This window comes from Spongiactinospora sp. TRM90649, from assembly GCF_029382225.1.
Lineage (GTDB): Bacteria > Actinomycetota > Actinomycetes > Streptosporangiales > Streptosporangiaceae > Spongiactinospora.
Window position 1 is genome coordinate 1 of record NZ_JARLTC010000022.1, and the last position, 51296, is coordinate 51296.

Annotated in this window: 47 protein-coding genes and 1 tRNA gene; 23 read left to right on the forward strand and 25 right to left on the reverse strand. The window is 73.3% G+C overall.

What is annotated here, in order from left to right:
• From P3X83_RS24840 to fxsA, 6 genes are all read right to left on the reverse strand, one after another.
• The coding region (locus tag P3X83_RS24840) for a Clp protease N-terminal domain-containing protein (RefSeq protein WP_277307606.1) at positions 1–566 on the reverse strand (566 nt) is incomplete at its 3' end.
• Positions 566–1693, reverse strand: a complete 1128-nt coding sequence (locus P3X83_RS24845; protein ID WP_277307607.1) for a hypothetical protein — start codon at positions 1691–1693, stop codon at positions 566–568. The genes P3X83_RS24840 and P3X83_RS24845, both read right to left, overlap by 1 nt.
• A gap of 215 nt (positions 1694–1908) precedes the next feature.
• Entirely contained in the window at positions 1909–3039 is a 1131-nt protein-coding gene (locus tag P3X83_RS24850) for a hypothetical protein (protein ID WP_277307608.1), read from the reverse strand.
• On the reverse strand, positions 3023–4012 hold the full coding sequence (locus P3X83_RS24855; RefSeq protein ID WP_277307609.1) for a hypothetical protein: 990 nt from the start codon (positions 4010–4012) through the stop codon (positions 3023–3025). Before P3X83_RS24855 ends, P3X83_RS24850 begins: the two co-directional genes overlap by 17 nt.
• 22 nt (positions 4013–4034) lie before the next feature.
• Positions 4035–7682: an FxSxx-COOH system tetratricopeptide repeat protein gene (gene fxsT, locus P3X83_RS24860; protein ID WP_277307610.1), complete on the reverse strand. Its 3648-nt coding sequence runs from the start codon at positions 7680–7682 to the stop codon at positions 4035–4037.
• An 86-nt stretch (positions 7683–7768) separates the two neighbouring features.
• A complete protein-coding gene (gene fxsA / locus P3X83_RS24865) occupies positions 7769–7984 on the reverse strand; it encodes an FxSxx-COOH cyclophane-containing RiPP peptide (RefSeq protein WP_277307611.1) in 216 nt (71 codons plus the stop codon).
• A gap of 171 nt (positions 7985–8155) precedes the next feature.
• On the opposite strand from fxsA, the gene P3X83_RS24870 reads away from it, so the two are divergent.
• The 5 genes from P3X83_RS24870 to P3X83_RS24890 all read left to right on the forward strand — a co-directional run bounded on the left by P3X83_RS24870 (position 8156) and on the right by P3X83_RS24890 (position 13564).
• A complete protein-coding gene (locus tag P3X83_RS24870; protein WP_277307612.1) occupies positions 8156–9340 on the forward strand; it encodes an FxsB family cyclophane-forming radical SAM/SPASM peptide maturase in 1185 nt (394 codons plus the stop codon).
• Positions 9337–10638: an HEXXH motif-containing putative peptide modification protein gene (locus tag P3X83_RS24875; RefSeq protein ID WP_277307613.1), complete on the forward strand. Its 1302-nt coding sequence runs from the start codon at positions 9337–9339 to the stop codon at positions 10636–10638. Before P3X83_RS24870 ends, P3X83_RS24875 begins: the two co-directional genes overlap by 4 nt.
• A 159-nt stretch (positions 10639–10797) precedes the next feature.
• Entirely contained in the window at positions 10798–11082 is a 285-nt protein-coding gene (locus P3X83_RS24880; RefSeq protein WP_277307614.1) for a Fe-S cluster assembly protein HesB, read from the forward strand.
• Between the two features lie 198 nt (positions 11083–11280).
• The gene (locus P3X83_RS24885) at positions 11281–12036 is read left to right on the forward strand and encodes a DUF4097 family beta strand repeat-containing protein (RefSeq protein ID WP_277307615.1); all 756 of its coding nucleotides are present in this window, start codon (positions 11281–11283) and stop codon (positions 12034–12036) included.
• A 97-nt stretch (positions 12037–12133) separates the two neighbouring features.
• Positions 12134–13564 carry a HAMP domain-containing sensor histidine kinase gene (locus P3X83_RS24890; protein ID WP_277307616.1) on the forward strand — a complete coding sequence of 477 codons (1431 nt, stop codon included), beginning with the start codon at positions 12134–12136 and terminating at the stop codon, positions 13562–13564.
• On the opposite strand, the gene P3X83_RS24895 is transcribed toward P3X83_RS24890, so the two are convergent.
• Together P3X83_RS24895 and P3X83_RS24900 are read right to left on the reverse strand one after the other, a co-directional pair.
• Positions 13500–14471, reverse strand: a complete 972-nt coding sequence (locus P3X83_RS24895) for a TAXI family TRAP transporter solute-binding subunit (RefSeq protein ID WP_277307617.1) — start codon at positions 14469–14471, stop codon at positions 13500–13502. The two genes, P3X83_RS24890 and P3X83_RS24895, sit on opposite strands and share 65 nt — an antisense overlap.
• A gap of 20 nt (positions 14472–14491) precedes the next feature.
• On the reverse strand, positions 14492–15178 hold the full coding sequence (locus tag P3X83_RS24900) for a response regulator transcription factor (protein ID WP_277307618.1): 687 nt from the start codon (positions 15176–15178) through the stop codon (positions 14492–14494).
• A 191-nt stretch (positions 15179–15369) separates the two neighbouring features.
• On the opposite strand from P3X83_RS24900, the gene P3X83_RS24905 reads away from it, so the two are divergent.
• From P3X83_RS24905 to P3X83_RS24915, 3 genes are read left to right on the forward strand one after another with little or no spacing between them, the layout of a single operon-like run.
• Positions 15370–17388: a TRAP transporter fused permease subunit gene (locus tag P3X83_RS24905; RefSeq protein ID WP_277307619.1), complete on the forward strand. Its 2019-nt coding sequence runs from the start codon at positions 15370–15372 to the stop codon at positions 17386–17388.
• Entirely contained in the window at positions 17388–18392 is a 1005-nt protein-coding gene (locus P3X83_RS24910) for a TAXI family TRAP transporter solute-binding subunit (RefSeq protein ID WP_277307620.1), read from the forward strand. The genes P3X83_RS24905 and P3X83_RS24910 overlap by 1 nt, the downstream gene beginning before the upstream one ends.
• A 46-nt stretch (positions 18393–18438) precedes the next feature.
• Positions 18439–18798: a spore germination protein GerW family protein gene (locus P3X83_RS24915; protein ID WP_277307622.1), complete on the forward strand. Its 360-nt coding sequence runs from the start codon at positions 18439–18441 to the stop codon at positions 18796–18798.
• Between the two features lie 67 nt (positions 18799–18865).
• Here the strand turns inward: P3X83_RS24915 and P3X83_RS24920 are convergent, their stop codons facing one another.
• The 4 genes from P3X83_RS24920 to P3X83_RS24935 all read right to left on the reverse strand — a co-directional run bounded on the left by P3X83_RS24920 (position 18866) and on the right by P3X83_RS24935 (position 23424).
• Positions 18866–21295 carry a M4 family metallopeptidase gene (locus tag P3X83_RS24920; RefSeq protein ID WP_277307623.1) on the reverse strand — a complete coding sequence of 810 codons (2430 nt, stop codon included), beginning with the start codon at positions 21293–21295 and terminating at the stop codon, positions 18866–18868.
• 629 nt (positions 21296–21924) lie between these two features.
• Positions 21925–22434 (reverse strand): hypothetical protein, encoded by a 510-nt coding sequence (locus P3X83_RS24925; protein WP_277307624.1) that lies wholly within the window; start codon positions 22432–22434, stop codon positions 21925–21927.
• On the reverse strand, positions 22431–22967 hold the full coding sequence (locus P3X83_RS24930) for a sigma-70 family RNA polymerase sigma factor (protein ID WP_277307625.1): 537 nt from the start codon (positions 22965–22967) through the stop codon (positions 22431–22433). Before P3X83_RS24930 ends, P3X83_RS24925 begins: the two co-directional genes overlap by 4 nt.
• Positions 22968–23349: 382 nt before the next feature.
• Positions 23350–23424 (reverse strand) — tRNA-Pro (locus P3X83_RS24935).
• 150 nt (positions 23425–23574) lie between these two features.
• On the opposite strand from P3X83_RS24935, the gene P3X83_RS24940 reads away from it, so the two are divergent.
• Complete coding sequence (locus tag P3X83_RS24940) at positions 23575–24024, forward strand: helix-turn-helix domain-containing protein (RefSeq protein ID WP_277307626.1); 450 nt, start codon at positions 23575–23577, stop codon at positions 24022–24024.
• Here the strand turns inward: P3X83_RS24940 and P3X83_RS24945 are convergent.
• Positions 24003–24344 (reverse strand): DUF6458 family protein, encoded by a 342-nt coding sequence (locus P3X83_RS24945; protein ID WP_277307627.1) that lies wholly within the window; start codon positions 24342–24344, stop codon positions 24003–24005. The two genes, P3X83_RS24940 and P3X83_RS24945, sit on opposite strands and share 22 nt — an antisense overlap.
• Before the next feature lie 149 nt (positions 24345–24493).
• Between P3X83_RS24945 and P3X83_RS24950 the strand changes: the two genes are divergently transcribed.
• From P3X83_RS24950 to P3X83_RS24960, 3 genes are read left to right on the forward strand one after another with little or no spacing between them, the layout of a single operon-like run.
• Positions 24494–25219 (forward strand): hypothetical protein, encoded by a 726-nt coding sequence (locus tag P3X83_RS24950; RefSeq protein ID WP_277307628.1) that lies wholly within the window; start codon positions 24494–24496, stop codon positions 25217–25219.
• Between the two features lie 7 nt (positions 25220–25226).
• A complete protein-coding gene (locus tag P3X83_RS24955) occupies positions 25227–26021 on the forward strand; it encodes a hypothetical protein (RefSeq protein WP_277307629.1) in 795 nt (264 codons plus the stop codon).
• A 4-nt stretch (positions 26022–26025) separates the two neighbouring features.
• Positions 26026–26217, forward strand: a complete 192-nt coding sequence (locus P3X83_RS24960; protein ID WP_277307630.1) for a hypothetical protein — start codon at positions 26026–26028, stop codon at positions 26215–26217.
• A gap of 79 nt (positions 26218–26296) precedes the next feature.
• On the opposite strand, the gene P3X83_RS24965 is transcribed toward P3X83_RS24960, so the two are convergent.
• The 4 genes from P3X83_RS24965 to P3X83_RS24980 form a co-directional block, all read right to left on the reverse strand.
• The gene (locus P3X83_RS24965; RefSeq protein WP_277307631.1) at positions 26297–27676 is read right to left on the reverse strand and encodes an NAD(P)/FAD-dependent oxidoreductase; all 1380 of its coding nucleotides are present in this window, start codon (positions 27674–27676) and stop codon (positions 26297–26299) included.
• Complete coding sequence (locus P3X83_RS24970) at positions 27660–27905, reverse strand: WhiB family transcriptional regulator (protein WP_277307632.1); 246 nt, start codon at positions 27903–27905, stop codon at positions 27660–27662. Before P3X83_RS24970 ends, P3X83_RS24965 begins: the two co-directional genes overlap by 17 nt.
• A 41-nt stretch (positions 27906–27946) precedes the next feature.
• Complete coding sequence (locus P3X83_RS24975; protein WP_277307633.1) at positions 27947–28369, reverse strand: ATP-binding protein; 423 nt, start codon at positions 28367–28369, stop codon at positions 27947–27949.
• 164 nt (positions 28370–28533) lie between these two features.
• On the reverse strand, positions 28534–29319 hold the full coding sequence (locus P3X83_RS24980; RefSeq protein WP_277307634.1) for a SigB/SigF/SigG family RNA polymerase sigma factor: 786 nt from the start codon (positions 29317–29319) through the stop codon (positions 28534–28536).
• A 263-nt stretch (positions 29320–29582) separates the two neighbouring features.
• On the opposite strand from P3X83_RS24980, the gene P3X83_RS24985 reads away from it, so the two are divergent.
• On the forward strand, positions 29583–29954 hold the full coding sequence (locus P3X83_RS24985) for an STAS domain-containing protein (protein WP_277307653.1): 372 nt from the start codon (positions 29583–29585) through the stop codon (positions 29952–29954).
• 28 nt (positions 29955–29982) lie between these two features.
• Here P3X83_RS24985 and P3X83_RS24990 read toward each other — a convergent pair whose 3' ends face one another.
• Positions 29983–30654: a GAF and ANTAR domain-containing protein gene (locus P3X83_RS24990; protein WP_277307635.1), complete on the reverse strand. Its 672-nt coding sequence runs from the start codon at positions 30652–30654 to the stop codon at positions 29983–29985.
• Positions 30655–30823: 169 nt separating this feature from the next.
• On the opposite strand from P3X83_RS24990, the gene P3X83_RS24995 reads away from it, so the two are divergent.
• The 4 genes from P3X83_RS24995 (at position 30824) to P3X83_RS25010 (ending at position 36200) form a co-directional block, all read left to right on the forward strand.
• Positions 30824–32701, forward strand: a complete 1878-nt coding sequence (locus tag P3X83_RS24995; protein WP_277307636.1) for a SpoIIE family protein phosphatase — start codon at positions 30824–30826, stop codon at positions 32699–32701.
• Between the two features lie 125 nt (positions 32702–32826).
• A complete protein-coding gene (locus tag P3X83_RS25000; RefSeq protein ID WP_277307637.1) occupies positions 32827–33171 on the forward strand; it encodes an STAS domain-containing protein in 345 nt (114 codons plus the stop codon).
• Positions 33172–33357: 186 nt separating this feature from the next.
• Positions 33358–34569: a glycosyltransferase gene (locus P3X83_RS25005; RefSeq protein WP_277307638.1), complete on the forward strand. Its 1212-nt coding sequence runs from the start codon at positions 33358–33360 to the stop codon at positions 34567–34569.
• 98 nt (positions 34570–34667) lie between these two features.
• Positions 34668–36200 carry an ATP-binding protein gene (locus P3X83_RS25010; protein WP_277307639.1) on the forward strand — a complete coding sequence of 511 codons (1533 nt, stop codon included), beginning with the start codon at positions 34668–34670 and terminating at the stop codon, positions 36198–36200.
• A gap of 11 nt (positions 36201–36211) precedes the next feature.
• Here P3X83_RS25010 and P3X83_RS25015 read toward each other — a convergent pair whose 3' ends face one another.
• Positions 36212–37270: a helix-turn-helix domain-containing protein gene (locus tag P3X83_RS25015; protein ID WP_277307640.1), complete on the reverse strand. Its 1059-nt coding sequence runs from the start codon at positions 37268–37270 to the stop codon at positions 36212–36214.
• A gap of 81 nt (positions 37271–37351) precedes the next feature.
• On the opposite strand from P3X83_RS25015, the gene P3X83_RS25020 reads away from it, so the two are divergent.
• Positions 37352–38278, forward strand: coding sequence for a proline dehydrogenase family protein (locus tag P3X83_RS25020; protein ID WP_277307641.1), 927 nt, complete (start codon positions 37352–37354; stop codon positions 38276–38278).
• A 44-nt stretch (positions 38279–38322) separates the two neighbouring features.
• Positions 38323–39948, forward strand: coding sequence for an L-glutamate gamma-semialdehyde dehydrogenase (gene pruA / locus P3X83_RS25025; protein ID WP_277307642.1), 1626 nt, complete (start codon positions 38323–38325; stop codon positions 39946–39948).
• A 10-nt stretch (positions 39949–39958) separates the two neighbouring features.
• Here the strand turns inward: pruA and P3X83_RS25030 are convergent, their stop codons facing one another.
• The 6 genes from P3X83_RS25030 to P3X83_RS25055 form a co-directional block, all read right to left on the reverse strand.
• Positions 39959–42646: a hypothetical protein gene (locus P3X83_RS25030; RefSeq protein WP_277307643.1), complete on the reverse strand. Its 2688-nt coding sequence runs from the start codon at positions 42644–42646 to the stop codon at positions 39959–39961.
• On the reverse strand, positions 42636–43502 hold the full coding sequence (locus tag P3X83_RS25035) for a DUF4132 domain-containing protein (protein ID WP_277307644.1): 867 nt from the start codon (positions 43500–43502) through the stop codon (positions 42636–42638). The genes P3X83_RS25030 and P3X83_RS25035 overlap by 11 nt, the downstream gene beginning before the upstream one ends.
• Positions 43503–43635: 133 nt before the next feature.
• A complete protein-coding gene (locus P3X83_RS25040) occupies positions 43636–44376 on the reverse strand; it encodes a lysophospholipid acyltransferase family protein (protein ID WP_277307645.1) in 741 nt (246 codons plus the stop codon).
• A gap of 42 nt (positions 44377–44418) precedes the next feature.
• Positions 44419–45462 carry a cytochrome P450 gene (locus P3X83_RS25045; protein WP_277307646.1) on the reverse strand — a complete coding sequence of 348 codons (1044 nt, stop codon included), beginning with the start codon at positions 45460–45462 and terminating at the stop codon, positions 44419–44421.
• Between the two features lie 221 nt (positions 45463–45683).
• Entirely contained in the window at positions 45684–47327 is a 1644-nt protein-coding gene (locus P3X83_RS25050) for a thiamine pyrophosphate-binding protein (protein WP_277307647.1), read from the reverse strand.
• The gene (locus P3X83_RS25055) at positions 47324–48109 is read right to left on the reverse strand and encodes a cyclase family protein (RefSeq protein WP_277307648.1); all 786 of its coding nucleotides are present in this window, start codon (positions 48107–48109) and stop codon (positions 47324–47326) included. Before P3X83_RS25055 ends, P3X83_RS25050 begins: the two co-directional genes overlap by 4 nt.
• A 116-nt stretch (positions 48110–48225) precedes the next feature.
• Between P3X83_RS25055 and dhaK the strand changes: the two genes are divergently transcribed.
• The 4 genes from dhaK to P3X83_RS25075 all read left to right on the forward strand — a co-directional run bounded on the left by dhaK (position 48226) and on the right by P3X83_RS25075 (position 51220).
• Positions 48226–49218: a dihydroxyacetone kinase subunit DhaK gene (dhaK, locus tag P3X83_RS25060; RefSeq protein ID WP_277307649.1), complete on the forward strand. Its 993-nt coding sequence runs from the start codon at positions 48226–48228 to the stop codon at positions 49216–49218.
• 10 nt (positions 49219–49228) lie between these two features.
• A complete protein-coding gene (gene dhaL, locus P3X83_RS25065; RefSeq protein ID WP_277307650.1) occupies positions 49229–49858 on the forward strand; it encodes a dihydroxyacetone kinase subunit DhaL in 630 nt (209 codons plus the stop codon).
• Positions 49858–50244 (forward strand): phosphoenolpyruvate--protein phosphotransferase, encoded by a 387-nt coding sequence (locus P3X83_RS25070; RefSeq protein ID WP_277307651.1) that lies wholly within the window; start codon positions 49858–49860, stop codon positions 50242–50244. The genes dhaL and P3X83_RS25070 overlap by 1 nt, the downstream gene beginning before the upstream one ends.
• Positions 50245–50866: 622 nt before the next feature.
• Entirely contained in the window at positions 50867–51220 is a 354-nt protein-coding gene (locus tag P3X83_RS25075) for a hypothetical protein (RefSeq protein WP_277307652.1), read from the forward strand.
• Positions 51221–51296: the final 76 nt, after the last annotated feature.

The window sequence follows — 51296 nt, forward strand, 5'->3', positions numbered from 1 at the left end:
TCCTTCTCCCGGCCGATGACCGGGTCGAGCTTGCCCTCCCTGGCCGCCTGGGTCAGGTTGCGCCCGAACTGATCGAGCACCGGCGAGTTGGCGGGCGTGACCTCCTCGGTGCGCCCGCCGTCCGGGTCGGGGCCCGCGTGCAGCGACTGGACCACCCGCTTGCGCACCGCCTCGGGCTCGGCCCCCAGCCGGACCAGCACCCGCACCGCGGTGCCCTCGCCCTCGCGGACGATGCCGAGCAGCAGGTGCTCGGTGCCGATGTAGTCGTGGCCGAGTTGCAGCGCCTCGCGCAGGGACAGCTCAAGGACCTTCTTGGCGCGCGGGGTGAACGGGATGTGGCCCGTCGGCTCCGAGGGCCCACGGCCGATGAGCTCCTCGATCTGCCGGTGGGCCGCGTCGAACCCGACGCCGAGGCTCTCCAGGGACTTGGCGGCGATGCCCTCGCCCTCGCGGATCAGGCCGAGCAGGAAGTGCTCGGTGCCGATCGAGTTGTGGTTGAGGGCCTTGGCCTCCTCGTGGGCCAGTACGACGATCCGCCTGGCGCGGTCGGTGAACCTCTCGAACATCAGACCTCCTGACGGGATGTGGCGAGCGGGGCGCGGCAGCCGAACACGACGAGGTCGCGGGGGTCGGCGATGATGCTCGCCCGAGCACGGTCGGGGTGCACGCGGTAGGCCCTCGGCGGCCCGGTGGGGTTCCACAGCGCGCCGGTGACGGTCGCGCCCTGCCCTGCGTGGTCGCCGGAGGTGACGCGCACGCGGGTGCCGGGGGCGTGGCCGTCACCGGTCGCGATCAGCAGGGCGTCGAGGATGTGCCGCGCGCCGTCGAACGGGAGCTCCGCCCAGCGGAGCGGGTCGCGGGCGGCGAGGGACACGGTGGATGCCGCCAGCCGGGCGGCCTCCGCCCCGGTGCCGGGACGGGCGCGCTCCCCGGCCAGCGCGGCGCGGGCCCGCGCGCGCAGCTCGGCGGGTTCGTCGTCGAGCGCGAGCCGGGCCGCCCGGTCGAGCGGGGCGCACACGAGGTCGATCGCGGTCTCGTCGCCCAGCTCGGCGGCACGGGCCAGCTCGCCACGCGGCGGCACCAGGGACGATGCCCCGCCGAGGCCGGCGCCCTCTCCACCGGCCGCCGGGAGGGACACGGTGAGATCGAGCGGAGACGGCATGTGTTCGCGGCACTCGCCGGGGCACAGGGAGGCGACCCCCGTGCCCTTCCGGTCGCGTGCCGGAGGGAGGACCGTGAGGTAGAGGAGGGCCAGCAGGTCTTCGCGGGCCTCGCCGTCGTACAGGCCGCCGACACCGGTGCCCTTCTCGCCGCGCGTCGGGGGGAAGCGTTGGGCGAGGTGCCGGGCCCGGCCGTACGGCAGGGCCGCCGCCGTCTCGGCGTCGCGCACCCGCTCGGCGAGGCTTCGCCTGGCGCGGACGGCCAGCAGCCCGCGGCGTTGCCGGTCGGTGTTCGCGGGATAGACCGTGCGCCCCCGGGTGGCCGGGAACTCGCCGGGGTCGTCGGGCCAGGCGTCGAGCCAGCGCGCCGCCACCGAGTAGGAGACCCCGGCCATCGCCGCCCGCGCCCGGATCGCCCGCCTGCGCGCCCGGTCGGGTGAGGCCCTGCGCCTGCGGGCCGCCCTGGAACGGTCGTGCTGGTCGTCGATCACCGAATGCTGGTCTTGGCCCACTTCGCCCTCCGACAGGCCCACGCCTCCTAACCATCGGGCGGCACGAAGACGCCGCACTGGTCGACCGGCGCACTGAGTCGGGGACTCTTGGCCTTCGCGCGCGATCGGCGTGGGCGGTCGCACAGGACGCCGGCGGGTGCTCCGCCTGCGCACAACTTTAGGCGCGGGGCGGGGGCGGCGGGCTCGATTCAGCCAGTAGCCGAACGAGGCTTCACATCCTGGACCGGCGGGCAGACCTACTCGTCGGCGCCCACCCGCATCGGCACCACGCGCGCGGCCAGGCGGCGCTGCCCGGCGGTGTCCAGCCGCTCCCAGAGCGTGTTCGCGATCAGGTGCAGCACGTTCACCGTCAGGATCGCCGGGACGACGACGGCCACCGCCCACGGCACCCCCGGTAACAGGGCCAGCGCCAGCATGATCGCGGTTATCCCGTTCTGCTGGCCGAGCGCGAGGTAGACCCGTTCCGTCCGGGTGAGCCCGCGTGCGGGGATCAGCCCGCCCACGACGATCTGGGCGGCGAAGGCGGTGACCCCGAGCACCACGCCGCCCACCGGATCGACCCCGCCGGGCAGCAGCAGGCCCAGCGCGAACGCGGCCACCAGGAAGGCGCCGTTCAGCAGCCGGCCGAGGGCCCGATCGACGCCGGGCCGCAGGAACAGCCCGATCAGCGCGATGCCCAGCACCAGGAACTGCTGCACGGCGACCACCAGCGCGGCCAGCAGCACCGCGACGCCCGCGATGCGGGCCGTGGGCGGATCGTGCAGCACCGGCCACTGGTACCGGCGCGCCGCCCAGCGGGCCGACAGCCACACTGCCAGCACGACCCCGGCGAGCGCGGCGTTGCCCCACAGCGTCGCCAGGTAGGCGCCCAGCCCGCCCTGCCCGCCGAGCAGCACGGCGCTGAGGTAGACGGTGAGCAGCGCCGTGATCGGGTCGTCGAAGGACGCCCAGGCCAGCAGCAGGTTCTTGGCCCGGGCGGACATCCGGGAGCCGCCGATCAGGGCGGCCACCGACAGCGGGTCGATCTGCGCGACGGCCACGCCGAGCAGCAGCGACTCGGGCCGCCGGGAGAAGGCGTACATCACCCCGCCGATCAGCGCGGCCTTGGCCAGCACGCCCACCGTCACCGCGATGACCACCGTGCGCAGGTCGGCGGTGACCTCGCGGGTGATGCCGTGCGCCCCGCTGTAGAGGCCCACCGACAGCAGCGCGGTGACCGCGTACATGTAGGGCGGGGAGCCGACGAACTCGCCGACCCCGGAGACCGCGACGGCCACGCCCGCGCCGGCCGCCACCACGAGGAGTGCGACGGCCAGCCGTCCGCCCGCGCCGGACAGGCGCGGACGGGCGTCAGGGCGGCGTCTCATCGAGGACCCGCTCCACCTCGGGCAGCAGCGTGCGCATCCGCTCCTCGGCGCGCGTCACCATCGGCTGGGAGAGGGTGACGCCGAGCAGGAACGCGCCGCTGCGGCCGAGCGGGTAGACGTAGATGGCGCCGGACTCCACGTCGAGCACCACTCGCCGGAACGGCTCGTGGGTGAACCTCCACAGCGCGTGGGTCAGCTCGGCCAGGTCGCGCTGGAGCCGCCGGGCCACGTCGAGGTACTGCTTGCGCCGCATCTCCCTGGACAGCCGGTGGAACCAGGAGTCGAGGACCGTGTTGTCGAAGACGTCGGCCGAGAACCGGAACTCCCAGTCCACGTGCAGCGCCACGTAGTGCAGGTCGCCCGCGCCGAGCATCGGCGCGCACAGCTCGCCGAGCCGCCTGAAGGCGGTGTCGCCGAGCGCGTCGCCGCGCACCAGGACCGGCCTGACCGGTTCGGCCAGCCCGCCGGGCTCGGCCTTGGAGTCGCCGCCCGGCATCCGGCCCGGCTGGCTGAACGCCCGGTCGCGGATCGTCGTCGCCAGCTCCGACATCGCCGCGTCCATGGTGTCGGCCGCCGCCCGGTCGAGGGTCGCGCCCACGACGTATTCGCCCGGGTAGACCCAGCCGCAGTGGATGGCCCGGTCGGAGGTCTCGACGACGGTCCGGATGAGGTCGCCGGTCTCAAGTTCGGCGAGCAGGCGGTCCATCCGCTCGACGTTGATCACGAACTGGTGGAAGGCGCTCTCGTAGCCCGCGCGGACGTTCTCGGCGTCGCGCCCGCCGAGCAGTTCGGGGGTGTGCCCGATCAGGTCGAGGGAGAAGGCGTGGAACCCGTGGTCGAAGTAGCCGACGGCGTGCAGCCCGGCCGTGCCGGTGAACCCCTCGGCGCACAGGCCGATGATGTTGTCATAGGCCGCGCCGCCGTACGGAGAGCGCCTGATCACGCACGGAGGCGGGTCCCCCTTCGCCGTCATGGGCGTCCTTTCGCTGGTCGGTTCAGTACGGCATGACCTCGATGTCGATGTCGCGCCTGCGGCTCGGGTCGTGGCGTCCGCCGAGGCTCTCCCGGCGCAGGTCGGCGAGGTTTCGCTCGCAGATCCGCACGTGGGGATGGCCGGGTCCGTAGAAGTAGAGCAGCCGTTCCAGCGCCCCGGCCATCCGGTCCACGGCGAGATTCCTGTCACGCGGGGCCAGGCTGTTGGCGTGGTTGACCTCGGCGGCGAGGGCCAGCGGGTGGCGCGGCCCGAGCCGGTCGGCGAGCGCCTCGCAGCTCTGCGCGCCCAGCCGGGCCGCCTCGGCGGTGTCGCCGACCGCGCGCAGGTAGGTCGCCAGGTTGGCCTGCAGCGCGTATCCGTGCGGGTGGCGTTCGCCGAACACGTCGCGGAACATGCTCACCGCGCGGTGCGCGCGCACCACGGCGCCCGCGTGGTCGCCCTCGGCGTGCAGGTCGGCGGCGATGGCGGCCGAGCAGAGCACGGTCGCGGCGTGGCGCTCGCCGACCACCTCGCGCAGTTCGTCGAGCGCCTCGGTGTCGCGGCTCAGCGCCTCGAAGGAGCGGCCGAGCCGCCGCTCGCAGACCGCGATCCCGCATTCGACGCGCAGCAGCAGCAGGCCGCGCGGGCCGGGGGCCTTGGCCTGCGCGGGGGCGAGCAGGCCGAGGCCGCGCCGCAGGAGTTCCAGGGAGCCCTCGTCGTCGCCGAGTTCGCGCATGAAGTAGGCGAGGTTGCAGCCGGTCCACCAGGTGGCGGGGTCGGCCTCGCCGTACAGGGCGGCGCGGTCGAGGTGGCAGCGCCGGGCGAGGTCTTCGGCCTCGTAGGGCTTCCCGGCCAGCGAGGCGGACACGGCGAGGTTGTTCAGCGCCCGGCCGGTGTGCGGGCTGTGCGGGCCGAGCAGCCGGTCGAGGCCGGTCCAGGCGGCGCTACTGCGCAGGTAGGCGAGGTCGAAGTCGCCCTGGGCGCGCAGGTCGGCGCCGTGCACCATGGCGGCGTGCAGCGCCCTGACCGACTTCGCGCCCCGGCGGACCAGGGCCCCGAGCGCGGCCTCGCTGTGCCGGGCGGCGGCGGCGTGGTCGCCCAGCTCGCGCTGCACGTTGGCGATCTGCACGCGGAGTTCGGGCACCAGGGACGGGTCGCCGCCGGAGGTCCACTCGCCGAGGGCCAGCTCGCCGATCCGCAGCGCGCGCCGCCAGGTGCTGTGGTCCTGGAGGCGGAACAGGTGGCGCACCTGGTCGATCACCCACCGGCGCACGGCGGGGTCGGCGCTCTCCACGGCGCGGCTGGGCAGCAGGTGGCGGTTCAGCTCGCCGAACCGGTGGGCGAGAAGGTCGCCAGGGCCCTCGTTCTCTGCGGGGGCGAACGCGGCGAGCCCCCGCGCGACCTCCTTCCCGCGGCGATCGCGCGTGGCGGGGTCCATGGAGGCCGCGACGCAGTCGCGCACCAGCCGGTGCGTGCGCAGCGACTCGCCCCGGCCGTGCACGATCCTGGCCATGCCGTAGCCGCGCAGGCTCGAAAGGACGGCGTCGATCTCCAGCGGGTCGCCGATGGGGCCGCCGAGGCCGCTCAGCGGGGCCAGGAAGGCGGGCGAGCGCAACAGGTCGAGGGAGACGCCGTCGGGGCTCAGGTAGGAGCACGCCTGCATGATCCACAGTTCGGCGGGCTCCAGGGACTCCAGCGCGGCGGCGACCATCGACTCGTGCGGGGCGACCGGCCGCAGGTCGGCGCCGTCGTCCTGGGCCGACCGGCGGGCGGCCTCCAGCCTGCGGCTGACCCTGCCGTAGGTGACGCGCAGCTCGGCGATCGCCTGGGCGGCACGCTCGCGCAGCGGCACGCGGGCGCGCAGCGGGTCGGCCGCCGCCCTGGCCAGCCACGCGCGGGCCATCTCGGTGGCCAGCGGCATGCCGGCCAGCATGCTGGTCACCTGCCGGGCGTCGTCGGTGGTGATGTGCGGGTCGCCGCGCCGCAGCAGCGCCGCGCTCTCGGCCGGGGACAGCGGCCCGACGGCCAGGTGGGCGGTGCGGTCGTCGCCAGGACGCCTGCGGGTGGTCAGCAGCACGTGGCCGCCTTCGGCGGGCACCAGCCCGGGGAGGTCTTCCGGACGGTCGAGGTCGTCGAAGACCAGCAGCCAGCGCGCCTCGGCGGCGGACAGGTAGCGCAGCACGGCCGCGACGGCGTCGCCGCCCTCGGGCAGTTCCAGCCGCTGCGCGAGGGCGCGGAGGTCTTCGCGGGCCTTGTCCTCGTGCTCGCCGCGGATCCACCAGACGATGTCGTAGCCGCCGAGGAAGCGGTGCGCGTATTCGAGGGCGACCTCGCTCTTGCCCACGCCGGGGCCGCCGTGCAGGACGCAGCGGCCGCCGGGCGAGGTGAGCAGCCGGTCGCGTAACTGGTTGAGCATCCGCTGCCGCCCGACGAAGGGCCGCTCGGCCGTGGGCAGGTTGTGCGCGGTGGGCATGCGGGGGAAGCGGGCCGGGCCCGGGCCGACCGGCAGCGGGTCGCGGATGCGCAGCCGTCTGCGGAGGTCGGCCTTGATCACGACCTCCTCCTCGCCCCTGATGTCGAGTTCGGGCACGCCACGGGGCGCCCCGGCCAGGGTGTCGTCGTCGACCCTGACGAACACCAGGCCGCTCTCCATCCCGTCGGCGCCGGTTTCGCGCCACGCGCCGGTGAGCACGTCGAGCCGGTCGGTTTCGTCCAGGCTCAGCCGGGCGGGCGAGACCACGAGGACGAGCGCGTCGCCGCCCAGCCCGGCGGGGGCCTCCTCGGCCAGCCCGCGCAGCGGGATCTCCCTGACCCGCAGGCCCGCCCCGGAGATCTGGGCGCTCAGCCACTCGCCCCACACGCGGTAGTGGGAGGTGTGCACGACCGAGACCCGGCGCGGGCTGGTGACCAGGCCGCCGGTGAGGCGCGCGGCCACGCCCTCGTAGGCGTCGCGCAGCCCGCTGCGGGTGGCGGGCTCGCTCAGCACGGCCAGCTCGTCGGTGAAGTAGTGCTCGCCGCTGTAGGGGATCTCCACGTCGGTGGTGATGACCAGCGGCGACGCGCCCAGGCTCTCCCGCAGCAGCCGCCTGGCCGCCTCCAGCCGGTCGGTGCGGGTGTGGTCGACCATCATCGGCAGCGGCAGCACCCGCGCCGCGCCTCCGGTGGCGCCGATCCTGCCGACCGCCTCGGCGGCCTCGGCGATGGCCGACGGGCTCAGCGGAAAGCCGATCACCGCGATGTCGGACAGCAGCGCCGACCAGCGCAGCGCGGCCGGTCCGGTGCGGGCCGGGATCCTGGCGAGCACGTAGTCGTAGCCCGCGTCGCGCAGGCGCTTGCGGACCGCGGCGGGCTCACCCCAGCCGGAGGGACCCGACGCCTCGTCGTCGAGGACGACAGCGAGGTCGAGGCATCCGCCGGCGCCCGCGAGGCCGCCGAGGTCGAGGGAGACCGGCTCGGCCTGGGCGGCCGGGCCGTGGCGGGCGTGGGGCAGGAACCTGCCGAGGTAGCGCCGCAGGGCGGGCGCGGACGGCGCGGTGTCGGAGACGAGCACCCGTTTGCCCGCCGTGGCGAGAATGACGGCCACGTTGGCGATCGTCATGGTGCCGCCGGTTCCCCCGCGCAGCGAATGAAAGGAGATGATGATTCCGGGCTGATTGGATCCGCCGTTCATCGCCGCCCCATTTTGCTAGCGTAGGACGGCGACAGCCGCCCGGCCACCACTCTGCCACAATCGCGTCGGCGCCGATACGACCGGCGTCAACCGTACGTTTCCTCCGGTGGCGACATGGCGGAGTCGAAACCCGAGCAGAACAACTCGGGCGGCTCCTCCGCGTCGCGGCAGACCCGCCGCAACGCCAGCGCCAGCGGGCTTTCCGGCGACACCGCCAGGGCGTCGAGGGCATCGGGCGACAGGCCGCGCAGGTCGATCAGCTCCGACCGCAGGTCGTGCTCGGCTTCCCCGCCTCCGTTCATCGCCGTGCCCTCATGACCATCGGCTCCCTCGGTTAGCGTCGGCGATATTCATATCGCACCGCGCACAAATCCACGGCCAATATCCCCATATTATCGAGATGCTTCACAGCCCACCACATCTCGCTATGCTGGAATAAATCCCTATTCCTCATCAGGCGAGGTACGGTCCCTATGCCCGCCCCACATCCGGACGTCGCGGCGCTGCTGGCCCGGGGGTGGCGGCCCCGGCCGTTCCGGACGTTCGTCCTCAAGGCGCACAGCCGCTGCGACCTCGCGTGCGACTACTGCTACGTCTACTCCGGCCCCGACCGGAGCTGGCGCGACCGGCCGCGCATGATGTCCCTCGCCGTGGCCGCGCGCGCCGCCGCGCGGATCGCCGAGCACGCCGCCCGGCACCGGCTGCCGAGCGTGCACGTGGTGCTGCACGGCGGCGAGCCGCTGCTGTGCCCGCCCGCCCACCTCGCGGGCCTGGTCGCGGAGATCCGGCGGGCGGTGGCCCCGCCCACCCGGGTCGCGGTGAGCGCGCAGACCAACGGCGTGCGCCTGGACGAGACCTACCTGCGGCTGTTCGCCGAGCTGCGGGTGGCGGTCGGCGTCAGCCTCGACGGCACCGCGCGGGTGCACGACCGGCACCGGCGCACCGCCGGAGGCAGGGGCAGCCACGCGAGCGTGGCGCGGGCGCTGGCGCTGCTGGGGCGCGAGCCGTACCGGGCGCTGTTCTCCGGCCTGCTGTGCACAGTCGACGTGCGCGCCGACCCGATCGAGGTCTACGAGGAGCTGCTGCGCCACTCCCCTCCGGCCGTGGACTTCCTGCTGCCGCACGCGAACCGGTCCGCGCCGCCGCCGGGGTGGTCGGTGGACGGCACGCCTTACGCCGACTGGCTGATCGCGATCTTCGACCGCTGGTACGCCACCACGCCCCGCCGGGTGTCCGTGCGGCTGTTCGACGAGATCATCGGCCTGCTGCTCGGCGGCAGGTCGCGGATGGAGGGCGTCGGGCTGGCGCCCGTCGGCGTCGTGGTGGTCGAGACGGACGGCGGGCTTGAGCAGACCGACGCGCTCAAGTCCGCGCACGACGGGGCCGCGCACACCGGCCTGCACGTGGACCGCGACCCCTTCGACCGGGCGCTGCTGCTGCCCGGCGTGGCCGCCCGGCAGATCGGCGCGGCGGCGCTCGCCGCCGAATGCCGTGCCTGCCCCGTCGTGCGGGTCTGCGGCGGCGGCCACTACGCCCACCGCTACGAGGAGGGCGGCGGCTTCGCCAACCCGTCGGTGTACTGCCGCGACCTGTACCGGCTGATCCGGCACATCCGGGCCCGCGTCGCCCGCGACCTCCCGGCGGCGCGCGTCGCATGACCCCGGCCCACACGCTGCCCCGGCGGACGCTGCTGTCCATGGCGCGCGGCGAGGACGGCGTGGCCGTGCTGCGCGCCCTCTCCCCCGCCCAGCACAGCAAGCACCTGCTGCTGCTGACCGCGGTGGCGGCGCGGGCGGCCGAGCGGCGTCACCCGGCCGCCGCCGTCGCGGCCGACGCGCTGGCCGCGCTGCACGCCGTACGGCGGGCCGCCCCCCTCGCGGCCGAGACGGTCGTCCGCCATCCCGCCGTGGGCTCCTGGGCCCTCGCCGCGCTCCGCGACCTGCTGCACGGCGGCCCCGCCGCGCGTCCCGACCGGCTCGCCGCCGTCGCGGCCTCGGCCGCCGTGCTCGGCCGCGTCGCCGTCGAACTGGACCTGCGGGCGGAGGCTGACGGGCTCACCCTGCCCGGCCTGGGCAGGGCGCTCGTGCCGCCCGGCCGGGTCGTGCTGCGCTCCGACGGCCGGGACACCGAGTTGCGCGCGGGCCGTCTTCGCGTCTGTCTCCCCCACGACCGGTACGGCGAGACCCCGCACTGGCAGGGCCTGCGCCGTCTCCCGCTGCACGCGCCGCAGGCCCGGATGCGCCTGCTCACCGACGACGTGGACCCCTATCGTTTCCCCGGCAGTCTGGAACGCCGCTCCCGGCTGCCCGCCGCCGAGCTGCGGTCCTGGCACGAGCGGCTGGGGGCGGGCTGGCGGCTGCTGGCCGGGCACCACGCCTGGGCGGCGGCCGAGTGCGCCGAGGCGTTCGGCGTGCTCGTCCCGCTCGCCGACCCGCCGTCCGGCTACCGCAGCGCGACCTCCCGCGCCGCCTCCGGCTGCCTGGCCCTGTCGTCGCCGCCCGGCCCAGCGCAGGTCGCCGAGGCGCTGGCGCACGAGGCGCAGCACGCCAAGCTGGCCGCGCTGATCGACATGTTCGACCTGGTCCGTCCAGCGCCGCAGGGCGGCTACTACGCCCCGTGGCGCAGCGACCCGCGCCCGCTCGGCGGACTGCTCCAGGGCGCCTACGCCCATCTCGGGATCGCGCGGTTCTGGCGCAGGCAGCGGGAGCTGGAGCGCGACCGGGCGGCGGCGTTCGACGCCCACGCCCGATACGCCCGCTGGCGGGACGCCGCGGCCGAGGTGTCGGCCTCGCTGCTCGGCAGCGGCGGGCTCACCGCGCTCGGCACGGCCTTCGTCACCGAGATGCGGGTGGTGCTGGCCTCCTGGCAACGGGACCAGGTGCCGCCGGACGCGCTGCGCCACGCCCGCCGCACGGCCTCGCGCCACCGCGCCCGCTGGCTGTCCGAGCACACGTGAGGCCCGTGAAGTCCGGTGAAGTCCTGTGAAGTCACTGTGGCCCCTCCACCAGCCAAGGCAAGGATGAGAATCCGAGATTCGTGCCGCCCTGAAGGATTGAGGCGGATGTGAGCGGGCAGGGCGGGACGGGTACCTGAACCGACACGATGAGGAGTCATAGTGCTCACGCTGACCGACAACGCCGTCCAGGTGATCCGTGACCTGACCGCGCAGTCGACCGGAGCGCAGGACGCGGGCATCCGCATCGCGTCCCAGGCCGATCAGGCGGGATCGCTGGTCCTGTCGATCTCGGAGGGACCCTCCGGTTCCGACCAGGTGATCGAGGTCGAGGGGGCTCGCGTCTACCTCGACCCGGTGGCCGCGGACGCCCTGGACACCAAGTCGCTCGACGCCGACGTCGACGCCCAGGGAAGCCCGTCTTTCCGGCTGGCCGAACAAGGATGATCCGGGGGGCCGCGTCGCCCCCGCCCACATGCGGAAACCCCCTCTGGTGACGGCTCCGGCCGCCATCGGGCGGGGGTTCGCGCGTTTCAGGGGGCTTAGGGGCCGTTCCAGGGGTCGGCCGAACGGCTGAGGCCGCGCCCCGGTGATCGGCCCGCCGGACGATACCCGCATACCCGGGCGAACGGAATCCTCGACGGCATGAGGAGGATCCTGGTTCTGGCGGGCGCCCTCGCGGCGGCCACGACGCTCGCGTCCTGCGGGGTCGATGTCACATTCGACTCCAAGGAACGCCATGACGTGCGCGACTTCCCGCTCCCGGCGGGCGCGCTCACCATCAAGTCCGGCGTGAAGGTCCACGTGGTCGCGGGAAACGGCCCGACGCTCAAGGTGGAGCGCTGGGTGCGCGGCAAGGCCGCGAACGACGGCAACGCCACGTGGTCGATGCGCGGAGACACGCTCACGCTCACCGCGAACTGCCAAATGATCATCGGTGACTGCGGCGGGCGTTACCTCGTGCGGGTGCCCGGCACCCGGAAGCTGACCGTGAACGTGCCGGACGACAACGTTCGCCTGACGGGGATGCCCGGCGACGTCGAGGTGACCACGCGCACCGGCGACGTCCGCGTGGAGAACGCCCTCGGGGCGGTGCGCCTGAACACCGGCGACGGCCGCCTGACCGTCACCGGGGCCCGCTCGGGCGTGGTCCGCGCCCGCTCCGGCAGCGGCGACATCGACCTGTCGTTCGCCACCGCCCCGGCCGAGGTCCGCGCGATGTCCACGGACGGCCGGGTCACCGCGACCCTCCCGGAGGTGGAGGGTTCCTACCGGGTCACCGCGTCGTCGCGGGAGGGCAGCAAGCGGTCCACCGTGCGCCACGCCCCGAAGAGCGAGCGGATCGTCGTGGTCCGCAGCGTCAGCGAGGATGTCCGGCTGCGGACCACACGCGCGTCGTGAAGCCGGGGTTCTGAGGCCGGAATCCGAAGGGCCGGGGTTCTGAAGAGCGGCGCGCCGCCGGGGCGCCGCTCGTAGGCTGGGCACGAGGTGAGGCGTCGTGCGCAGACGGCTGATGATGATCGTCATAGCGCTGGTCTCGGGACTGGTGGCGGCGCTGGGGCTGCCGCTCGCCGTCACCGGGGCCGAGCAGACCTCGCAGGAGATGTTCATCGGCCGGGCCGACGACACCGGCCGCTTCGCCGACGCGGCCGAACCCGCCCTGACCACCGGCCGCCCCACCGCCCGCCTGCGGGCCGACCTGGCCCGCTACGACGCCCTGTACGACAGTCCCGCCTTCGTCGTGGACGCCGACGGCGAGCTGGTCGCCGCCTCGCGCGCCGGGATCAGGACCGACGCCCCAGGCATCGCGCAGCCGGTGCTGCGCGGCCTGGCCGGGCGCCCGCCGCAGCGGCCCCACGTGCTGTGGCCGTGGGACGCCCGGCCGTACGTCGTGGTCGAACCGGTCATCAGGGACAACCGCGTCCTCGGCGCGGCGGTCACCGTCTCGCCCACCGGAGCCGCCAGGGGCGAGGTCGCCAGGCGGCTCTTCTACGTCGGCGCGGGCGGACTGCTCGCGCTGCTCGCCGTCGTCCTCGGGGTGGCCGTGCCGCTGGTGCGGTGGGTGCTGCGCCCCGTGCACGAACTGGACGAGGCCGCGCACAGCGTCGGATCCGGACGGCCGGTCGGCCCCGTCTCCGACCGCACCGGCCCGCCCGAGCTGCGACGCCTCGCGGCGAGCTTCAACGCCATGGCCGACGGCCTGGCCTCGGCGGCCAGGGCGCAGCGCGAGTTCGTCGCCGATGCCTCCCACCAGTTGCGCAACCCGCTCACCGCGCTGCGCCTGCGGCTGGAGAACGCCGAGTCGTGCACCCGCGATCCGCTGGGCCGCGAGGAGCTGCGCTTCGCCGTCGAGGAGACCGACCGGCTCGGCGACACCGTGGACGGCCTGCTCCGCCTGGCCCGCGCCGAGGCGCTCGACGCGCGCCCCGAACCGGTGGACGTCTCCGTCGCCGTCCAACAGCGGGTGCGCGCCTGGACCGCCGCCTACGAGGCCGAGGCCACCCCGCTGAGCGCGGACGTCCCGCCGGGCGTGACCGCCTCCTGCCTGCCCGGCCTGCTCGACCACGCGCTGAACGCGCTGCTGGACAACGCGCTGAAGTTCGGCGGGGGCGAACCGGTCGAGGTGAGCGTCCGCCGCGACGGCGGCGCCGCCGAGATCGTCGTGCGCGACGGCGGCGAGGGGCTGCCCGGCGCGGAACTCGGCCGGGCCGGCGATCGCTTCTGGCGCAGCCCGCGACACCAGAACACGGCGGGCACCGGCCTCGGGCTGGCCGTCACCCACCGCCTGGTGGAGGGCAGCGGCGGGTCCATGGAGCTGACCGCCGCGCGGCCCCGCGGCCTGCGGGTGCTCATCCGGCTACCGCTCAGCGATGCTGAGAGCGGTACCAGCGGATCGCCCCGGGATGCAGTTCCAGCGGATACGTCATGATGGCCGCGCCAGGGTCGAGGCGGCGGGCCTCGGGGTGGATCTCGGCGAGCCGGGGCTGCTCCTCGAACAGGATCCTCGTCAGCCAGTAGCCGGTGGCCTCCGGCAGGTCGTCGCGCACGATCAGGTAGTTCGGCACGCTTACCGAGGTGACCGCGCCGGCCAGGCCGTACACCGAGGCGGGGACGACCGTCTCGGCGTACAGCTCGCCGTACCGTTCGGTGAGGTCGGCGGCCACCGGGCCCAGGTCGATCAGCCGCACGCCCATGGTGGCGCGCAGGTCGGTGATGGCCGCGCTGGGCAGCCCGCCGCTCCAGAAGAACGCGTCGATCTCGCCCGCGCCGAGGGCCTCGGCCGAAGGGGCGATCTCCAGCCGCCTGAGCGAGACGCGGTCCCACAGCCCGGCGATCTTCAGGATGCGCTCCCCGACGATCGCCGTGCCCGAGCCGGGCGCGCCGATCGAGACCCGCTTGCCCGCGAGGCCGGCCAGATCCCGGACCGGGCCGTGGTCGCGCACGACGAGCTGGACGTAGTTGTCGTACAGCCACGCCAGCGCGCGGATCCGCCGCCTGCCGTCGAAGGGCGCGCGCCCGGCGACGGCGTCGGCGGCGACATCGGCAAGCGCGAACCCGGCCTCCGCCCGCCCCGAGGTGACCAGTTGGATGTTCTCCACGCTCCCAACGGTCGCCAGCGCGGAGGCCGCCGTGCCGGGGAGGCGTTCCCCGGCCAGGTGCGCGAGCGCGCCGCCGTAGACGGAGTAGACGCCGCGATCGCTGCCGGCGGCGATCCGCAGCGGGCCGTGGGGCTCCGGCGGCTCCTGCGCGCCGCCGCACGCGACCGCGCCCAGCGCGATGATCGCGGCGATCGCCCGCAGGCCCCACCGCGCGGCGCGGAGCGATCTTCTGGGCATCCCCGGTCTCCCGTGGCCGCTCAGGCGGCGGCGGACGGCAGGCGGTACCCCACTCCGCGCTCGGTCTCGATCAGCGGCGGATCCCCGAGCTTGGCCCGCAGCGTCGCCATGTGGACGTCGAGCGCCCGCCCGACGCCCCGCCAGGTGGTGCCCCACACCTCGGCGAACAGCCGCCTCCTCGGGACCACGGTTCCCGCGGCGCGGGCCAGGCAGGTCAGCAGGTCGAACTCCTTGCGGGTCAGCGTGATCGCCCGGCCGTCGCGGGTGACGGCCCGCGCCGCCGGATCGACGCGCAGGCCGCCGATCACGAACGGCCCCTCCGGCCTGGGCCGTACCCGGCGCAGCACCGCCTCGATGCGGGCGCACAGCTCCGGCATGGAGATCGGCTTGACCATGTAGTCGTCGGCCCCGGCGTGCAGCCCGGCCACCCGGTCGTGGGTCTCCCCGAGCGAGGTGACCGCGATCACGCCCATGTCGGCCCCGGACGCGCGCAGCCGCCGGCAGAGGTCCACGCCCTTGGCGTCGGGCAGGCACAGGTCGAGCAGCACCAGGTCGACCGTGGGCGCGGCGAGCGCCTCGGCGGCGGTGTACGCGGGCAGCACCTCGAAGCCCTGCAGCCGCAACCCGGCCACCAGCGCCCCGGCCACCCGCAGGTCGTCCTCGACCACGAGCACGCGCGTCCTGCGCGGAGGGGGATTCCCGCTCATAGGGGCATCGTAAGCCGGACACGCCACCCTGACCTGTGGACGCGCCCCGAATTTGATGCGGGCTTAACACCCTCACGCGTCTTCCTCAAGACCACATCAAGAACCCCGCCGATCGCTTCCACCCCGCCCCGGCCCCCACCTACGTTTCCGGCAACCGGCCGCACCGCGGCCAACCACCCGGGAGGTGGCCGATGACGTCCCCCACACCCACCAGCGGCAAAACCCCCAACGAAAGCCCCCCGAAGGCCCCACCCGACGGCGACGCCTCGACCGCCCCCGGGCCGCAGCGGCCGTCCGCCCTCATCGCACCGGGCGAAGGGAGCGTCCCGCAGGAGGCGCTCGCCGAGGGGGCCGTGCCGCGGCGGCCGGTGGGGGTTACGGCGGGGGTGGTGTACGGGGTCGCGTTCCTGGTCTCGGTGTACGCGATCTACGTGACGTTCCGGCCGTTGCCGGTGCTGCCGTACCGGATGAGCTTTCTCGCGCTGGTGCTTCCGCTCACCTTCCTCCTCTACCGCCGGGGGCGGCATGGGGCGGTGGACTGGGGCCTGGCCGTGGTGTCGGTCGTGGTGAGCGCCTACCCGCTGGCCGGGTTCGACGACTTCATCCGGCGGACGGTCGAGCCCTCCACGCTCGACCTGTTCATGGCCGGCGCGTGCGTGATCCTCGTGCTGGAGGCCACGCGGCGCACCGTCGGGGCGGCGCTGCCGGTCATCTGCCTGGGGTTCGCCGCCTACGCGTGGTTCGGGGGGCTGCTGCCGGTGGACTCGGTGCTCGGGCACCGGGGCTACGGCGTGGACCGGCTGCTGGTGCAGCTCTACATGGGCACCGAGGGGCTGTTCGGCGTGCCGCTCGACGTGGCCGCGACCTACATCGTGTTGTTCACCGTCTACGGCGCGGTGCTCGAACACTCCGGGGCGAGCGCGTTCTTCGTGGAGGTGTCGCTGGCCGCCTTCCGGCGGTCGGGCGCGGCGCCGGGCCGTACCGTGACGCTGGCCGGGTTCCTGATGGGCACGGTCTCCGGGTCGGGCACCGCGACGGCGGTGTCGCTCGGCAGCGTCGCGTGGCCGGTGCTGCGGCGGGCCGGTTACCCGCCCGCGCAGGGCGGCGGCGTGCTGGCGGCGGCCGGGATCGGCGCGCTGCTCTCGCCGCCCACGCTGGGCGCGGCGGCCTTCATCATCGCGGAGTACCTGAAGGTCTCGTACGTGACGGTGCTGCTCTACGCCGTCGTCCCGACGATCCTCTACTACCTGGGCGTCGTGCTCGCCGTCGAGATCGACTCCCGCCGGTACGGCACTCGCGGCGTCCCCGTGGACTCGCCGCCCGTGTGGCGGGTGCTGGCCCGATCCGGCTACCACCTCTCCTCGCTGGTCGCGATGGTGGCGCTGATGGCGCTGGGCGTCTCACCGTTCCGCGCCGTCGTCTACAGCACCGTCCTGGCCTTCGCCCTGTCGTTCCTGGACCGCCGGCGACGGCTCGGCCCGCGCCGGGCCGCGCGGGCGCTGGCCGCCGGGACGCTCGGCGTGCTGCCCGTCGCCGCCACCACGGCCGCCGCCGGGATCATCGCCGGGGTGGTCACCCTGACCGGCCTGGGCCTGAAGTCCTCGCGGATCATCGTGGACCTCGCGGGCGGGGTCCCGGCGCTGACCGCGCTGCTGGCCGCGGCGGCGGTGCTGCTGCTCGGGCTGGCCGTCCCGGTGACCGCGTCGTTCATCATCGCGGCCGTGGTGATCGGCCCGGCGCTGCAGACGCTCGGGGTGACGCCCGAGGCGTCGTACATGTTCGTCTTCTACTACGCGGTGCTCTCCGAGGTCACCCCGCCGACGGCGCTGGCGGCGGTCGCGGCGGCGGCCATCACGGGCGGCAACGCCTTCTCGACCATGATGCAGACCTGGAAGTACACGCTTCCGGCCTTCCTGGTGCCGTTCGCCTTCGTGCTCTCCCCGGCCGGAGAGGCGCTGCTGTGGCGGGCGCCTCTCCCCCAGGTCCTGATGGCGCTGGCCGTGTGCGCCACGGCGGTCGCCGCGCTCGCCTGCGCGACCGGCGGGTGGCTGGTGCGCCGCGCGCGCCCGCCGGAGCGGGTGCTGTGCGCCACGGCGGCGGCGCTCCTGCTGACCCTCACCCCCTGGGGCGCGGTCGTCGGGGCGGCGCTGCTGGCCGCGGCGGTCCTGATCCATCTCGTGTTCTCCCACCACGATCCGGAAGGAATCTGATGCGCGCTCCGTTCGCCCCGTGTTCGCCGGGCCCCCGTCTGGTCCTCGGGCCCGTCGCCCTGCTCGTGCTCCTGCTGACCGCCATCACGGCCTGCGGGAGCGGGACCGCCCCCGGCGGCCAGGCCCCCTACGCCGGGGGCCGCCTGTCCATCGCCACCGGCAACACCACCGGCGTGTACTACCAGCTCGGCGGCGGTTACGCCGACCTCATCAGCCGGTCGCTGCCCGGCTACCAGGCGACGGCCGAGGCCACCGGCGCGTCCGTCGAGAACATCCAGCGGGTGGCGCGGGGCGACTCCGACATCGCCTTCACCCTGGCCGACGTGGCCGCCGACGCCGCCACCGGGCGCGGCGCGTTCACCTCGCCGCAGCCGATCAAGGCGCTGGCCCGGATCTACCCCAACCACACGCACGTCATCGCGCGGGCCGACTCCGGGATCCGCTCGGTGGCCGGGATGCGCGGCAAGCGGATCTCCACGGGTTCGCCCAACTCGGGGACCGAGGTCATCGCGCGGCGGCTGCTGGCGGCGGCGGAGCTGAACCCGGCCACCGACATACGCGGGCAGGCCCTGTCGCTGCCGGAGACCGTCCAGGGGATCAAGGACGGCACCCTGGACGCCCTCTTCTGGTCGGGCGGCCTGCCCACCGGGGGCATCACCGACCTGACCGTGAGCATGAAGGACCAGGTGGTGTTCGTGCCGGTCGCCGACCTGCTGCCCAAACTGCGGGCCGAGTACGGACAGGTCTACCAGGAGTCGCGGATCGGCAAGGCGGTGTACGGCACGCCGTCCGACGTGCCCGGCATCTCCGTGCCCAACCTGCTCGTGGTCTCCGATTCGATGCCCGGCCCCCTCGCCAGGGACCTGACCAGGCTGCTCTTCGACCATCGCGACGAACTGGCCAAGGTCCACCCCGAGGCCGGGAACATCGAACGGGCGGTCGCCGCGAGGACCGAACCGGTTCCCCTGCATCCTGGTGCGAGCGACTACTACGCGAACCGATGATCGCGGGGTAGTAGTTGAGGGCAGGCATGGCCGAGAGGAGACGGTGATGGACGTCATGGAGATGGTCGAACAGTCGCAGGACGCCGCGACTGTGAAGCGGGTCTTCGGGGAACCGATCACGCACGACGGTGTCACCGTCATCCCCGTCGCCCGGGTGGCCAGCGGCGGAGGCGGCGGCAAGGGCAAACAGCGCGGCGAGTTCGCCGAACAGGGGTCGGGCGGCGGCTACGGCCTCGGCGCGGCGCCGGCGGGCGTCTTCGTGATCAAGGACGGCAACGTCCGCTGGCATCCCGCCCTCGACATCAACCGGCTCATCATCGGCACGCAGATCGTGGCGGTGATCGGTCTCCTCACCGCCCGCGCCATCGTCCGCATCCGCACCAAGGGCCGCCGCAAGTCCCGCTGACCGTTGTGAAAGGCCCCGGGGGCGCCATAGCGTCCCCGGGGCCGTTCCGTCGTTCCTGGTCAGGCGGTCACACGCGGGACCACAGGACCGGGGTCCTCGGCGGGGTCCAGTCGGGCTGGGAGGTGTGGGCCTGGCGGCAGCGGTAGGTCTTGCCGCCGTAGGTCACGAGGTCGCCCGCCTTGTAGCGGGTCCACGCCCGCCAGTCCTTCGGGCGCGGGTCGGGCTCGGGGACCCGCACGGTGAGGGTGGTCGTGGCGGACACCGGCCCGGTCGCCGTCAGCGTCACCTGGTAGGTGCCCGGCGGGGTCTGCCGCGTCGCCGCGATCGCGAGCGCCGACCGGTCGCCCGGGGTGATGTCGACGGGCGTGAAGGTGGCGGTCATCCCCGCCGGAAGCCCCGAGGCCGCCAGGCGCACGACGATGGGCGGGCCTCCGGCCGGGCCGGTGGTCACGGTCGCCGCCCCCTTCAGCTCGCCGTCGAGGGTGAGCGTGCTCGGGTTCACCGCCATCGGCAGCTTCGGCAGCGGCGCGGTGACCGTCAGCTCGTAGGTGGCGCTCTGGGTGAACGCCGCCGCCCTGCCGATGAGCTGGAGCCGGTAGACGCCGGGGCGCGCGTCGATCCGCGTCGAGATCGTCACGGCCGCCGTACCGCCCGCCGTGACCTTCGTGGGCTCGATGTTCACCGCGACGCCCTCCGGGGCGCCGGTGGAGGTCAGCTCGATCACCGGGGGCGGGCTCTGCGTGCTGCTGGTCCGGATCTCGGCACGCACCGCGTTACCGGCCGGAACGCTGCCCGAGCCGGGCGAGACGCTCAGGTCGAACGTCTCCTGCGGGCACTCGACGACGACCTCACCCGGCTGAGGGGGCACGTTGACCGCCGACCAGGCCGCCTTGACCGCCTTGATCTCCGCGCAGGAGGTGGGGAACAGCGCCTGCGCCGTCCGCACCGTGGCCAGCCGGGCGGCCTCGGGGCCCCAGCTGACGCTCTTCATCTGGAGGGCGTTGACGAAGATCTGCCCGGCCTTCCTGATCCCGATGCCGGTCACCCGCTCGCCGTCGCAGGTCGGGCTGGCGGGGTTGCCGTTGGTCGGGTTGGAGCCCTCGGCGAGCAGGTAGAACCAATGGTTCTGGGCGCCCGCGCCCACGTGGGCGTCCGGCGCGGTCTGGCTGAAGCAGTTCGGATGGTCGTCGATCCGCGACGGGTCGTACATGTTGCGGATCGGCCCGGTGCCGAACAGGTTCACCTCTTCGCCGACCAGGTAGTCGGGCTCGTCGAGCGAGTCGGGATGCCCGACGTAGTGCTCCAGCATGGCGCCGAGGATGTCGCCGGTGGACTCGTTCATCGCGGCCATCCAGCCGCCGTTGCCCATGCCGCCGGAGCCGGAGAAGTCGTAGACCCCGTGCCCGTACTCGTGGCCGACCACGTCCATGGGGGTCATCTGCCGGGTGTTCGCCGAGTTGCGGCCCATCCAGATGCCGGTGCGCGAGTAGGTGGCGTTGGCGAAGTCCCAGCCCACCGTGGCCGGGACGCCGTTGCCCTGGCCGTCGATGCCGTCGCGGCCGGTCCACTCGCGCAGCATGTCCCACTGGCGCTGGGCCGCGAACATGGTGTCCACGCAGGCTGTCTCCAGGTCGGTGCCCGACCCGTCGCCCCACTCGTCGTCGCTGCCGTCGAAGCTCCCGGTGCGGGGGCCGCAGGAGATCCCGGGCCGCGACGGGTCGGTCAGCGCGTATCCGCCCTCGACCTGGCTGGTGTCGAACCGCACCGGGTCGCCGTTGTAGTTGGAGTGGCCCACGCCGTGGCGTACGGTGTCCCAGCTCTCCAGGACCTTGCCGCCGGTCGCGTCCACGAACACGTGCTTCCCGGTCGGCACGCCCACCGAGGTCCTGCCCTCGGTGACGACGTCCCAGGCCGTCCGGGGGGTGGCCCCGGAGGCGTGCACCACCAGGGTCGCCGACCGGACGGCGGCGCCCGCCCCCGCCGTGGCGAGGGCGATCGACGACGCCTTGGCCTTGTCCACGGTGGGGGTGACCGACACGTCGATCTCGGCCCGCTGAGCCGAGGTGGTGTGGTGCAGGGTGCCGCCGTCACGGCTGATCATGAAGTTCACGTCGCCGCCGTACACCGGCAGGCCACGATAGGTGCGCGGGAAGGAGAGGAACTGCAGCCCACCGGCGCCGAAGACGGCCTTGGGCTTGCCGAACCGGTCGTCCGGCGACCGCTCGAGGGCGGCCTGGCCGCTGGATAAGTACCGGGTGGCCAGATCCAGGGCCCGGGCTCTGGCCTTCTCGTCCGGCGGCCCGTACGCCGAGGCCGAATTCTCGGTCCGGGCGGATTTCACCGCCTTGACGGATTTCACGGCCTGGGCCGATTTCAGGGTCCGGGCGGTTTCCACGGGCTGCGCGGACGCGGCGGCGCCCGGTACGGCCAACAGGGCCGAGATCATGGCGGTGCCCGCCAGGATCGATACGATCCCCCTGCTCGTCGTGCTTCTCACGTGCGATGACTCCTCTCACGGGGCCCTGATCAAGGACCGAGGGGAGCCTGGCCGGCCGGGCTTTGCTCAACGTGACATCGCTTGTGAGGATTTGCCACCCTCCGCCTTGCCATAACTTCCATTTATGGCCGGGCACAAGCGTCGGCGCAGGTCAACAAAGGGACCCGGAAGGATTCCGGGGAGTCCTTTCAGTAAATGTTCGACAGTTGACGGCGCACCGGACGGGCCGTTCAGCGGGTTTCGTCCCCGATGGCCTTCCAGCCGTTCTCCAGCAGATCGAACACGCGGTCCAGGACGATGTCGGGCTCGATGTCCGATTCGCCGCCGCCATCGGTGAGGAACGCCGCTTCCAGGGCGAAATGGGCGAAGGCCCTGGCGGCCGGGTCGTCCGGGGGCAGCCCCGCGTCTGTTCCGCGAGTTCCGCGCGCTGATCGACGACATCCCGCCGCTCCGCGCCTACTTCCGGTGCATGTGGCTGCTCCACGAGAACAGCCTGGCCGCCGCCATCGCCACACCTCGGTGTCCGGGTGCCGGGCCGGCTCCCGCCCGACGACGGCGCGCAGCGCAGGTCCCGAGCGTCCGATGGGTGTGGACCATGCGCCGGGTGATACGCCGCGAACTGGAGCCGGTCACCGGCCCCCTGGCTCGTCTCCCCTCGCCCACGAGGTGATACCGGTCAGCTCGTGCTTGCGGAGCAGCAGCGCGGCCCGCCGGGCCTGGGCGCGCACCGTCAGCGCCAGGGCGACCGCGACGAACGGGCCCCCGACCGCCAGGGCGAGCCCCACGCCGGTACCTCGCTGCGCGGCCACAACGGTCATGACCGCCGTGGTGGCCAGCGAGGCGACCAGGCCGATCCAGGCGGCGATCACCCGGTCGGTGGCGAACAGCACGACCCTCCGCGTCAGCAGCCAACCACCGTAGGCGGTCCAGGCCAGGCAGAACACGGTGAACAGCGCGAACGCCAGATGTGTGCGGCCGGGCAGCGGGCCGGGCTCCGTCCACCACAAGGTGCCCACGAACACCGTGCCGAGGACGCCGGCCAGCAGTGCCGCCACCGCCCGGATCCGGATTCCCCGCGACAGCACCGGCGACAGCCGATCGATCATGTCCTGCGCCGACAGGCGCGACTCTTCGGTCATGGCCTGTATCCCTTCTCCTCTAGGTGCTCACGCAGCAGACGACGGGCGCGGTTGAGGCGCGACTTAACCGTTCCGGCCGGAATCTGGCAAATGTCTGCGCACTCCTCCACGGACAGGTCCTCCAGGTAGAACAGGACGAGGATCTCCCGCTCCAGCAGTGGCAGATCTGCCAGTGCGCTCACCAGCGCGGCGCGATCCAGCATGGCCACAACCGGGTCTTCGGCACCTGCTTCGCCCACCAGGTCGCCGAACCCGGACGTTTCCCCGGCCAGGGCGTACTCGCCGCGCAGCCGGTCGGTGACCGACCGCCGGGCGATCGTGAACAGCCACGGCGCGAACCGGCCCGGTTCCCTGAGCCGGGGCAGGCCGCGGACCACGGCCAGCCAGACCTCCTGCGTCACGTCGTCGGCCCGCTCGGCATCCAGCATGCGCCGCACGTACGTCCATACCGGCGCGCGCCATCGAGCCACCAGCTCGGCCAGCGCTGCCCGCTCGCCCAGCTGAGCGCGAATCACCAGCAGCTCATCGGTCATCTCGTCCTCCCGTCATCCTGCACAGTCGGGCGAGAGGCCGACGAGGTTCACGATTCCCAAGGCGACGCCCGCGAGCACGAGCGCGCCGCCGTCGCCTCCTGGGCGGCCGATCTCAGCCAGCGGCGGGTGTAGGGGTCCACTGGACACGGGCCTGGCCGCCGGCCGCCTTGGATGCCTGTGCCATGGCCGATGCGGCGGACCGCCGGCCTTGCCTTGGAGACCGCGACGAGCGGGTCGCACCGCGGCGCCGTCGCACCCGAGGGCGTTGACCAACCGGGTCAAGGCAGAGCGAAAGGGCGCGCTCCGCACGCGGACGGCGCGGCAAAGCGAAAGGCCGGTACGACTCGGGCGTTCACCCGAGCCGACCGGCCCGTTCAAAAAGTCGGGACGACAGGATTTGAACCTGCGACCTCCTGACCCCCAGTCAGGTGCGCTAGCCAAACTGCGCTACGTCCCGGTCGCGGACCTGGGGGTGTTCCCCTCACCGCGTGTTAGAAACCTTACCACGCCGGGCGGGCTCCACGATCTGCGTTGGCGAGCGGTGGTTTGGTAGCTTGGCCCCACTGCGCGCGCCGGGACGCCGCAGGCCACATGAACGGGAGGCGGCGTGGCTGGTCGCAAGGCGCGGATCGACCGGGCGGAGCTGGCGCGCCTGGTAGCCGAGGGGTGGACGGTGCGCCGGATCGCCGAGCACTTCGGGGTGTCCGAGTCGGGCGTGCTCCAGGCCAAGCGGTCGGCCGGGCTGGCCAGGCCGATGCTCGACCACGGCGCGGCGATCCCGTGGACGGTCCGGCGCGAACACGTCCAGTCCGGGCCCGCGACCAACCTCCGCAACCTGTCGGCCGTGGCCCAGGGCGGCGCCGTACCGGCCGAGAAGGTCAACACCGCCCTGCGCTGGGCCCGGCGCCTCATCGACGCCGGGGCCGACGTCACCTACGACCCCGAGCGGGGCTTCACCGAGATCCCCGCTTCCCGGGAGGGCTCGCACATCGCCGTGGTACTCGACCGGGCCTTGGCCGTGCTCGACGCGTCCGGTCAGACCGGGCCGTCACGGTAGAGGCGGGGCCGGGTCTGCTCCTCGGCGTGGACGTGCGGCTCGGCCGGATACACGCGGGTGGTCTCCTCGACGACGCGCACGCGGTTCGGGTCGTTCTCCGGCGCGGGGTCCGTCGTGTAGACGATGTCCGGCTCGACGACCTCGACCGCGTCCTCACCCGGCTTGCGGGTGTAGATGAGGGTGAGGATCCCGGCCACGACCCCCACGCCCATGAGAATCCAGCCGATCATTTGAAGATCGATTCCAGGAACGTCCCACTGGACGGCAAAGGCGAGTACCGCCCCTATCGCAATGAAAGTCAGCGCGGCTCCAAAACCCATCGCGAACTCCTCCTTCTTCGACGCCGAAAGCCTCTACCCCTCGACGAACCGATTACGCTCCCCTGACCTCCCCGTTACCCGGCACGGTTTCGAGCCGCCGCCCTCGGGCAGTGCGCCGACGAAAGTGAAATCCGACCCGGAGGCAGGACATGTCCGCCGAGACCTTGATCTGGGTGGCCGTCGTCGCCGCCGTGGTGGTGGCGATCGTCGCAGTCGGCTACGTCGTACTGCAGCAGCAGCGCCGGCACCGCCTACGTGAACGCTTCGGCCCCGAATACGAACGCACGATCAACGAGCGCGACAACCGCCGCGACGCCGAACGGGAACTGCGCGCACGCGAAGAACGCGTCGCCGATCTGGACATTCGTCCTCTCTCCGCGCAGTCCCGGAAGGGATATGCCGCGAGGTGGACCGAGGTACAGGAACAATTCGTCGACGCCCCCGGATTCGCGGTGACGGCCGCTGACCAGCTCGTCACCGAGGTCATGCACGAGCGGGGGTATCCGACGGAGAAGTTCGAGCAGCGGCTTTCGGACCTTTCCGTGTCACACGGCCGCACGCTCGACCACTACCGCGAGGCGCACGAGATCAGCGGCCGGGCCGCCAGGCGCGAGGCGTCCACCGAGGAACTCCGCCAGGCGATGGTCCACTACCGGGCGCTCTTCGAGGAACTGCTCGTGGACGGCGCGCCCGAGGACGAACGACGGCCCATCCCGGCCCAGGGCGGCCCCCGCGACAACGCGCCGGCCAAGGAGGAACGCCGGACGCCGCAGACCACGGCCGCCGGCGGCCGCTCCTCCGGCGGCGCACGGCGCACGGAGCCGGACGACTACGTCGCCGAACGGTCGGCCAACCGCGAATCCCGAGGACGGTGAGGCAGGAGTGAGCAGGTCCTACAACGACAAGGACGAACTGGTCGTCCCCATGCAGCGCGACGACCTGGGCGAGGAGAAGAAGCAGGCCGAGGAGAGATCCCCCCGCGAGGGCCCCGGCCCCGTCTTCCGAGCCCCCGACGAACGAGCCGACCTACCCGAGGACACCCCCGGCGAGGTCCGCAAGGACGTGACCCCCGAAGACACCCCCACCGGCCCTTCGGCCACCTTGCCGATCCCGGGCGAGGAACCCCGGTACGGCCCCAGCGGTCAGAGAGCACCCGACACGGGCACACCCGCCCCCACAGGTGAGCAGCCCCGCCATACCGCGACCACCGGGCTCGCCGGAGACCGCTCCCCCAGCGGCGGCACCGACGAAGGCCGCGCGGGCGGAGACGTACACGTCGCGGGGACGGACGACGGGACGCCCGCTGTCACTGGTGTGTCTGGGGCTTATGGGGAGCATGGGGCTCAGGGGGCTCCGGATGAGGGGCCGGTGCAGCGGCCGGTGGAGTTGATGGCAGAGGAGTTGTTCGGCCAGGACGCCGAGGAGATCCAGCGGCGCTGGCGGGATGTGCAGACGGGCTTCGTGGACGACCCCCGGGTCGCCGTGGAGCGCGCGGACGGCCTGGTGAGCGAGGTGGTGACGGCGATGCGGGAGGCTCTCGACTCCCGTGCCCACCGGCTCCAGGAGGCATGGAAGAACGCCGAGGGCGACGACACGGAGCGCCTGCGGCTGGCCCTGCGCGACTACAGGGCGGTGCTGGAGCGACTGCTCCAGTTCTCCGACCGGAAACCGAGGTGACCTCGTGCTGGCAATCGCCGCGGCGATCGTATTCGGACTCGGCCTGCTGCTCGACCTGCTGGGAACCAGCCTCGGGTCGGGGATCGGCGCCACCACGTTCATGCTTCTGGGCCTGCTGCTGCTGGCACTGCACCAGGCCGGAGTGGGCAACACGGGATTCCGGAGCTGGCGTGGCCGGAGCCGGGCACGCCGCTGAGCGCACACACGAAGGGGAGCACACCGCGAAGGGTCGCCCACTCGGGTGGCCCTTCGGCCTGCCGGTGCCGGTGCGGTGGTCAGCGGGGGAGGCTGCCCGCCAAGCGGCCCGCGTCCACCTCGGAGCGGGCCGCGAACTCGAACTCCGCGCGCGGGTGCGACATCGCGCCGATGGAGACGATGTCGCGGCGGAAGAACAGCGCGAGCGTCCAGTCGCTCAGCACGCGCACCTTCTTGTTGAGGGTCGGGATCCGCGACAGATGGTAGGTCCGGTGGACCACCCAGGCCAGCGGGCCGCGCAGCTTTACGCCGTAGATCTGGGCCACGCCCTTGTACAGACCGAGGCTGGCCACCGAGCCCGCGTACGCGTGCCGGTAGTCCTTCAGCGGCGCGCCGCGCAGGGCGGCGACGATGTTGCCGGCCAGCCGCCTGCCCTGCCGTACGGCGTGCTGCGCGTTGGGCGCGCAGTACTCCCCCGGCCTGGTCAGGTCCGGTACGGCGGCGCAGTCGCCCGCCCCGAAGACCTCCCGCATGCCCACCACGTTGAGCCGCGCGGTGACCTTGAGCCGGTCCTTGTCGTCCACCGGCAGGTCGGCGGCCCGCATCAGCGGGTGCGGGCGGACGCCCGCCGTCCACACGAGGGTGTCGGCCCCGAAGCGGGTGCCGTCGGTGAGCACGACGTCGCCGTGGCGCGCGTCCTCCACCCTGGTGTGGAGCCGGACGTCGATCTCGCGGGCGCGCAGCTCGCCGAGGGTCCAGCGGCCCATGTCCTCGCCGACCTCGGGCAGGATCCGGTCGGAGGCCTCGACGAGGACCCAGGTCATGTCCTCGCGGGTGATCCCGGGGAAGTAGCGGCACGCGTACCTGGCCATGTCCTCCAGTTCGGCCAGCGCCTCGACCCCGGCGAACCCGGCGCCGACGAAGACGAACGTCAGCGCGCGGCGCCGGACCGCCTCATCCTTGGTGGAGGCGGCCAGGTCGAGCCGGCCGAGGATGTGGTTGCGCAGGTGGATGGCCTCTTCGATGGTCTTGAAGCCGATCCCCCATTCGGCGAGCCCCGGGATGGGCAGGATGCGGGAGACCGATCCGGGCGCGACGACCAGGATGTCGTAGCCGATCTCGTAGGAGTCGCCCAGGTGCGGCTTGAACTCCACGGCGCGTCGGGCGCTGTCGATACGCACGACCCAGCCGGTGAGGATCCTGCACCGGGTGAGGACCTGCCGCAGCGGCACCACGACGTGGCGGGCCTCCAGGCTTCCGGCCGCGGCTTCGGGAAGGAACGACTGGTATGTCAGGTAGGAGTCGGTGTCGAGCACGGTGATCTCCGCCTCACCGGGGCGGAGGCGGCGCTGCAGCCGCATCGCGGTGGCCAGCCCGACGGAGCCGCCTCCCACGATCAGGATGCGGCGCCGTCCGTGACTTCGAGATCCGTTTCGAGATCCATCAGGTGCGCGAGCCATGCAGCGCCTCCTCCCGGATCGAACGGCGTTCCCGTTCGGTGGTGCCCGCCCAGATCCCCCCGGCCTGTCCCGTCTCGACCGCGAACCGCAGGCACGCGCCGTGCACCGGGCAGGTGCCACAGATCCGGCGCGCGGCCCTGAGCTGCTCCGGCGCGGGCGCCGCGCCGATCGGGAAGAAGAGTTCCGGGTCGGTGTCCCTGCAGGCTGCCTGCTCTATCCAGCTACCCATGTGCTTCGTCACCCAGACGCAGCTAACCGCGACCGACGGGGCTAAACCTTGAAGCTCATCGTCACCGTCGTGCCCGAACGACCGGCGTCGAAGGCGATGCGGGAGCTGAGGCGGCGGGCCACCCACAGGCCCATGCCGCTGGTGGCGAGCGGCGCGGGCGGTGATTCGCCGGGGCTCTGGCCGTCGGTGGCCCACTGGCCGTCGTCGTGGATCTGGATGACCAGGTGGTCGCCGGTGTACCAGACGCGCATCGTGGCGCTGTCGGCCCCGTGGGTCACCGCGTTGGTGGCGACCTCGTTCACGGCGAGCAGCAGGTCCCCGACCCGTTCATCGGACATTCCATGACGCAGGGCGCAGCTCTCGGCGAAGTCTCGCGCCCCGGGCAGCCCGGGCAGCCCGAAGGCGATCCTCCCGACCGACCTGCCGGCCGGGGAACCGTCGTGAGGACGTGAATCCTCGTTCACCCGGGATCGCCTCCCATTTGCGAGACGGGCGCTCGGCCCCCCGGCCGCACCCTGCATCACACTGCCGGTGTCCGTCGCGCTCCCCTCCTTCGCCCCAGGACGGTTCGGTGCCCTGTTTGCAGCACATTAGTCTGGTGCCGGGTCAGAAATCCGCCCGGAAAGGGTCACGCACGGTCCGCGCCCGCGAGCAGTTCGCCGCGCAGGCGGTCGAGGACCTTGCGCAGGATGCGTGAGACGTGCATCTGCGAGATGCCGAATTCGGCGGCGATCTCGGCCTGGGTCATGTTGCCGAAGAACCGCAGCAACAGGATCTTCTTCTCCCTGGGCGGGAGCCGGTCGATCAGCGGCTTGACGGCCTCGCGGTCGACCAGGCTGCTCAGTTCGTCGCCCTCCTCCGGGATGACGTCGCCGAGCGCGGCGGCGTCGTCGTCGGTGCTGAGCGGGGCGTCGAGGGAGAGCGTGCTGTAGGCGGCGGAGGCGTCCAGGGTGAGCAGGACGTCCTCCTCGGTGATCTTCATCCGGACGGCCAGCTCGGCCACGGTGGGCGACCTGCCGAGTTCCTGGCTGAGGTCGGCGACGAGGCGGTTGAGCTCGGAGCGGCGCTCCTGGTAGAGCCGGGGCACGCGGATCGCCCACGTGCGGTCGCGGAAGTGTCTTTTGACCTCGCCGGTCATGGTGACCACGGCGTACCCGCGGAACGCGTGCCCGAGGTCGGGGTCGAAGCCGTTGACGGCCTTCATGAGGCCGACGTAGGCGGCCTGGAGCAGGTCCTCCAGGGGCTCGCCGCGGTAGCGGTAGCGGCGGGCGATCTCCATGGCCAGCGGCTTGTGCATCTCCACGATCCGCTCGCGAAGACGTTCCCGGTGTGTCGGGTCGATGTGTGGACCGGCGGCTTCCGCGAGGAGTTCCTCGGCGGTCAGCTCGGTGAGGTCGCGCGCGTGAACGGCCATCGCTTGCTCCTCGATATGGAAGGGCGGGAGCGAGCCGGCGAGGAGCCTTCGGGAACTGTGTGAACGCCCACAAAGGCCGTGCGGGCAGGCTCGTCTCGCACGATGACGAAGACGAGGCCCGCTGCTGGACCTCGGGTACCGCATTCCCGCTTACTCAAGAGTACGTCAGGGGGCCCGGTGACAGTAAGGTTGCTCATGGCTCGCGTGGGTGGAGCTGGCGCCCTGCGCCATGGACTGATGGCGAGGAGGCGCGCCAGGTGAGCATGTCAGGTAACGCCGAAGGTGCTCCGGCGCTGGCATTGGCCTCGAAGCCGGCAGGCGAGATCGCCGTGGTGGAGGTGCACGGCATTCTCGACGCGACGACGCGCGAGCAGTTCGCCTCGTACCTTGCCGACACCGCCGCGCAGTACGGCCAGGGAATGATCCTCGACCTGGGCGGGGTGTCGTTCATGGACTCCCGGGCGCTCGGGCTGATCGTGCACCACTGGCAGGCCAGTACGGCGGCCAACGCCCGGTTCGCGCTGGTCGGCGTGCAGTACTCGAAGTCGAAGGTGATGTGGGTGACCGGGCTGGCAGGCCGTCTGCCGCTCTACGACACCCTCGACGACGCCCTGGCCGCGATGCGCGAGGCGTGACCGGCGCGGCCCGGCTCGCCGGGCCGCGTCAGGCCCTGCCCTTCTTGGCCGGGCGCTTGTCTCGATGCTCGCTGACCAGCAGCCTGGCCAGTTCCACGACCTTGATCTGGTGGTGCTGGGAGACCTTGCGCAGCTCGTCGAAGGCGGCCTCCGCCGAGCAGCCGCTGGCCTGCATGATGATGCCCTTGGCCTGGTCGATCACCGCGCGCCCGGCCAGCGCCTCGTGCAGTTGCGCGGCGTCGGTGCGCACCTCGTCGAAGTCCCAGACGTTGCCCAGCGCGACGGTGGCCTGTTCGCCGAGCATGGCCGCCAGCGGCGCGACCGACTGGGCGGGGAACGCCCCGGCGCGCACCGAGTACAGCACCACGACCAGCACGGCCGACTCGACCGGGATGGGGATCGCGAGCACCGATCGCACGCCGCACCGGGTGGCCATTCCGGCGTATCTGGCCCATCGGCGGTCGCTGAGCACGTCGGGCAGCAGCACGGGGGCGCCGGTGGATCGCGCCTCCCGGACGGGCCCCTCGTCCAGGGTGTCCTCGCTCTCGGCGAGGACGATCAGCTCGCTGTGCGAGGCCGAGAGCAGCACCCGCTCGTCGCGCCACAGCTCGGCGGATCCGCCCGAGCACCCGGACACGCCTCTGGCAAGTGATTCGGTCAGGCCGCGCAGTACGCTCTCGCTGGATGTGTCGTCGCTCACCCTCGACAGCGCTGCCAAATCGCCGGCGAGGGCCGGACTGATCGATCCTGAGGCGTCCAACGGGCGCGACCTCCTTCCTGATGTGCCTAGATTAATCCCAGCATCGAAGCGCTCGACCAAGTGTCGTAGCGTCTATTAAGAAGGACCCTTTCAGTGGCAAGGATGTACGTTGACGGAACAGGGTGCCCTTACCTCACTTGAGCACGCGCTGACGGATCTCGCCACGCGTGTCACATCGCTGCGTGAGGCCAGGTCCACCTACCCCAAGGACCTGGACACCACACTCGACGCCGCGCTGGCGGAGCTGGACACGGCCGCGGAGCTGCTGGCCACGGCCGTCGGCGAGCTGCGCAAGAAGCCGAGGCGCGGCGGCGAGCGGGACGGCGGCGCGCTGCGCGAGCAAAAGCTCATGCGGCAGATCTTCCGGTCCTTCCCGATCCCCGTGGTGGTCATGGACAACGCCGGCATCGTCCGCCGGATCAACTCCGAGACCTCCCGGATGCTCGGCAGTCCCGCGGGTTACCTGATCGGCCGGCCCTTCCCCCTCCTGGTGGACGTGGCGCGGCGGGCGGCGTTCCGCTCGCATCTGAGCGCCGTGCTGCAGAGCGGCCAGCCCGCCTCGTTCCAGACGCGCCTCGCGCACCAGGGCCGCGCCCACACGGTGCAACTGGCCCTGACGCGCCTGGTGCTGCCGGGCGAGCCGCAGGACATGATGGTGGCGGTGGCGCTGCCCACCGACGTCCAGCTTCCGGAGCGCCCGGCGGGGCGGGTCGAGATGTCCGACGCGGCGCTGCTGATGGCCTCGGCCCGGCGTAAGGAGCTGCTGGCCCGGATGACCCGCCTGCTGCTCGACGACGAGAGCCTGCGCGAGCCGGTGGCGCTGTCGCGGGCGGCGCGCCTGCTGGCCGCCGAGTCGGCCGACTGGGTGATCATCGACGTGGTGCGCGACGGCGTGCCGGTCCGCGCGACCGTGCTGGGCCCGGCGGAGCGGCCCGTGGGCGAGCCGCTGCGGCTGGCCGAGCGGATGGCCCCGGCCTCGGCGCCGGTCGTGGCGCAGGTGCTCACGCAGGGCTCCGGCGTCGTCCAGGAGATGGTCGAGGACGAGAACCTGCTCGGCCTCACCCCGGACGGCACGCCGCTGCTGCGCGCGCTCGGCGCCGGTTCGCTGATGTGCGTGCCGATCCAGACCGGGCAGGCCGCGGAGGGCGCGGTCACCCTGCTGCGCCTGGGCGAGCACGAGCCGTTCACCCTGGCCGACCTGGGGCTGATGGAGGAGATCGGCACGCATCTGGGTCTCGCGCTGCGCGCCCAGCGGGCCTTCCAGTCCAGGAGCGCGGCCGCGGCGGCGCTACAGACCAGCGTGGTGCCCAAGAGCCTGCCCGACATCCCCGGCTTCGAGGCCGCGGCGATCTACCATTCCGGCTCTGGGCCGGTGACCGTCGGCGCCGAGTTCTACGACGTCTTCCCGATCTCCGGCGGCTGGGGCATCTCGCTCGGCGGCGCGTGCGGCAAGGGCGAGACGGCGGCGGCGGTGAGCGCCATGGTCAGGAACGGCCTGCGGGTGCTCGGCGCGTTCGAGTCCGACCCGGCGAAGGCGATCCGCAAGGTGAACCAGGCGCTGCTGATGCAGGGCAGCGGCATGTTCGTGATGGCGCTGACCGGCTATGTGCACGAGCGCGACCGGGGCCGCCGGATCCGCCTGGCGTCGGCCGGTCACCATCCGGCCGCGGTGCTGCGCCCCGACGGCGGCGTGCGCTTCCTGGCCGGCGGCGGCGTGCCGCTGGGCATCGACGACGCGGCCGAGATGGGCGCCGAGGAGGTGGAGCTGACGTCCGGCGAGACGCTGGTGTTCTACTCCGACGGCCTGGTGGCCTCGCGCGACGAGCACGGCGAGCCTTACGGCGAGGGCCGCCTCAGCGACGTGCTCGGCCGGTGCGTCGCGCAGCCCCCGGCGACCCTCGTCAAGTCGGTGGAGGAGGACCGCAGTGCCTTCTCCGGCGGCCGGTTCTACGACGAGATCGTGATCCTGGCGCTGCGGGTGACCTGAGCCCCGGGAGTGGGAGCGCTCCTGCACGGGTGTGTCATATTATGACGATCTTCAGTGGCACGGGCGCGACGCGTGCCGGTCCGCCCGCACCGGGCGGACGGCGCGCGCCTGTGGGGAGTGTGAGCATGGGCGTGGAGTACGAGGGTGCCCTCTTCCGCATCCTGTCCACACCCGCCCCCGTGGGGCTGCGCGTCGAGGGCGAGATCGACGCCAACTCGGTCGAGTCGTTCCTGTCCGCGCTCCGGGCGGCCACCCGCCTGGTGAGCGGCGACGTCGTGCTCGACCTGGGCGCGTTGACGTTCGTCGATCTGGGCGGGCTGCGCGCCATCGTCGAGATCGCCGGGGAGCTGCGGCAGGAGGGGCGCGACCTGGTGCTCTCACCGGTCGCGCCGCACGTGCGGCAGCTCATCCAGATCATCGGCTGGGACACCGCGCCCGGGGTGCGCCTGGCGAACGACGGCGCCCCTTGACCGGCACCGACCGCTTTTCTACACGCGCAGGAAAACCGGCAAAAGCCCGCGAACTAGACGAACCTGAGGTTTGCATCTCTGCCGGGACCGGGTATGGTCTTGAACGTCGAGGTGCTTAAGACATAGGCACACCTGACGGATTCCTAGGGTCGTTTCTCATATCGGCCCGGCTCCCCGAGGTGTGCCGTGAACATAGCCATCGTCGCGTCCGACGCCATTGGCAGCGAGACCATCGACAACTCCGATCTTTCCGCCCAGCGGGCCCATCTTGTCGCCGTCGCCCGCGAACTCGGCCGGACCCACCGCGTGACGGTGTACGCCAGGCTCGACTCGCCCGACCGCCGCCACAAGACGCGCCTGGCCCAGGGCGTGACACTCGAACTCCTGCCCGCGGGCCCCCCGGAGACGCTCGCCGAGGACGGCGTCCTGCCGTACGTCAAGGACTTGAGCGCGGAGCTGACCAGCCGGTGGCACGCCGAGCGTCCCGACGTCATCCACGCGCATTCGTGGGCCGGCGGGCTCGCCGCGGTCGCCGGGGCCGACGGCCTCGACATCCCGATCATCCAGACGCTGCCACGCCTGCGGCGGCAGGCCCGCCCGCGCCCCGCGCGACGGGGCAAGGCCGAGCACGACGCCGCCGCCCGGGTGCGCCTGGCCCGCGCGATCGGCCGTACCGCCAGCGCCGTGATCGCCGGCTGCGGCGATGAGGCCGCCGCCCTGATCCGCATGGGCGTGCCGCGCGGCAACATCACCGTGGTCCCCTGCGGGCTGGACATCGAACGCTTCCGCAGGACCGGCCCGGCCGCCCAGCGCGGCAAGCGCCCGAGGCTGCTGCACGTCGGGGGACTCTCGCTGGAGAGCGGTGCTCCCACCGCCGTACGCGCCCTTGAGGGCATTCCGGACGCCGAGCTGGTCCTCGTGGGCGGGCCGGAGCCGTCCGCGCTGGAGAACGACCCCGACGTCCACCGTCTGCGCATGCTGGCCAAGGAGTCCGGGGTCGAGGACCGGGTGAGCGTGCTCGGCCAGGTACCTGCCGCGAACGTGCCGAAGCTGGTGCGCAGCGCCGACGTGGTGCTGTCACTGCCGGACGACGCGGGCGCCGGGGTGGTCGCCCTGCAGGCCATGGCGTGCGGGGTGCCCGTCATCGCCTCCGCCGCGGGCGCGCACCTGGACTCCGTCCTGGACGGCGTGACCGGCCTGCTGGTGCCGCCGCGCCGCCCCGCGCTGACCTCTCGGCTGGCCCGTGAGCTGCTGGCCGACCCGACCAAGCGCTCCGCGCTGGGCTTCGCCGGAGCCGATCGGGTCCGGTCCCGCTACTCCTACGAGCGGATCGGCCAGGAACTGCTGCGGGTCTACGAGGAGGCCATGGAGGGCTCCCGCGTGGCCGCCCTCGTCTGAGGGAGAACCCGGGACCGACCGCGCCGCCCGGAGATCGGTGACCATGCCCCTCCCGTATCACGCCGGAGTCTGACAGGCTTGATCCCACGGGAGGCGGCATGGATCTCAGCGACGCACGGCGGCTGGCCGGGGAGTTAAGCGATCTGCTGGCCCACGCGAACCAGCGGCTCGAAGAGGGGCGGAAGATCTCGCCCGCGGTCTCGCTCGTGACCGATCACCTGGAGTGCGAACTCACCGAGGTGGTCAGCGTGAGCGAGACCTTTCCACGCTGGGAGCACGCCAACCTGCAACAGGGGGTCGACGCCTACCTGGCCGAACGGTCGCCGGGCGCGGAGTGGACCGGTCTGACCGTGCCCGACCACGGCCACTTCGACTACATCACCATGCTCACCATGGCGGCGCGGGGCTGGGAGCGCTTCGAGCCGGGGGCCGTCGACTACGCCACCGCCTCGACCGGGCCCGCCCAGACCATGGAGGTCGTCGCGCGCGGACTGGTCCGCACGCACTCCCCCGGCGGCGAGCCGGTCGTGCTCGGCGTGCGGGCTTCGGAGGAACACGGCCCGCCGGAGTGCCGGATCGAGCTGCTGGCCGTCTCCAGGGAGGCCGCCAGGGAGGTCCGCGACGAGGTCACCCGCCTGATGCGCCTGCACGACGTCTTCCGCGGGCAGGTCCTCTCGTTCGTCTGGACCGAGCACCGGCACAACGACCTGGTCGGCTTCCTGCCCAGGCCGTCGATGACCGCCGACGAGGTGATCCTGCCCCCCGGCGTCCTGCGCGGCGTAGAGCGGCACGTGATCGAGGTCGGCGAGCTGGCCGCCCGGCTGCGCGAGCACGGGCAGCACCTCAAGCGCGGGCTGCTGCTGCACGGGCCGCCCGGCAGCGGCAAGACCCACACCGTGCGCTACCTGATGGGCCGCATGACCGGCTGCACCGTCATCGTGCTGACCGGCACGGCCCTCCAGCGCGTCGAGGAGGCCGCCGGGCTGGCCAGGCGGCTGCAACCGGCCCTGGTGGTGCTGGAGGACGTCGATCTGGTGGCGATGGACCGCTCGTACACCCCCGACGGCAACCCGCTGCTGTTCATGCTGCTGGACGCCATGGACGGCATCGGCGCCGACGCCGACGTCGCGTTCGTGCTCACCACCAACCGGGCCGACGTGCTGGAGCACGCGCTCGCCGACCGGCCCGGCCGGATCGACCTCGCGGTGGAGATCCCCAAGCCCGACGCCGACGGCCGTGAGGCGCTGCTGCGCCTCTACACCCGGGGGCTGCGCCTGACCGCCCCGCTCGCGCCGATCGTGGCCCGCACCGAGGGCGCCACCGCGTCCTTCTTCAAGGAGCTGGTGCGCCGCGCGGTGACGCGCGCGATCCTCGCGGACGACGCCGGGGCGCTCACCGACGAGCACCTCACCGGCGCGCTCGACGAGATGCTCGGCGAGCGCCAGGCGCTGACCCGCGCGCTGCTCGGCTCCGGCGGCGGCGAGGACGGCACCGAACCTGTCGGCGACGACGGCTACGCCCGATACGGGCCGGAGCCCGCCGCGCGCCGTGCCGTCCGGCACGTGCCGCCGCCCTCGCAGATCGGCGCGCACGGCACCAGCTTCGTGATCTACGGCGAGGCCGACGACTGACCGCGCGCCGGTCAGCCGGCCAGCCGCGCGGCCTTGAGCGCCAGGTGCAGCCGCAGGCGGGTCTCGCCGTCGGCCAGGTCGACCGCCAGCGTGCGCTCGGCCTTGGACAGGCGGTAGTAGAGGGTCTGGCGGTGCATCCCTAGAGCGACGGCCGTCTCCTGCGCGTGGCCGCCGTGGTCGAGGTAGGTCTCGACCGTGTGGGCCAGCTCGCAGTCGGACAGCAGGTCCGCCGCCTCGGCGGCCAGCATGGCCAGCTCGGCGGCGGGCAGCCGGGCGAGCATCCGGTAGACGCCCAGGTCGGGCCAGCGGGCCACGGGGCGGAACCTGGCGATGCGCTCGGCGACGCGCAGCGCCTGCCTGGCCTCGCGCCAGCTCCGCCAGGCGTCGGCCGGATCGGACCTGGGGGCGCCGACGCCCGCGGCGGTGCCGTACATGGCCTGGGCCCGGGCGGCGACCTCGGCCGCGGTCCCCGCCGGAGCCACCACGGCGACCGGGTCTCCGGCCTGGGCGAGCACGCCGCGCGGCAGCGTCCACAGCGGGGCGGGGCGGTCGCGGACGCCGCGCACGGCGACGGCGGCCACCGGGCCGTCGAGGTCGAGCCTGGTCAGCGCGCCCGCGCGCAGCTCGGGATCGGCCGACAGCAGGTCCCGCAGGTCACGGCCGAGGTCTTGACGGCCCCGGGCCTCCAGGGCGAGCGCGCCCGCCGCGACCTCGGCCAGCGGGGCGATCCTGGCCAGCATGGCGTCGCCCACGCCGTCGTCGGGTTCGAGCAGCCACAGGTAACCGTACGTGACCCCGGCGCGGCGCAGCGGCACGCAGACCCGGGCCAGCACGCCGAGGGCGGTGTCGGCGGGGATGCGCACCGGGCCGGGGGCGGTGGCGATGCCGTAGCCCTCGAAGTAGGCCCGCACCTCGTCGGTGGCGCGGCGGCGCAGGATGGACTCGCTGCGGACGGAGTCGATGTCGCCGCTCTGGGCCGCGTAGGCGAGCAGTTGAAAGGCTCGGTCCTCCAGGGTCGCCGACGCGCCGAGCACCCGCGCGACCTCGTCCACGGTTTCCTGGAGGTCCACCCCCCGATCATACATTTGTATGAACGAGCCGGAACGCTTGTCCATGGTCCCCGGCGGACAGGGGTTCCTAACCTTGGGGACATGCTCGGTTCACTGCTTCTGGCCGGCGCCCACAGCCGGCTCGTACGGCGGGCCGTCACCGGTCTCCCACCGACTCGCCGGGTCGTCGAGCGGTTCGTCGCGGGCGAGGACACCGCGAGCGCCGTCGCCGCCGCCCGCAGGCTGACCGGCGCCGGACTCACCGTGACCATCGACCACCTCGGCGAGGAGACCCGCGACGCGGACGCCGCCGCGCAGGCCGCCAAGGCCTACATCACCCTGCTCGACGCCCTCGCGGGCCTGCACACCGGCCCCCGGGCCGAGGTGTCGGTGAAGCTGTCCGCCGTGGGCCAGGCCCTCGGCCGGGACGGCGACGCCGTCGCGCTCGCCCACACCAGGGAGATCTGCGCCGCCGCCCGCGCCGCCGGGACCACGGTCACCCTGGACATGGAGGACCACACCACGGTGGACTCCACCCTCGCCATCCTGCGCGAGCTGCGCGCCGACTTCCCCTCCACCGGCGTCGCGGTGCAGTCGTACCTGTTCCGCAGCGAGGCCGACTGCCGCGACCTGGCCGTCGAGGGCTCCCGGGTCCGGCTGGTCAAGGGCGCCTACGCCGAACCCGCCTCCGTCGCCCACCAGAAGAAGGTCGACGTCGATCGGGCTTACGTTCGATGCCTGCGGATCCTCATGGCGGGGAAGGGGTATCCCATGGTGGCCACGCACGACGACCGGCTGATCGCGATCGCCGACACGTTCGCGACCCGCTACCACCGTGGCCAGGGCGAATACGAGTACCAGATGCTCTACGGCATCCGCGCCGACCGCCAGGAGTCGCTCGCGGGCGCCGGGCACACGGTTCGCGTGTACGTGCCCTACGGCGACGACTGGTACGGCTACTTCATGCGCCGCCTCGCCGAGCGCCCCGCCAACGTGACGTTCTTCCTGCGTTCACTCACATCCAAGTAATCCCAGTAATCCCAGTAATCCCGCCGCGAAGAGGTACCGCCATCATGGATGCCATCACCAACGTCCCGGTCCCGGCCAACGAGCCGGTGCACGGCTACGCGCCGGGCAGCCCTGAGCGGGCCGCCCTGGAAAAGCGCCTGAAGGAGCTGGCGGGCACGCAGCTCGACCTGACCATGACCATCGGCGGCGAACGACGGCTGGGCGGCGGCGAGACCATCGAGGCGGTTCAGCCGCACAACCACGCGGCGGTGCTCGGCCGGATGGGCGAGGCCACCCCGGCCGACGTTCGCGCGGCGATCGACGCCGCGATCGAGGCGGCCCCCGCCTGGCGGGCGCTGTCCTTCGACGAGCGTGCGGCGATCATGCTGCGGGCCGCCGACCTGCTGGCCGGGCCGTGGCGGGCCACGCTGAACGCCTCCACCATGCTCGGCCAGTCGAAGACGGCCTACCAGGCGGAGATCGACGCGGCCTGCGAGCTGATCGACTTCTTCCGGTTCAACGTGGCCTACGCGCGCACGCTGCTCAACGAGCAGCCGATCTCCTCTCCGGGCGTGTGGAACCGGATGGAGTACCGCCCGCTGGAAGGGTTCGTGCTGGCGATCACGCCGTTCAACTTCACCTCGATCGCGGCGAACCTGCCGACGGCCCCGGCGCTGATGGGCAACGTGGTCGTCTGGAAGCCCTCACCCACCCAGCAGTTCTCCGCGCACTTCATCATGGGCCTGCTTGAGGAGGCGGGGCTGCCGCCGGGTGTGATCAACCTGGTCACCGGCACCGGCCAGGCGGTCTCCGAGGTGGCGCTGCCCGATCCGCGCCTGGCGGGCATCCACTTCACCGGCTCCACCGCCACCTTCCAGCACCTGTGGTCCACCGTCGGCCAGGGCATCGCCGGATACCACGGCTACCCGCGGCTGGTCGGCGAGACCGGCGGCAAGGACTTCGTGGTGGCCCACCCCTCGGCCGACCCCGCCGTGCTGTCCACGGCGCTGATCAGGGGCGCGTTCGAGTACCAGGGCCAGAAGTGCTCGGCCGCCTCGCGCGCCTACGTGCCCCGCTCGCTGTGGGCGCGGATCCGCGACGACTTCGTCTCCACGGCGGAGTCGCTGACGATCGGCGACGTGGCGTCGGACCTCTCGCTGTTCATGGGCGCGGTGATCGACGAACGGGCCTTCGCCAAGCACCGGGCGGCCATCGACCGGGCCCGCGCGAGCGACGCCGTGAACGTGCTGACCGGCTCCTACGACGACTCCACCGGCTACTTCGTACGGCCCACGGTGCTGGAGTGCGCCGACCCGGCCGACGAGATCTTCTCCAAGGAGTACTTCGGCCCGATCCTGGCCGTCCACGTCTACGACGACTCCGCCTACGACGCGATGCTGGACCAGATGGAGGGGATCGCGCCGTACGCGCTGACCGGCGCGGTCATCGCCCGCGACCGCGCGGCGATCGCCGCCACCAGCGAGCGCCTGCGCTTCGCGGCGGGCAACTTCTACATCAACGACAAGCCCACCGGCGCCGTGGTCGGCCAGCAGCCCTTCGGCGGCGCCCGCGCCTCCGGCACCAACGACAAGGCCGGTTCGATCTTCAACCTGATCCGCTGGGTCAACGCCCGCGCCATCAAGGAGACCTTCGTCCCGCCGACCGACCACCGCTACCCCCACATGGGGTGACGCTCGGAGGTCAGGCTCCGCTTCGGGCGCGTTCGGCCAGTGTGGCCAGGCGCAGGCGCAGGTCGGCGGCCTCGCGGACGAAGCCGGTGAGGCCGGCGCGCAGGCGCGGGTGGGCGGCGAGCGCGGCGATCAGGGGCGCGGCCCTGGGCAGGCCGCCCCGCGCGCGGTCCTCGGTGAGGTCGGCCACGGCGGCGTCGAGCAGGGCGCGGACGGTGCTCTCCGGGATCGAGCGCAGCCGGGCCGACGCCTCCGGGTCACGAGGGGCCAGGAAGTGCCAGAAGGCCGGGGGCGGCACGACAGGCGTGCCGCGCGCGGCCTGCCGGGCGGCGGGCGGGATCCAGCGGTCGCCGGTGCCCGCCGCGACCTGCCAGTGCGCGGTGCCGTCCAGCGGGTCGATCAGCCAGACCAGGGTGTCGCCCGCGAGCACGCCCCAGCGGTCGGCGGCGGGGAGGTCGAGCAGCCCCCACGGGGCGGTCCCCTCGCGCCCGCGCACCTCGGCCCGGCGGCCGTCCACGCCCTCGATGAGGTGGCCACCCGCCGGGTTCCTGCTGACCCGGAAACCGACCAGCGTGCCGTCCGTGCCGAGCGGGGTGCGGCGCACGCCTTCGGGCAGCGGGGCGAGCGTGCACGCCTCCACCGCCCAGGTGTGGCCCTCGGGCAGCGGGGCGCGTTCCAGGAAGCCGGGCAGCGAGGCCCGGCCGAGCGCGCCGCTCGAAGGGTCCAGCTCGCGCAGCTCAGGGCGCCATGCCTCGGGCTGGGACCAGTAGGTGACGCCGTCGCACAGCAGCCTCGGCGTGTCGGCCAGGCGCAGCTCCCCCGGGGTCAGCGCGCGCCTGCCGGTGACCCGAGCGCCCGCCGCGTCGAGGAACGCGTAGCCGTGCCCGGCCCTGGGCCGCAGCGAGCCGTCCGCCCGCGTGACCGGGCCGCTGCCGGAGCGCGCGCCGTCGTCCGCCGACCAGTAGCCGCGGGCGGTGCGGCCGTCGTCGTCCCAGACGACCAGGAACGCCCCGGCGGAGTACACGACGGTGCAGGACTCGGCGGTGCCGGGCAGCCTCGGCTCGTGCTCGGCGACCCGGCCCGACGGCCCCACCGCGATCGCGCGCCGCCGGGTGTAGAGGGTGATGACCGGCCAGCTCGTGGTGATCTCGGCGTCGGGCCCCAGCTCGTCGGCGGCGGCGTCGAGGTCGTCCCAGCCCAGCTCGTCCAGGATCCCGGCGCGGAGCGTACGGCGCAGCGGCCCGGCGAGGTCGGCGCGCTCGATGGCCTCCCCGGTTCCGGACGGCATCGCCGTCTCCCCCGGCGCTCCCCGCAGGCCGCTCTCCAGCCGGTGGACCGCCTCCCTGGCGTCGGCCAGCCCGCCCGCGGCGATCTCACCCGCCTCGGCCAGGATCCAGTCCCTGACCAGGGGCCGCAGCGCGGGCACGCCGAGCAGCGCGCCGACGCCGCGCCGGGCGGCGAAGCCTCCCACGGCGGCGCTGAGCAGCCGGGCGTATCTGGGGTCGGCGCCCACCGCCGCGAGGTCGCGCTCCCGGTGCGTGAGCCAGCGGCCCAGGTCGATGGTGTCGCCGGGGCGCGGGTCGGCCACCGGGAGCCCGGCCGCCAGGCACGCGTCGAGCAGGTCGGCGTCCAGGACGGTGGTCCAGGAGGGTCCCCCGCCGGTCAGCCGGATCGGCTCAGCGCCCGGCCGGATCCGGCCCACCAGGTCGAGCAGCGCCCGGGGCGTGCGGCCGGTGCGTCTGCCGCGTCTCAGGTGCGCGGCCATGCGGGTCAGCCAGGCGGCGGCGTCGCCCCGGGTGAGGTCGGCGATCGCGCCCGCCTCGTCCAGCAGGTCGAGCCACCAGACGTCCATGTCGGCCTCGGGGAACAGGTGCAGCAGCGCGCGGCGCAGTCCCGGTGACCGGCGGGCCAGGCGCACCAGCCGGGGGCGGTTGGCCTTCCAGAAGGCCGCGTCCGCGTGCCTGGTCGCGGGGACGCGCAGCAGCCCGGCGAGCACGCGCGTCTCCTCGTCGGTGACGTCGAGGCCGGCCGCCTTGGCCATCGTGCGGACCTGCCTGGGCAGGGCGGGCCAGGGCGGCAGCCCGCCCCTGACGTATCCGGCGGCCAGTTCCAGCAGTTCGGCGTAGGCGCGGGGAGGGTCGTGGCGCGCGGCCAGCCCGTCGGCGTAGGCGGTGACGGCCTTCGCCGAAAGCGCTCCGGCCAGGGCGAACCGCAGGTAGGCGGCGCGCCGTCCGGGTTCGTCGACCGCCAGCCCGTGCTCGTCCTCGGCCCGCCGCGCGCGCAGGAACATCGCCGAGGCCCGCTGCGGCTGCCCGGCGTCCAGGTAGTGCCGGGCCGCCCGCTCCCAGAACCCGGGCAGCTCGGCGGGAGGCAGGTCCTCCGCGATGGCGGCGATCCGCTCGACCACCCCGGTGGAACGCCCCACGGCCCGCCGCACCGCCGCCTCCAACGCCCGGCAGGCCGCCAGCGCCCCGCCGGGATCGCCGCCCGGCACCCGGGCGGGGAATGCGAGGGTGGGGAGGTGCCATCCGGCCAGCGGCGGTGAGACGCGCGGTTCGCCGAAGCCGAGGGCGGACATGAAGCAGTCGTCGCCCGGTCCCGCCGAGTCTCCCACCGGCCTGGCCACGACGCGGCCCCCGCCGAGGTGAGGGTGCGGGTAGAGCCTGGCCCTGATCGGGTCGTACGGCGGGTCAGTCGGCATCGCTCACCCGCCCCGCGTGGACGAGTTCGGCCATGCGCACTCCCTCCGACCAGGCCACCGGTCCGATGTCGGGCAGGCCGATCGGCTCCTCGGCGGCGTCGACCCAGATCAGCTCGCCCGTCCAGGTCTCGGCGTCGGGGGCGTCGGCGCCCAGCCAGAACCTGGCCTGGGCGCGGAGCCCCGCCTCGGCCACGCGGCAGGCCGCGTAGCCGCCCCGGATCTCGAAGCCGAGCCGCGCGGCGCGCTCGGTGGCGTGCCGCAACGCGGCGAAGCGGGCGTCGGCGAAGGCCCGCCACGCGGTGCCGATCGCGCCGTCCGGCTTGACGTGGACCTCGCGGGCGAGCTGCGCGACGCCCTGGGCGAGGGCGAGCTTGGCGGCGAGTTCGCGCGCCCCCGCCGGGTCGCCCAGCGCGAGCGGGTGGACGATGAGCAGTTCGTCGGCCGGGCCGACGCGCCCCGGCTCGCCGGACAGGCTCACCGTGCCGATCCGGCCGGTGCGGTCGATGCCGGTGAGCAGGCCCTGCCTGCCCCGGGCCTCGACCACCAGGCCGGTGAGGGCCTCGCGCCAGGCGGGGTCGGGCCACACCGCGCAGACGAGCCCGGCGGGCACGCGCCGCTCGCTGAGCATCCACCGCTCGGCCCGCGCCCGGCAGTCGCGGGCGTGCCGTTCCAGGTGGTCGCGAAGCGCGATCAGCTCCTCGGCGGCCCGGCTCTCCCTGGCCGCCTTGGGCACCGCGGCGAGCGGCCTGCCGTCCCCGTTGCGGCAGATCAGCCTGCCCGCCTCCAGCGCCAGCTCGTACTTCGCGGTGGCGGGGATCCACACCGGCTCCGCGCCCGCCCCTGGGACATGCGGCATGCCGCACATCCTGTCAGAGGGTCACCACCGGCCACACCCATCACGGGGACAACATTCCGGACACATCCTGGTACCCGGTTCCGGCCGGACCGCTAGCCGGGAGGACAGGTCGCCGTGTCGATCATTGGGCCGGTCAGTCGCGCTGCTTGGCGGCCTCGGCCTCGTCCATGGCGGCGGCCTCCTCGGGCGTTGGGGCGGTGCCGCCCAGGTGGCGGGGCTGCCACCAGACGCCCGGCGGGATCTCCGGGTAGGTGCGCTGGGCGCGGTCGAGCAGCCCGGACATGCGCTCGTGCAGCTCTGCGGTGCGGGCCTTCATGTCGTCGCCGCGCTTGGGGTGGATCGGCTCGCCGACCAGGATCGTGATGGGCACGTGGCGCTGCAGCAGGTTCTTGGGGTGCCCCTTGGTCCACAGCCGCTGGGTGCCCCACAGCGCCACCGGGATCAGCGGGACGCCGGTCGCGGCGGCCATCCTGATCGCGCCGTTCTTGATGTCCTTGACGGTGAACGACCGGCTGATGGTGGCCTCGGCGAAGATGCCGACGACCTCACCGGCCTTCAAGGCGCGCAGCGAGGCCGCGTAGGAGCCCGCGCCGGCCGCGCGGTCGACCGGGATGTGGTGCATGCCGCGCATCAGCGGCCCGGAGATCCGGTGGTCGAAGACCTCTTTCTTGGCCATGAACCGGACCAGCCGGCCGGAGGGACGCGCCCCCAGGCCGGCGAAGATGAAGTCGAGGTAGCTGATGTGGTTGCTCACCAGCACCGCCCCGCCCTGCCGGGGGACGCGGTCCGCGCCCTCGATGCGGATCTTCAGGTCGAGGGCGCGGAACAGGCTCATCGCCGTCCAGATGACCGGCGGGTACACGATCTCCGACATGGAGCAACCGTAACCTACGGAACCGTACCCGCGAACAGGTGGTCAGCGTGGCGTGACCTCGGTGGGCAGGGTGGCGAACCCCCGGACGTTGCCCATGTGGGAGCGGCGCGCCTCGGCCGGGTCGATCTCGTATCCGGACACGGCGGCGACGAGTTCCTCAAGGGCGATCCGGGCCTCCAGGCGGCCGAGGGCCGCGCCCATGCAGAAGTGCCGCCCGGCGCTGAAGCTGAGCAGCGCCGTGGTGTCGCGGCGCAGGTCGTAGCGGTCGGGGTCGGCGAACACCCGGGGGTCGCGGTTGGCCGCGCCGATGATCAGCCACATCCGCGAGCCGGCGGGGACGCGCCTGCCGTACAGGTCGGTGTCGCGGGTGAGCAGACGCGCGGCGCCGATGGCGGGCGGGTCGTAGCGGAGGGTCTCCTCGATCCAGGCGGGGATCTCGCCGCCGAAGGCGGCCTCGCGCTGCTCCGGATGCCGCCACGCCCAGTACCAGGCGTGGCCCAGCAGGTTCGTGGTGGTCTCGCTGCCCGCCGCCAGCAGCACGAACAGGATCGGCACGATCTCCTCGTCGCGGAGTTCCTCGGCGAGCACGGAGACCAGGTCGTCGGCGGGCCGGGCGCGGCGGGCGGCGATCAGGCCGCCGTAGTAGGCGAGCAGGTCGGCGCCCGCCTGGGCGCCCTCCGGCGTCACCTCCTGGTTCTGGTCCTCGCGGTGCAGCGACAGGGCGGCCAGCCGCCGGACCTCGTCGCGGTCGGTCTCGGGGACCCCGACCAGTTCGGAGACCACGTCCAGGGGCAGCCGCACGGCGAAGTCCTCGATGAAGTCGAACGCGCCGCGCTGCAGCGCCTCGTCGAGGTGACGGCGGGCGATCTCGCGGATGCGCGGCTCCAGCCCGGCGACGCGGCGGGCGGTGAACCCCCTGGACACCTGCGACCGCAGCGCGGTGTGGCGTGGCGGGTCCATGGCCACGAACGACAGCGCGGCCGAGGCGTCAGGTCCCCACGGCGGCCGGTCCAGCAGGGGGCCGTGCGAACTGGAGTAGAGCGCGTGGTCAGAAAGCGCGGCGGAGACGTCGGCGTGTCTGCTCAACGCCCAGAAGTCGTCCTCTTCGCTGTGATACAGGGGTGCTTCTTCCAGCAACCTCGCATAGGCCGGGAATGGATCTTCATGGATCGCGTAATCGAACGGGCTGTACTTGACCCCCATGGGCGGTGCTCCCTCGCGATGGCACACTGGCCCAGGCAGCCTACTTTGCTTTCCGAGGCGCGCGATGGCGGTAAGAGTAGGTGACCAGATCGGGTCACGATCTGTCAGTGTCCCCGAAAAGCCTCCTCCAGCCACCATGCGGGCTTCTCAGGCGACACTTTCGCGTCGATCAGCAGCGGCCGGTCGCGGGGGCCGTTCAGCCACGCCGCGACCTGGGCGAGGTCGCCCGGCTCGCGCACGGTCACGCCAGCGCAGCCGTGGCCGCGCGCGATGGCCGCCAGGTCGGCGGGAGGGAAGGTGACGGTGCCGAGCGGGTGCCCGCCGGGACCGAAATGGTGCACCTCGGCGCCGTACGCCTCGTCGTCATAGACCACGATCACCATCGGCAGGCCGAGACGCACCACGGTTTCCAGTTCGGCGGCGCCCATCAGCGCGCCGCCGTCGCCGAGCGCGGCGACCGGCAGGCGATTCGGCTGGGCGAGGGCCGCGCCAATCGCGGTGGAAAGTCCGAGTCCGATGGACTGGAATGCCTGGGTGAAACAGAAGCCTTTTTCATCCGGAACAGAAAGATACATCGCCGGATATCCCATGAAATTACCGGAATCCACCGCAATCACGCGTTCAGCTGGTAGAAGGTCGTCCAGTTCCACCGTCAAGGTCCGCGGATCGATCCGCCCGTCGCCCCCCAGGTCCTCGTACGGCACGTCCCGCCACCGGACCTCCGCCGCGATCCGCCGGGCCAGCTCCGGCGACCGATACCCGGCGCCCTCCCCTGCCGGGTCCTCCGGGAGGGCCTCCGCCACGAGCAGCGCCGTCTCCCGGCAGTCGCCCACCACTCCCAGGTGCACCGGCCGGTGCCGCCCGATCGCCGCCTCCTCCAGGTCCACCTGGACCACCGTGGTCCGCGGGCCGATCAGCGCGCCGTGGCGCATCGTCCACATGTTGAGCGCGCAGCCCCAGCCCACCAGCAGGTCGGCCGCGCCGATCAGCTCGGCGGCCAGCGGCGAGGAGAAGCCGCCGCTGACGTCGAGGCTCCACGGGTCGCCGTGGAACAGGCCCTTGGCCACCGCCGAGGTCGCCAGCAGCGCCCCGGTTCGCCCGGCGAGGGCGCGCAGCGCCTCACGCGCGTGCCGGGCGCCCCTGCCCGCCACGAACACCGGACGGGCGGCGGCGGCCAGCGCCTCCGCCAGCGAGGCGACCCCGGCGGGCGACGGCGCGGCCCCCGAGGGGAACACCGCGCCACGCGAGGGCAGGGCGACGTGCCGCACGGGCTGGGACTGCACGTCGAGCGGCAGGTTGAGCAGCACCGTCCGGCGCTCTCCCAGCGCGATCCGCACGGCCCGCGCGGTGTCCGCCATGGCCGTCTCTACGGAGCGGACCCGCAGCGGGATCGCGCCGACCGCCGCGACCATCGCCGCCTGGTCGATGTGGAAGTTCGACCCGGGCTCGGTGGCCTCCCCCGCCAGCACCAGCAGCGGCGTGCGGCTCTTCGCCGCCTCGGCGATGCCGGTCATCGCGTTGGTCAGGCCCGGTCCCTGGTGAACGCTGAGCACGCCGAGGCCGCCGGCGGTGCGGGCGTAGGCGTCGGCCATGGTCGCGGCTCCGCCCTCGTGCCGGGCCGCGACGAACCTGGCCCCGGCGGCGACCATCGCGTTGGTCACGTGGAAGTTGCCGCTGCCGACCACCCCGAACACGGTGTCGGCGCCCAGCTCCGCCAGGGCGCGCCCGACGGCCTCGGCGACGATCACCGTCCGGCCCCGGACTCCACCAGCGCCAGCACCCGGACGGGGCTGCCGGAGCCGCCGACGATGGGCAGCGGCGGGGCCACGATCACCGAGCCGGTCACCGGTAGGCGGTCCAGGTTGCGGAGCTGGGTCAGGCCGTACTTGCCCGCGCCGAGCAGGAAGGAGTGGCAGGGGAACGCCGGGTCGAAGGAGTGGGCCGCGCCCGCGTCGGTGCCGACCGTCTCCACCCCGAGGCCCCCGATCGGCGACCGCTCGGCCAGCCACCTGGCGCACTCGGCGGAGATGCCGGGCGTGTGCGGGCCGTTCTCGTCGGCGTTGAGGAAGCGGGCCTGGTCGCCCGACCGGACGTCCCAGCCGGTGCGGTAGAGCAGCCAGCCGGCCTCGGGCAGCGGGCCGTGCTCCTGCTCCCAGTTCGTGACGTGCTCGATCTGGAGCAGGAAGTCGGGGTCGGCGGCGGCCTCGGCGGAGAAGTCGAGCACCACGGCGGGGGCGATCAGCCGCGTCACCGGCACCTGGGAGACGTCCTCGCCGTCCTTCCCGGTGACCCAGTGGATCGGGGCGTCGAAGTGCGTTCCGGTGTGCTCACCGGTGTGGATGTCGTTCCAGTACCAGGCGGGGCCACGGTCGTCGTAGCGGCTGATCTCGGAGAGACTGAACGGGATCGTGTTGCCGAACGGCTCGGGTAGCTGAAGGACCGGCGTCTCCGGCGACAGCGGCGCGGTCAGGTCGATCACCTCGACCGTTCCCCCGCCGATCGCCTCCAGCAGGCTCCTCAAAACCGACATCGCCGCCTCCTTGCGCGAAACCTTTCTATATGGACATCGTTCCACGGTTGCGGCGCCACGCCAGCGGGCAGAGGGTGCACCGGGATCCCTGACGATGCTGGGGAGAGGAGACCCGGGTGAAGAAGCTCATCAACGACGCCGGCGCCGTGGTGACCGACGCGCTGGCCGGGCTCGCCGCGGCGCACCCCGGCCTGCGCGTGGACGTGGAGAACCGCGTCGTCTACCGGGCGTCGGGCCCCCGTCAGGGGAAGGTCGGCCTCGTCTCCGGCGGCGGCTCCGGGCACGAGCCGCTGCACGCCGGTTTCGTCGGGTACGGCATGCTCGACGCCGCCTGCCCCGGCGAGATCTTCACCTCCCCCGTGCCCGACCAGATCGCCGAGGCGAGCACCGCAATCCACGGCGGCGCCGGGGTGCTGCACGTCGTGAAGAACTACACCGGCGACGTGCTCAACTTCGAGATGGCCGCCGACCTGTGCGCCGACGACGGCGTGGAGGTCGCCCGCGTCCTGGTGGACGACGACGTGGCGGTGAGCGACTCCCTATATACGGCGGGCCGCAGGGGAACCGGCGCGACGCTGTTCGTCGAGAAGATCGCCGGGGCGCTGGCCGAGACCGGTGCGCCGCTCGCCGAGGTGGCGGCGGCCGGCCGCGAGGTCAACGCCCGCAGCCGGTCCTTCGGCGTGGCGCTGTCGCCGTGCACCACCCCGTCGGCGGGCAAGCCGACCTTCGAGCTGGGCCCGGGCGAGGTGGAGCTGGGCATCGGCATCCACGGCGAACCGGGCCGCACCCGCGCCCCCGCCGGGACCGCCCGCGAGCTGACCCGCGTCGCGATGGACGCCATCGCCGCCGACCTGCCGCTGTCCGGCGAGACCCTGGTGCTGGTCAACGGCATGGGCGGCACCCCGCTGATCGAGCTCTACATCGTCTACGCCGAGGTCGACGCCTATCTGCGCGAGCACGGCGCGCCCCCCGCGCGGCGGCTGGTCGGCGACTACGTCACCAGCCTGGACATGCAGGGCTTCTCTGTCACCGTGTGCGCGCTGACCGACGACCTGGTCCGCCTGTGGGACGCCCCCGTGGAAACGCCCGCGCTGCGCTGGGGCCGCTGAGGGAGGCAGCATGGACACCGCTTTCTTCACCGACTGGATCGACGAGATCGCCCGGCTCGTCACCGCCGAGCGCGACCACCTCACCGAGCTGGACGCCGCCATCGGCGACGCCGACCACGGCGCCAACCTGGACCGGGGGTTCACCGCCGCCCGCGCCACCCTTTCCGCGCGCCCGCCAGGCACGCCCGGCGACGCCCTGGTGCTGCTCGGCGGCGCGCTGATCCGCAAGGTCGGCGGCGCCTCCGGCCCCCTGTACGGCACGCTGTTCCGGCAGGCCGGAAAGGCGCTCGGCGACGCGCCCCGGGTGACGCCCGCCGACCTGGCCGGCGCGCTGGAGGCCGGGCTGCGCGCGGTGCGCGAACTCGGCCACGCCGAGGACGGCGACAAGACCATGGTGGACGCGCTGGCCCCCGCCGTACGAGCGCTGCGCGAGGCCGTCGGCAACGGCGAAGGCGAGCGTGCCGCGTTCGAGGCCGCCTCCCGCGCGGCGCAGGAGGGGGCCAGTGCCACCATCCCGCTGCGCGCCCGCAAGGGCAGGGCCAGCTACCTCGGGGAACGCAGCGTCGGGCACATCGATCCCGGCGCGGTCTCCAGCTCCCTGATCATGCAGGCGCTGCGCGTCACCGCGGACAACCCCTGATGCGGCGGGCGGCCGTCGGCGTCGTGCTCGTCTCGCACAGCGCGGGGCTGGCCGCCGAGACCGCGCTGCTCGCCGCCGGGATCTGCGGCGGCACCGCTCCGATCGCCGCCGCGGGCGGCGACGGCGAGGGCGGCCTCGGCACCAGCGCCGACCTGATCTCCGCCGCCATCGGGGAGGCCGACCGGGGCGGCGGCGTGGTGCTCATCGCGGACCTGGGCAGTTCGGTGCTCACCGCGCGCCTGCTTCAGGAGCCGGGATCGGTGGTGGTCGCCGACGCGCCGTTCGTGGAGGGCGCGATCGCGGCGGCCGTCACGGCGGGAGGCGGCGCGACGCTCCCGGAGGTCGTCGCCGCCGCCGAGGAGGCCCGGGGCTTCCGCAAACTCTGACCCCGCCCACCCGTGCCGCCTTGTGCCACCCGTGCAGGCTTCGTGCGGCGACGCACCCGTTTTAGTTCCCCATCGAACATCATCGGTATCGCGACGAACAAACCCGCCATCCCTGGCGTCGAATCATATAGAGCGGCAGGGGGAGAAAGTGGCCTATAGGGCAGCGGTTCCGGACGGCTCAGGGTGGGCCGTACGGGAAGGGGACGTAACAGGAACGACGGCGGCGCTCGCGCCGCGCGCGGGGGACGACACGGGGGAAAGGGGCGACATCGTGGCTATCACCGGCCCGACCGGCACCCTGATCACGTGGTCCCGCGCGGGCGTGCGCACCACGCCGCCGGAGCTTCCCGGCACGTCCCCGACACGGCCCGGCCCGGCCGGAACCGTTTTCCCTCCCAGGGGGCGTGATCTTCCGCCCTCGCCGCCGGGGGCGAGGCGCGGACCGACCGCGCCGCCGCCCTGACGGGGCGCGGCGACACCGCCGCGTAGGTTCCTCACCTCGACCGGTGGCCCTCTGATCAGGGGCCCCCGGTGATGGCAGGCGTCCACCGGGGCCTGCGCAGCCTCGACGTCCGCACTGCCGGCATGTCGAAAATCACCAACCGACAAGGGAGAGCACGTGATGATCACGGGGGAGACCACGACCATGACGCGGTCCGTCGAGGGCCGGTCGTTAGTGGCGGGTTTCGCGCAGGCGTCCGGGCCGGGGGCGGCCCGTGCGACCTGCGGGAAGTCGCCGAGGGGGACGGAGGCCGGAGGTGCCAGCACCGTCTGGGGGACGATCGTCGTCGGTCGTCCGCCGGGCTCGACGAGCTGGACGATCCGCTCCGCCGCCGAAGGTCCCGGCCGGAGGACCCGCATCACCCGCCGGGCGCCGAGGATCGGCGTGACCTGCTCGGGAACCAGGATCACCCGCCGCCACGGCGACCACGACTGGCAGACCGGGGCGATCGGCCGCCGGGATGTCCGGGGGTGAACGAGAAGGGGCGGGGCCCCGGGCCCGGCCCCCCCCCCCCCCCCCGGGCGGGGGGGGGGGGGGGGGGGGGGGGGGG

What these genes read in the sequence shown, in the direction of transcription:
- P3X83_RS24850 (WP_277307608.1), bottom strand. Translation starts at nt 3,039, where the DNA reads ATGAGACGCCGCCCTGACGCCCGTCCGCGCCTGTCCGGCGCGGGCGGA.
- P3X83_RS24855 (WP_277307609.1), bottom strand. Translation starts at nt 4,012, where the DNA reads ATGACGGCGAAGGGGGACCCGCCTCCGTGCGTGATCAGGCGCTCTCCG.
- fxsT (WP_277307610.1), bottom strand. Translation starts at nt 7,682, where the DNA reads ATGAACGGCGGATCCAATCAGCCCGGAATCATCATCTCCTTTCATTCG.
- fxsA (WP_277307611.1), bottom strand. Translation starts at nt 7,984, where the DNA reads ATGAACGGAGGCGGGGAAGCCGAGCACGACCTGCGGTCGGAGCTGATC.
- P3X83_RS24870 (WP_277307612.1), top strand. Translation starts at nt 8,156, where the DNA reads ATGCCCGCCCCACATCCGGACGTCGCGGCGCTGCTGGCCCGGGGGTGG.
- P3X83_RS24875 (WP_277307613.1), top strand. Translation starts at nt 9,337, where the DNA reads ATGACCCCGGCCCACACGCTGCCCCGGCGGACGCTGCTGTCCATGGCG.
- P3X83_RS24885 (WP_277307615.1), top strand. Translation starts at nt 11,281, where the DNA reads ATGAGGAGGATCCTGGTTCTGGCGGGCGCCCTCGCGGCGGCCACGACG.
- P3X83_RS24895 (WP_277307617.1), bottom strand. Translation starts at nt 14,471, where the DNA reads ATGCCCAGAAGATCGCTCCGCGCCGCGCGGTGGGGCCTGCGGGCGATC.
- P3X83_RS24900 (WP_277307618.1), bottom strand. Translation starts at nt 15,178, where the DNA reads ATGAGCGGGAATCCCCCTCCGCGCAGGACGCGCGTGCTCGTGGTCGAG.
- P3X83_RS24905 (WP_277307619.1), top strand. Translation starts at nt 15,370, where the DNA reads ATGACGTCCCCCACACCCACCAGCGGCAAAACCCCCAACGAAAGCCCC.
- P3X83_RS24910 (WP_277307620.1), top strand. Translation starts at nt 17,388, where the DNA reads ATGCGCGCTCCGTTCGCCCCGTGTTCGCCGGGCCCCCGTCTGGTCCTC.
- P3X83_RS24915 (WP_277307622.1), top strand. Translation starts at nt 18,439, where the DNA reads ATGGACGTCATGGAGATGGTCGAACAGTCGCAGGACGCCGCGACTGTG.
- P3X83_RS24925 (WP_277307624.1), bottom strand. Translation starts at nt 22,434, where the DNA reads ATGACCGAAGAGTCGCGCCTGTCGGCGCAGGACATGATCGATCGGCTG.
- P3X83_RS24930 (WP_277307625.1), bottom strand. Translation starts at nt 22,967, where the DNA reads ATGACCGATGAGCTGCTGGTGATTCGCGCTCAGCTGGGCGAGCGGGCA.
- P3X83_RS24945 (WP_277307627.1), bottom strand. Translation starts at nt 24,344, where the DNA reads ATGGGTTTTGGAGCCGCGCTGACTTTCATTGCGATAGGGGCGGTACTC.
- P3X83_RS24950 (WP_277307628.1), top strand. Translation starts at nt 24,494, where the DNA reads ATGTCCGCCGAGACCTTGATCTGGGTGGCCGTCGTCGCCGCCGTGGTG.
- P3X83_RS24965 (WP_277307631.1), bottom strand. Translation starts at nt 27,676, where the DNA reads ATGGCTCGCGCACCTGATGGATCTCGAAACGGATCTCGAAGTCACGGA.
- P3X83_RS24970 (WP_277307632.1), bottom strand. Translation starts at nt 27,905, where the DNA reads ATGGGTAGCTGGATAGAGCAGGCAGCCTGCAGGGACACCGACCCGGAA.
- P3X83_RS24980 (WP_277307634.1), bottom strand. Translation starts at nt 29,319, where the DNA reads ATGGCCGTTCACGCGCGCGACCTCACCGAGCTGACCGCCGAGGAACTC.
- P3X83_RS24985 (WP_277307653.1), top strand. Translation starts at nt 29,583, where the DNA reads ATGTCAGGTAACGCCGAAGGTGCTCCGGCGCTGGCATTGGCCTCGAAG.
- P3X83_RS25000 (WP_277307637.1), top strand. Translation starts at nt 32,827, where the DNA reads ATGGGCGTGGAGTACGAGGGTGCCCTCTTCCGCATCCTGTCCACACCC.
- P3X83_RS25010 (WP_277307639.1), top strand. Translation starts at nt 34,668, where the DNA reads ATGGATCTCAGCGACGCACGGCGGCTGGCCGGGGAGTTAAGCGATCTG.
- P3X83_RS25020 (WP_277307641.1), top strand. Translation starts at nt 37,352, where the DNA reads ATGCTCGGTTCACTGCTTCTGGCCGGCGCCCACAGCCGGCTCGTACGG.
- pruA (WP_277307642.1), top strand. Translation starts at nt 38,323, where the DNA reads ATGGATGCCATCACCAACGTCCCGGTCCCGGCCAACGAGCCGGTGCAC.
- P3X83_RS25030 (WP_277307643.1), bottom strand. Translation starts at nt 42,646, where the DNA reads ATGCCGACTGACCCGCCGTACGACCCGATCAGGGCCAGGCTCTACCCG.
- P3X83_RS25035 (WP_277307644.1), bottom strand. Translation starts at nt 43,502, where the DNA reads ATGCCGCATGTCCCAGGGGCGGGCGCGGAGCCGGTGTGGATCCCCGCC.
- P3X83_RS25040 (WP_277307645.1), bottom strand. Translation starts at nt 44,376, where the DNA reads ATGTCGGAGATCGTGTACCCGCCGGTCATCTGGACGGCGATGAGCCTG.
- P3X83_RS25055 (WP_277307648.1), bottom strand. Translation starts at nt 48,109, where the DNA reads ATGTCGGTTTTGAGGAGCCTGCTGGAGGCGATCGGCGGGGGAACGGTC.
- dhaL (WP_277307650.1), top strand. Translation starts at nt 49,229, where the DNA reads ATGGACACCGCTTTCTTCACCGACTGGATCGACGAGATCGCCCGGCTC.
- P3X83_RS25070 (WP_277307651.1), top strand. Translation starts at nt 49,858, where the DNA reads ATGCGGCGGGCGGCCGTCGGCGTCGTGCTCGTCTCGCACAGCGCGGGG.
- P3X83_RS25075 (WP_277307652.1), top strand. Translation starts at nt 50,867, where the DNA reads ATGATCACGGGGGAGACCACGACCATGACGCGGTCCGTCGAGGGCCGG.